This window comes from Novosphingobium taihuense (assembly GCF_007830315.1).
GTDB classification, from domain to species: Bacteria; Pseudomonadota; Alphaproteobacteria; order Sphingomonadales; family Sphingomonadaceae; genus Novosphingobium; species Novosphingobium taihuense.
Genome location: NZ_VLKJ01000001.1, coordinates 905,251 through 960,771, shown reverse-complemented (window position 1 = coordinate 960,771; position 55,521 = coordinate 905,251). Strand labels below are relative to the sequence as shown.

The following is a 55,521-nucleotide window of genomic DNA, read 5'->3' as shown; positions in this document are numbered from 1 at the left end:
CGAGATCGACGCCCGATTGGGCCGAAAGCGCGACCTTTGCGGTGTCGGCAATGGTCTGGAGCGCGCCGAGCGTGACGTTGCGACCGGCCAGCGTGCCCGAGACGTCGAACAGGATCTCGTCCATCGTACCCGAAGGGTTGACCCCGGCAAGCGCACTGCGGATCGCGGTGAGGTTGGTGGCATCGCGGCTGCCTGCCGTCGTGCTGCTGGCAGGCGCGGTGGCAATCTTGCGCCCGTCCTCAACGGCAAGGGCCATGGTAGCAGCACTTGTGCCCGAGAAGATCGGCACGCCGATCGCATTGTCGAGATCGCGGCCGCCGGTCTGTGCGCCGTTGAAGGCCTCGACGATATCCCCCGCGAGCGTGTCGATGTCGGTCTTGAGCTGCGCGCCCTTGGCAAGCGCGAGTTGCTGTCCTGCCAGCGATCCGCCTGCGAGAGTTAGCGCGTTGCTTCCGAGAGTGTAGCTTACGGTGCCATCAGTTGGAGATGTGGCGATGCCCACGGTTGCGGCAGCATTGCCGGTCACCAGATCCTGGCCACCGCTGCCGCCGATCTTTACCGCAACCTGGCCATCGGTGGAGAACTCGGTCGCAATGTTGGCATAGCCGCTAAGTTCCTCGAGCAGCTTGTCGCGCTGGTCGAGCAGGGCGGTCTGGTCGCTGCTGGCGTCGGAGGCGCGGGCGAGGCGGGTGTTGGTGCGCGCCAGCTCCTGCGCAATGCGGTTGACCTGCGTCACGCCATCAGTGGCAAGGAAGCGCAGCCCATCGGCCGCCGCGTCCATTTCCTGCGAGGCGATCTGGAACGTGCCGACCATTGTCCGCGCCTTCTCGATCACCGAGGCGCGCAAGCTGGTATCGGTCGGGTTCTGGGTCAGTTGCTGCAGCGACGATTCAAAGCCGACGATTGCATCATAGACGCCCGATTGCTCGATGGCGGATTCGATGTTCTCGAGCCCTGAAGCCTCCGCGCTCGCCCGCGCCAGGTCCGAACCCGTGCGGCGCACTTCGGCCTGGCGGAAGGCATCGGCATTGCGCACGATGCCATCGAGCCGCACGCCCGAAAGCGAGAGGTCGCCGATGCGGTAGGCGCCCCCGGTCGACGCCACTTCGCGGAATGAGGCGGAACGCCGGACGTAACCGGTGGACGAGGCATTGGCGATGTTCTGAGCGGTTACGTCGAGCCCGATGCGGGCAGCCTGCACGCCGCTGCGGCCAATCGAGAGGAGATCGGACGCCATGGCTTATGCGCCTCCCTCGGTGCCGTCAGCGGGAAGCAGCGCGGCAAGGTGGTTCTCGATCTGCCGGGCAAAACCCAGCGCGCCGGTTTGCGAAGCGATCTCGGCAAAGCGGTCATCGCGCATCTGCACGAATGTCTGGTCCATCTTGCCGAAGACGTCATCGTCGCCGAAATTGCTGGCACGTGCTGCCGAAAGCATCTGTCTGATGAAGATTGCCTCGAACTGCTTTGCCGCGCCCGAAAGCTTCTCGCGCTCGGTCTGCGCCTTGGGCGTGAGCGAAAGGGTGGGCTGAGAGGTGGAGATCGCGGTCATATCACCACCATCTCCGCCTTCAGCGCGCCAGCCTGCTTCAGCGCCTCGAGGATCGCGACGAGGTCCGAAGGGCTGGTGCCGAGCTTGTTCAGCGCATCGACCAGCGAGGACAGCGAAGCCCCCGGCTTGAACAGCGCAACCTTGGCTTCCTTTTCCTCGGCCGCGATCTGGCTGTTGGGCACCACGGCTGTCTGGCCCCGGCTGAATGGCGCGGGCTGCGAGACTTGTGGCTTCTCGTCGATCTTCACCACCAGCTTGCCATGGCTGATCGCAGCGGGCGAAAGGCGCACTGCGTTGTTGATCACCACCGTGCCGGTGCGGCTGTTGACGATCACCTTGGCGGCAGTTTCTGCCGGGATAACCTCGATCATCTCGATCGCGGCCATGGACGTGGCGCGGCTGTCGGCGCCTGCGGGCAGGCGCAGCGCCAGCGTCACACCATCCTCGATCGTTGCCGACTGCGGGAAGCGCGCGTTGATCGCATCGCGCACGCGCTGGGCGGTCATGAAATCGGCGTCGAACAGGTTCCAACGCAGCAATTCGCCGCTGTCGAACCCGGTGGCGACTGCGCGTTCCACGCTGGCCCCTTCGGCGATACGGCCCACGGTCGGCACGTTGACGGTCAACTGCGAGCCATCGCGCGCCGCGATGCCAAGGCCGCCGACTGCAAGATTGCCCTGCGCCATCGCGTAGATCTGTCCGTCCGCCCCATAGAGCGGCGCAAGGATCAGCGCCCCGCCGCGCAGGGACTTGGCCTTGCCGATGGTCGAGACGGTCACGTCGATTCGCTGGCCGGGTTTGGCAAAGGCAGGAAGCTCGGCCGTTATCAGTACTGCCGCGGCATTCTTGAGGCCGGGCGAGATCCCAGTGGGCAACTGCACGCCGAGGCGCCCGGCAGTGCCTTTCATCGCCTGCGTCAGGTATTCGAGATTGTCGTCACCCGTTCCGGCAAGACCCACCACAACACCGTAGCCAGTGAGCTGGTTGGCGCGCACGCCCTGGAATTCGCCAAGATCGCGCACGCGTTCTGCCATGGCGGGCACGGGCAGGGCTGCCGCGAAGGCTGCAAGAACAGGAAGGATGAACCGGACCAGCATTGCATCAACCTTCAGAAGGGCGAGATCGCGTTGAAGAACTTCGAGAGCCAGCCTTCGCGGCTTGCCCGGCCGACCGAACCGTTGCCGGTGTATTCGACCCGCGCATCCGCGACCTGGCTGGAAAGGATACGGTTCTCCTGATCGATGTCGCCAAGGCGCACGATCCCCGAAAACTGTACCCATTCCTGTCCCTGGCTCAGCATCATGCGCTTTTCCCCGCGCACCAGTGCCGTGCCGTTGGACCTCACTTCCGCGATCGTCACCGCAACCTCGCCGGCAAGCGTGCTCGTCTGCGAGGCATTGCCCTGACCATTGAACGACGATCCGCCCGAAGCATTAAGGGCCGTGGGCTTGATGAACGAGAGCGGCCCGGTGGTTGGCGGCGTGACCGAGAACTGTCCGGACTTCTGTGTCTTGGCCCCGGCGGTCTTGGCAGTGGTCATGTTCTCGACCAGCGTGACCGTAATGAGATCGCCCACCGCATGGGCTCGGCGGCCTTCGACAAAGCCAGTATATCCAGCACTGACGTTGAATATGGAGCCCGCGGTCGGCGCAGCCGTCTGGACTGGAAGCGGCGGGGCGACGACCGGTTCGAAGCCCTTCTTGGGTCTGGCAGCAGCGGCCGGGTCCATGCCGAACACGACAAAGGCTGCGACGATCGAACCGGCAAGGATAGCGCGAACGGCAGTCTTGCGACGCCGCGGGCTTTCGTTGCGTTCCGGGGTGAAGTGGTGGTCGAAGGGCGTTTCCATGGTGATCACAGCGTCTGGTTTGCGTTCTGGAGCATGTCATCGACGGCGGAGATCATCTTGGAATTGATCTCGTAGGCGCGCTGGCATTCGATCATGTCGACCAGTTCCTCGACGACATTGACGTTCGAGCCTTCGAGGTAACCCTGCTGGATCTTTCCGCGCCCAAGTTCCCCGGGAACGCCGACCTGCGCCGCGCCTGATGCTGCAGTTTCCTGCAGGAAGTTGTCGCCCATCGAGCGCAGGCCGCCGGGGTTGGCGAAACTGGCGACGGTGATCTGGCCGAGCTGTGCAGGCTCGTTCTGTCCTGCGATTGTGGCTGAAACGGTGCCGTCGTTGGCAATGGTGATGGCGCTCGCGCCTTCCGGAATGGTGATCGCCGGGTTCAGCGGATAGCCCTGCGCGGTCACCAGCACGCCCTCGGCCGAGCGGGAGAAGTTGCCTGCGCGGGTATAGGCAAGCTGGCCCCCCGGCATCGTCACCTGGAAGTAGCCCTCGCCATCCAGCGCGAGGTCCAGCGCATTGCTCGTGCTCTGCAGCGTGCCCTGGCTGTCGATGCGGGTGGTCGCCTGCACGGCAACGCCGGTGCCGAGGTTCAGGCCAGTGGCATAGGCCGTCTCGTTCGAGGACTGCTGCCCGGCCACGCGCGCGTCCTGATAAGCCAGCGTCGCGAAGTTGGCGCGGTCGCGCTTGAAGCCGGTGGTGCCGACGTTGGCGAGGTTGTTGGCGATCACGCGCATCCGCGTGTCCTGCGCTTCAAGACCGGTGCGGGCGACGTGTAGGGCTGAGCTGGGCATGTTCGGTTACCTTTGCGATCAGGAAATGCGCATCAGCGATGCGCTGGATTCGTCGACTTCCTTGGCCTGGCTGACGACCTTGGTGCGCATGTCGAACAGGCGCTGGGCTTCGACCATCTCGACGAGAATGCGGGTGGGATCGACGTTGGACTGTTCAAGACTGCCGACCATCAGCTTGGCCTCTTCATCCTGTGGCAGGATGCCGGGTTGGCCGTCTTGCCCTGCCACGCGGAACAGGCCGTCGAGGCCCTTTTCGATCTTGCTGCCGGTGGTCGAGGCGATCTTGATGCGCCCGACCAGCTGGGGAGGCTGGTCGGGCGCTTCGGGATTGGCGACGGACACGCCGCCATCGGGGGAAATCGTGACCTTGGAGCCAAGCGGAACCGTGATCGGACCGTTCTCGCCGATGACCGGACGGGCATCGCCGTTTTCCAGCACGCCGCCTGCGCTCACCGCCAGATCGCCGCGCCGCGAATAGACCTCGCTGCCGTCCTCGGCCTGAAGGCTGAGCATCGTATCGCCGGTAAGGGCCACGTCGAGCGGCTTGCCGGTGGAGATCAGCGTGCCCTGCGCCATCGACGATCCGCGCACTTCGCCATCGGTCATGGCCCGCGCCTCCAGGCTCGGGCCTTTCAGCGTCATCGGCGTGGCCGTGAGCATCTCGGCACGGAAGCCGATCGTCTGCGCGTTCGCCATGTTGCTGGCGATCACGCGCTGGCGCACGGTCGAACCGGTCATGCCGGAATAGGCGGTGTAGATAAGGCGGTCCATCGATCAGGCTCCGTCATCATGCGAAGGATCAGGTCTGCAGCTGGATCACGGTCTGCGAGATCTGCGTGGCGGTATCGATTGCCTTGGCGTTGGCCTGGAAGTTGCGCTGCGCAGTGATCAGGCTGACCAGTTCCTCGGCAATGTCGACGTTCGAGCGTTCCAGCGCGCCGGACAGCAGCGAGCCATACTGGCCGGTGCTGGGTTGGCCGTAGTTCGGCGCACCCGAAATGCCGGTGGTCACCCAGTTCGACGAGCCGACCTGCTTGAGACCCTGCGGAGCAATGAAGCTGGCCAGCGCCACCTTGCCGATGATCACGTTCGAACCATCGGCGTAGGAAGCCGTCACCGCACCATCGTCGCCCACGGTGATCCCGGCGAACTCGATCGGATTGCCGCTGGCGTCGGTGCCGTTGGAAGCCGGGATCAGTGCATCGGCTGGCGTGGTCGAAGTGATCGTGCCGACTGTATCGGTCGGGAAGACCTGCAGGCGATTACCCGAACCGTCGCTGATATAGCCCGCGCCGTCCACCGTCAGGCTGCCGTTGCGGGTGAACAGGGTCTGGCCCGTCACGACGTTCTTGGTGGTGAAAAAACCGTCGCCGTTGATTGCGAGGTCGAGCGCCGAACCCGTCTGTTCGATCGGACCCAGAGCGAAGTTCTGGCTGATCGATTCCACTGCAGCGCCAATCCCGACGACCAGCTTGGGGTTGGTGAAGGCGCTGCCGACGACGATGTCGGCAAACTCGGTGCGGCTCTTCTTGAAGCCGGTGGTCTCGGCGTTGGCGATGTTGTGGCTGATCACGCCAAGGTCGGTCTGGGCGTTCTTCAGGCCGTTGAGCGAGGTATAGAAGGACATGCGTGTCTCCTGCGTGGCTTAGGCGGTGGTCGAGGTCGAAGTGGGCTGGCTGGCAAGCAGTCGCGCCACCGTGCTGTTGAGCGTGTCGAGCTTGGTCGAGATCGCCGAGAGCGTGTCTGCCTGCTTGTCCGTTCCGCTCAGCGAATCCTTGATGTCGTTGAGGTTTGACAGCGAGGAGAACTGTGCCAGCTGGGCAAGCATCTGGGTGTTGTCGACCGGCTCGGTCGGGTCCTGGTTCTGCAACTGCGTGGTCAGCAGCTTGACGAAGTCCTCGGCGCCCATTGCGCCCCAACCCTGTCCGGACTTGGACGACGTGGTGGCGCCATTGACGCCGGTGGTGGAAGTGACGGAAGCGACTGACATTATTTCATCCTCATCGTTTCGAGCATGAGCTGCTTTGCGGTCTGCATCGCCTCGACCACGTTCTGGTACTGGCGGGAGCTTTCGAGCATCTCGACCATCTCGGCGTTCTCATCGACCGGGGCAGTCCAGACATCGCCGTTGGCATCGGCGAGCGGGTGGCCCGGATCGTGCTGGCGAATGGGCGTTGCGTCCGAGCGCTTCACGGCGGCGACGCGCACCGTCGAAAGGCCGTTCGCCTGATCGAGCTGTTCGGCAAAGACCGGGCGCAAGGGGCGATAGGCTTCCTGCTCGGTCGTGGTGACGGTCCCGGCGTTGGCGAGGTTCGACGCGGCGGCATTCATCCGCACGAGCTGCGCCGACATTGCCCGGCCGGTGACCTGGAACAGAGTGAGGGGATTGCTGCCGGCCATGGCTTACTCTCCCCGGATGGCGCGGGTGATCGTCTCGACCCGGCCCTTGAGAAAGTTGAGCGTGGCAGAATAGCCGACCGCGTTTTCGGCAAACGCGGTCTGCTCGGTCGACATCTCCACCGTGTTGCCATCGAGGCTCGGCATCACCGGCACGCGGTAGCGCGTGGCAGAGGCAATCGCCTTGTCCTCGCTCATCCCGGCGCTGCGCGCCTTCAACGCGGCAGCGAAGTCGATGTCCTTGGCCTTGAAGCCGGGCGTTGCGGCATTGGCGATGTTCGAAGTCAGCAGGCCCATGCGCTGGGACCGCAGTTCCAGCGCCGCGCCGTGGATGCCGAAGAGGGACTCGCTCATGTGGTATGCCTTCACTGGCTGACGGATTGCTGCCGGTGTTTCAGCAAGCACCGTGCCAATCGCGCAAAAGCGGGGTTTCCGACGCCATGTGCAGCCTCGAGCGGCAAAGTCTTGCCGGTCGGCGGCAGATTGCAGGCACAAATCGGCAGGAGGCACTGAAAAAGCCGGTTGCCGTGCCGTCCTGATCCCTGAGGAGAACCCCGGCCAATGCCATCCGCACCGCTGTTCGACGGACTGTCTCTTGGCATCGTGCTGGGCGGGACGGCGCTTGCCACCGTGCTGCGCTCCGGTCGGCAGGAGCTGAACGTGACCATGCGCGCTCTCGCAGGGCTTTTCGCCGCGCGCTTCTCTGCCACAAAGGCCAAGGCCGATCTGGCCTCGCAAGTCTCTGCCATTTGCCGTGACGGCATCCTGCGCGCGCGATCAGGCCCCATCGGCGACAGAGAGTTCGACGATGCGACCGATGCACTTGTCCGCTCCCGCTCGCTCGACGTGCTGATCGAACGTCACCACACCCACCGCCGCGCCCGCCTTGCCGCTGCCGACACGGCCGTGCGCACGCTCGCCCAGGCGGCAGAGCTGGGACCGGTGTTCGGCATGGTCGGGACGCTCGTCTCGCTCAGTCGCCTGCCCACGACCGGGCTCGATCAGGGCGCACTCAACGCCACGGTTGCCATGGCGGTCATGACCACGCTCTATGGCCTGCTGCTCGCCAATCTCGTGCTCGCCCCGCTCGCCCGCGCGGTGGAGCGGCGCTCGCAGGATGAGGAGCGCCAGAGGCAGGACGTGATCGAATGGCTTTCCGGACAGCTTGAACCGGCGCTGTCGGCCCATGCACCTGTCCATCGCCTGCATCCACGCGGGAGGGCCGCCGGGTGATCGTGCGCGCCGGGACAGGCTGGCAATATGCAATTGCCGACCTTTCGCTGATCCTCTTTCTCGTCACGGCCTCCGCCCTTGCCCATGCTGGCAACGGGAAGCCTGCCGCATCTCCGACCCCGCCTCCTGCGCCCGTGACAGCCGCGATCGACAGCGAGCCAGTCGCTGTCTGGAGCCCGGGTCCCCAAGCGCCCTCGCTGGCGGCATGGCTCGCGCAAGTGGGCGATGACCCCCGGCTCGAAGTGCGTATCGTAGTCCGCTATGCCAGCGGCGCGCGTGCGGCTGCGATAGCGCAGGCGGTGGATCTGGCCGCAGAGGGTGGTGCCCGTGCCGCCCGCGCGCGCATTCTCGTCGAGCCCGGCGAGCGTGCCGGGGCCAGCGTAGCGCTGGTCTATTCGCGCGAGGCATTGGCGGGACAAGGCGCTCTGGCACGATGATTGCTGGGTGGGGGTATTGCACTCTCTTCGCGGATGCCCTCGATGACCAGACCCTTGCCTTTCGTCCTGTCCGTCCTGATCGCGGCTTCCTCCGCGCAGGCGCAGACTTCGCCGTTCCATGACCTCGTCACCATCGACCGCGAAGTCGCCGCGTTTCTCGGCGCCGGGATCGGTGAGGCAGGCGGCGCGACCTTGCCGGTCGACCGCCGTTTGCGGCTGTCTGCCTGCCGGTCACAGCTTTCGCTTGGCTGGCAGGGCGCGCGTCAGGATACCGTGCTGGTCCAGTGTCCGGATGTCGGCGGCTGGCGGCTGTTCGTTGCCGTTGGCGGCATGAACCGGCAAGGCGCTGCCGCTACGCCTGCCGCTGCGCCAGCTGTTGCCCGTGGCGATGCCCTGACGATTGCTGTGGCAGGAGAAGGCTTCTCCGTCAGCCAGGCGGGCGAGGCCATGGAAGCCGGACCCATTGGTGGCTGGATCCGGGTGCGCACCAGCGCCCGAGCCACACCGATCCGCGCCCGGATCGAGCGCCCCGGCCTCGTCGTCGTTCCGGTCGACTGACTGCGGCCTGGGCCGGTTTTTCACAAACCGGCAAAATTTTTCCGCATCCGCCCTTAACGCATCGGCAAGACCACCGTTCTTGTCCGTATCAAACGCTAGGAGCGGTACCATGTCACCAATTGAAATCGGTGCATCGCGCCCGGTTGGGCCGGTGCAGGTCAGTACGCCGAAGTCTGCCAAGGCGGCCTCGACTGCCTCTGTCGTCGACACTGCAACGGTTGCGGATACCGGTGCAGCGGCACAGGTCGAGAAGTCCAGCGCACTCGATGCAGGGCAGTCTGCCCCCGTCGACCCGGAACGCGTGAAGGACATCCGTCATGCGATCGAGACCGGCACGTACCCGATCATTCCCGCCAAGATTGCCGATGCGATCATCGCTGCCGGCATGCTGCTGAGGACTGCCCAGTAATGGCAACTTCCACCGTCGCTCGCCCTTCGGACCTTCGCGACACGCTTCGGCAGATGCTTGCCGTCCTGCAAGAGGAACGGCACGCGCTTGCAGGCCTTGATCTCGACATGATCATGGGTTGTGCATCGAACAAGGCGGACCTTTGCGGCACCTTGGCCGATGTCGATCATGCCTTGGTCGACGAGGAATGCCGGGGCCTGCTCGATGCTGCACGCCGCCAGAACGAGGCCAATCGCAAGGTGCGCAACCTGATCGCGGCCAATGTTTCGGCGCGGCTCGATGCGCTGTCCGGAACGGCCCCGCTCTATCGCGCGAACGCCCAGGTCCACCGCCTGCGTACGGCTTGATTACCCGGCAGTGCCCAAGTTGGCACGGGCCTTGCTGAACACCTCCCGTCACGCCGCAAGCCTGCGGCCGGAAGGAATGTTCAGTGAGTTCAGCCGACGCTTTTGCCTTGCCCGGTTCCCCGGCCGCCACGAGCGGAGCCGGGGCGAGCGTGCGTGGCGCGATTGCCGGAGCCGCGCAGGCCACCGGCACCGACTTCGCCTATCTGATGGCGCAGGCCAAACTCGAATCCAGCCTCGATCCCTCGGCCCGCTCGCGCACGTCGAGCGCTTCGGGTCTTTACCAGTTCACCAGCGGCACCTGGCTGCGCACGCTCGAGAAGCACGGGGCCGAACACGGCCTTGGCTGGGCCAGTGACATGATCCGCAGCGGCGCGGCGAACGATCCTTCCGCCCGCGCCCAGCTGCTCGCGCTACGCTTCGATCCGCAAGTAGCCGCAACGATGGCTGGTGAGCTGGCAGGCGACAACGGCGATTACCTCTCTAGCGTGCTCGGCCGCCAGCCAGACCATGCCGAGCTTTATCTGGCACACTTCTTCGGGGCCGAAGGAGCCGGGCGCTTCCTTACCGCGCTCGGCAGCGATCCCTCGCAAAGCGCCGCCGCGCTGCTGCCATCCGCTGCCTCAGCCAACCGCTCCACGTTCTACGACCGCAGCGGCAATCCCCGCTCGGTCAGCGAGGTGATGAACGTCATCCGCACGCGCATGGCTGGTGCCAGCGAAGGTGCGACTGGCGACGAAGCGTTGCAATGGGCCGCCAGCATGGGCGTCACGCCTGCGACTGCGCAGCAGCAATCCACAGGCGGACCCATCGCCCGTGAGTTCCAGAGCGCAGCGGCAAGCACCGGCAATCCGGTGCCGCAACCGGCAAGCTCGATGGCCGACACCTTGCGCCAGGCCTTCGCCCTCAACGATGGCAGCAATGTCCCCGCCCACGTCCGGCAGGCCTATGGCCGCCTTTCGGCACTGGGGCTCTAAGCCATGCTGAAGCGCTTTGGCTCGCCCGCCGCGATGGCCTTGCCCGGCGGCATTCTCATGCTGATCGTGCTTATGGTCGTGCCGATCCCGGCCGTCCTGCTCGACGTGTTCTTCGTCCTCAACATCGCGCTTTCGGTCGCGATCCTGATGGCTGCGATGAACGCGGAAAAGCCGCTCGATTTCTCCTCTTTCCCCTCGGTCCTGCTCTTCGCCACGCTGCTGCGCCTCGCGCTCAACGTTGCCTCCACCCGCATCGTGCTGGTCAACGGCCACGAGGGCGGCGCGGCGGCAGGCCACGTGATCGAGGCCTTCGGCGCGTTCCTGATCGGCGGCAACTTCGCGGTCGGCCTGTTCGTGTTCATGATCCTGATGATCATCAACATGGTCGTCGTCACCAAGGGCGCGGGCCGCGTCTCGGAAGTCTCCGCGCGCTTCACCCTCGATGCCTTGCCCGGCAAGCAGATGGCGATCGACTCCGACCTCGCCGCAGGCCTGCTCACGGCCGAAGAAGCCAAGGCCCGGCGCCGCGAAGTTGCGACCGAGGCAGACTTCTACGGCTCGATGGACGGTTCGTCCAAGTTCGTGAAGGGCGATGCCATTGCCGCCCTGCTGATCCTTGGCGTCAACATCATCGCGGGCTTCTGCCTCGGCATGATCAGCCACGGGTTGACCGCGTCTCAGGCGGCCGAGTTCTACATCACGCTCGCCATCGGTGACGCCCTGGTGGCGCAAGTCCCCTCGCTGCTCCTGTCCATCGCTGCCGCCGTGATCGTCACCCGCGTCTCCGACAGCCGCGACCTGACCGGGCAGATCAGCGGCCAGTTTGCCAACCCCGCGATCTGGCTCCCCGTGGCCGTGATCCTCGGCGCTATCGGCGCGATCCCGGCCATGCCGCAGATCGTGTTCCTCCCCGCCGCTGGGCTTGCAGGCTGGCTGTGGTGGACTCTCAAGAAGCGCGCCGACCGTCCGGCCCCTGTCGCGGTCGTGGCACCCGAACCGATCGATCCGAACCGCATCACGCTTGAAGAAGTCAGCGATCACACCCTCGTCACGATCGAGATGGGCTATGGCCTGATCCACCTGGTTGACGAGCGTCGCGGCTCCCCGCTCGTCGCCCGCCTCACCGGGGTGCGCAAGCAACTCAGCCAGGCCTTCGGCTTCATCGTCCCGCAGTTCCGCGTGCGCGATTCTCTGGAGCTTGGGGCCAATTCCTATCGCATTCTTCTGGGCGGCGTGCCGGTGGGCATCGCGGACATGCGCCCCGACAAGATCCTTGCCATCGATGCAGGTGAGGCCAGCCCCGACCACGGACTGCGCGGCGAGACCACCCGCGATCCCAGCTTCGGCTGCCCTGCGATCTGGATCGAACCGGCGCAGCGCGATCTGGCCATCGCCGAGGGTTTCCTCACTGTCGATGCCAGCACCGTCGTCGCCACACATCTCAATCAGGTTCTGGGCGACCGGCCTTCCGCGCTGCTCGGGCCTGACGAAGTCAAGGCGATCCTCGAAGCGGTCAAGGAACGTGCCGCCGGACTGGTCGAGACGATCCACCCGCAGCCGATGTCGCTTGGCGCGCTCACCCGCCTGTTCCACGCCCTGCTAGATGATGGAATCTCCATCGCCCACCCGCTGCCGATCCTTTCCGCGCTGAGCGAGGCGCTGCAGCAGACCAACGACCATGACCGTCTGGTCGATCTCCTGCGCGCAGATCTTGGGGCCATGATCGTCGGACGCATCTGCGGTCCTGACGAGTGCCTGCCCGTTGTCACGCTCGAGGCCGGGCTCGAACAGATGATCGTTGGCGGGATGCACGATCCGGCCACCGGCCAGCCCGTGATCGAACCCGATCTCGCACGCGGCATTGGCGAGCGGATCTCTGCCCTGATCGCCGAGCGTGGCCCCGCCGCTCCACCTGTTGCCCTGATCGTCCAGCCCCGCGCCCGCCGTCCGCTCGCAGCCCTGCTGCGTCTGCGCGCGCCCAACTGCCTCGTCATGTCGATTTCCGAACTGCCACCGTCGCAGCCGATCGAGGTCATCTCGGTCATCGGCGGCGAAGCGCCACCCCCCGTCCATCACGAAATCCCTGAGGGACTTGCTGCATGAAACACGATCATCGCGGTTTCGCCGCCGCCCGCGCCTATGCGCAGAACGAGGCCGCCGACCGCATCCGCCGCTTCCTGCCGATGGTGAAGCGCCTTGCGTGGCACGTCCACGGCTCGGGCCGCGCCGGGATTGAGGTCGAGGATCTGGTTCAGGCCGGGCTCGTCGCACTGACCGAATGCGCCCAGCGCCACGACGGTCCCACCGAGGACGGCTTTGCCGCCTACGCCAAGCTGCGCGTGCGTGGGGCGATGGTCGATCTTGTCCGCCGCTCCACCCCGCTTTCGCGCTCGGCAACAGAACGCCGCCGTCTCCTGCGTGAGAAGACCACGGCCCTGACGAACGATCTCGGCCGTCCCCCCAACGACGACGAGCTTGCCGCCGCCATGGGCCTGACGCCGCGCGAGCTGGCCGACCAGAACGCGGCAGACCAGCCCTTGCGCTTCGAAGCCATCGACGATGCCTACTCGGACAGCAACGCCGCCTTCGCCGACGATCGCCCCGATGCCTTCGCGATGCTCGCCGATTCCGAAATGCGCAGCGCGGTCGCCTCGGCCATCGCTGATCTGCCCGAGCGCCTGCAGATGATCATCCAGCTCTATTTCGTCGAGGAACTCAATCTTGCCGAAATCGCCGAGGTGCTTGGCGTCAGCATCCCCCGCGTGCACCAGCTGAAGGCGCAGGCACTCGACAAGCTGCGGTCGGCGCTGGGCGAGGGCTACGATATTCTCTGACCCCGCTTGCCAAGCTTCCCGAGTCAGTTTAACCGATCAGTTAAACGCAGTTAGGGAGTGGCAAGAATGGCAATCCGTACACGCATCACCGAGATGCTCGGCATCGAGCACCCGATCGTGCAGGGCGGCATGATGAATGTTGGCTATGCGGAACTCGCCAGCGCGGTTTCGAACGCGGGCGGCCTCGGCATCATCACCGCGCTGACCCAGCCGACTCCGCAAGCCCTGCGTGACGAGATCGAGCGCACCAAGGCGATGACGTCAAGGCCATTCGGCGTGAACATGACGATCTTCCCCACCGTCAACTCGCCCGACTACAAGGCCTATGCCCAGGCGATCATCGATGGCGGGGTCAAGATTGTCGAGACGGCAGGCACCCAGGCCGTGCGCGAGATCTGGGAGATGCTCAAGCCGCACGGCGTCACGATCCTGCATAAGTGCACCGCCGTTCGCCACGCACTCTCGGCTGAACGCGCCGGGTGCGATATCATCTCGATCGACGGCTTCGAATGCGCCGGTCACCCCGGCGAGGACGACATTCCCGGCCTGATCCTGATCCCTGCCGCCGCGGACAAGGTCAAGATCCCGATGCTCGCCAGCGGCGGCTTCGGCGACGGGCGCGGCCTTGTCGCGGCGCTTTCGCTCGGCGCCGAAGGCATCAACATGGGCACCCGCTTCTGCGCCACGGTCGAAGCGCCGATCCACGACAACGTGAAGCAGGCCTATATCGACAATGACGAGCGCGGCAGCTTCCTGATCTTCCGCAACTTCAAGAACACTGCCCGCGTCGGCCGCAGCGAAGTTTCCGAAGAAGTCGTCCGCCGCCTGTCGAAGCCTGATGCCGTGTTCGAGGATGTGCGCGAACTCGTTGCAGGTACGGCGGGCAAGGAACTTCTCCAGACTGGCGATCTTACCAAGGGCGTGTTCTGGGCCGGTATGGTGCAGGGCCTGATCCACGATATCCCCACCTGCCAGCAACTGATCGACCGCATCGTCGGCGATGCCGAAGCCATCATCCGCGGGCGTCTCGGGGGCCTGATCGTATGAGGATCGACAACACCTTAAGCGCCGTCGTCACCGGCGGCGCTTCGGGCCTCGGCCGCGCCACGGCGGAGGCGCTGGCGGCGGCAGGTGCGAAAGTCGCGATCTTCGACGTCAACGAGGAGCAGGGCGAGGCCGTGGCGAAGGCCATCGGCGGCATGTTCTGCAAGGTCGACATCACTTCCGAAGAGTCCGTCGTCGCAGGCTTCGCCAAGGCGCGCGCCGTCCACGGGCAGGAGCGCGTCTGCGTCCACTGCGCGATGACCCACCGCAAGGGCAAGACCGTCAGCCGCAACCGTGAGACCGGGGAGTTCACCCGGCTCTCGACCGAAGACTATGAATACGCCGCGCAAGGCATCCTGGTCGCCAGCTACCGCGTCGCCTCGCTCTCGGCGCTCGGCATGGCCAGCCTTGATCCGCTCGAAGACGGCGAGCGTGGCACGATCATCCTCACCGCCTCTGTCGCTGCGCAGGACGCGCAGATCGGGCAGGTAGCCTATGGCTCGCTCAAGGCGGGCGTAAACGGCCTCGTCCTGCCGATGGCGCGTGACCTGATGGACCTCGGTATCCGCGTCAACGCGATCATGCCGGGCATCTTCGGCACCCCGCTATTGGGCCGCCTGCCGGACAAGGTGCTCGACAGCCTCAATGCTTCGGTTCCGTTCCCCAAGCGCCTCGGCAAGCCCGAGGAGTTCGCCAGCCTTGCCATGGAACTGGTCCGCAACAGCTATTTCAACGGCCAGGCGATCCGTCTCGATGGCGCGATCCGCATGGCCCCCCGGTGAGGATTCCCGCATGAGCCAATCTCCGTTTCGCGATGACGTCCTTGCCGGAAAGACCGCCTTCATCGCGGGCGGCACCAGCGGCATCAACCTCGGCATCGCCAAGCGCTTTGCCGAACTCGGCGCGCGCGTCGCCGTGCTTGGCCGCAATCCGGAAAAAGCCGCTGCCGCTGCCGACGAGATCGGCCACGATGCCATCTGGCGCGCCGCTGACGTGCGCGATTACGGCGCGATCTGCGAGGCCATGAAGTCCGTCCGCGATGAAATCGGCGCGCTCGACATCGTCATCTCGGGCGCAGCCGGAAACTTCCTCGCTCCCGTGCTCGGCATGTCGGCCAATGCCTTCAAGACCGTGGTCGATATCGACCTGCTCGGCACGTTCAACGTCTTCCGGGGTTGCCACGAACTGCTGAACCCCGGCGCGTCGCTGATCGCGATCACGGCGGGACAGGCGGAGCAGGCCATGGCGATGCAGGCCCATGCCTGCGCGGCCAAGGCCGGGATCAACCAGTTGGTCCGCACCCTTGCCATCGAATGGGGCCCGGATGTGCGCGTCAATGGCATCTCGCCCGGGCCGATTGCCGATACCGAAGGCATGGCCCGCCTCGCACCTGACGAGAACACGAGGCAGGCACACTACGCCCGAATCCCGCTGAAGCGCTGGGGCACGGCCTACGAGATCGCCGAGGCTGCAGTCTATCTCTCGACCCACGCGGCCAGCTACGTGACTGGCGCAATTCTCGATGTCGATGGTGGCAGCTCGGTCGGTGATGCCTCACGCACGAGCACGACCAAGGGGCTGGCGTAGTTCGCGTGCGGCGAGCCCATGGCGAATGCCATGGGCGCAACCATCACGACGCGTGTTCGCCCGCCAGAATGGGATCGCCCACCTGCATGGTCTTGCCATCGGTAACGATCACCTTGTCGCCAAGGCTGGCGATCCGGAACAGCTTCTCGGCGAAGGCATCGGGCACGCCGATGCAGCCGTTGGTGGCATAGCCCTTTTCCACCTTGCTGCCGTGGATCGAGACACCATCGTTGGTCAGCCGCATCATCCACGGCATCGGCGCATCGTAGATGTTGGAAACGTGGTCGGCGTCCTTCTGCGTGATCGGGAAAATGCCGGTCGGCGTCGGCTTGTCGCCATAGCCCTTCAGGATCGCCGCAGCGCCGATCTCGTGCCCATCACGAAACACGGAAATCACCCGCGCGGTCAGGTCCACCGTGACGACAAGCTTGCCCGAAGCAGGGGCACGGGTCTCGTCCCAGTAGAACTTGCCGAACTTGATCGGCTCGTTGATCGGCAGGATCGACTTGACCACGAACGGCCCGTCTACCGGCTTTGCTGCCACTGCAGGAACGGGCTTGGCCACCGGAGCCATGACCGCAGCCGCTTCGGCCTTGCCGCCGCCGAAGGCCACTTCGGCAACGTTCTGCCCGACATGGAAAGCCAGCAGCGACGCGGCACCGGTCACCAGAAAGCCCAGCGGCATGCGCACCCAGCGCTTGTCCGACCAACCCTTCAGAAATGACATCGCGACCGCTCCTTTCGCCTTAAGGAATAGGCGTTAAGACAGTGTCTTGCGAGTCCCCATTGGAGCGCGTCCCCCTGCGGGACGCTGCCGGCCTTGCCGATTAACAGTCGTGGTTAATGCTGGCGTGCAAGATCCCCTCGGGGAAGCGCCAGTCGTCGCCACAGCCGCTCGAGCGGTCCCTGGCCGAAGCGGGCCAGCCACCACTGCGGCCACGAGAGCATTGCCCCCCACCCGAGCAGCACGAAAGCAGGCAGCCAGACCCTCGGCAGTTCCGGTCCCAGCCCCAGTCCCCAGCCGGAAAAGATCGCGCCCATCAGCACGGTGGTGCCGATGTAGTTGCTGAACGCGCACTTGCCCGCAGCCACCAGCGCCCGCGCGAGCGTCCACTTTCGAATGCTGGGAAACACCACCAGCAGCGCCGCTGCATATCCCAGCGCCATCATCAGGTGGGGCAGGGCCATGCCATGCTCGATCGCTGCAAACATCGCGCGCGGCGGCCAGCCATGATGCCACAGCCACAGCGTCACCAGCACCGTCGGCAACCCGCCGCCCAGAATTCCGATCCCGGCAATGGATGCCAGCCGCCGCCTTGGCCAGTCGGTGAAGAACCCGCTGCGCATCATTGCCATGCCGATCAGCATCAGCGGCAGCGTCTCGGTGAAGGTCGATAGCGTCGTGTTAAGTGGTTGCAGCGGCGCGCTCGATAGCTTGAGCCGGATGGCCTCGAGGAACCCGGCGTTCAGCACGGCTACGTCCCGGGCAACTGATGCTGCGATCCGGCCCATCATCGCGGCCTGTTCGGCTACGTCAGAGGGCGCAGCGGTCCCGCCCAGTACCGCCTGCTCGGTGAACACGCCGGGCAGGGCGAACAGCGCCTCGATGCCTTGGGCCAGCAGGTAAAAGGGCAGGGCAATGCCGAGCAGTTGAATCGGCTCCAGCCTGCGCAGTGCCAGCGCGCCAAGTCCGCACAGCGCATAGAGGAACAGGATGTCGCCCCACCACAGCAGCACGAAATGGAGGTAGCCGAACAGCAGCAGCCACGCGAGCCGCCGCAATTGTGCCAGATCGGGGTCTGCGCCGTGCCGTTCGGCACTCTGTGCAAACAGCACCATGCTCGCGCCGAACAGCAGGCTGAACAGCGCACGCATCTTGCCCTCGAATACCACGAAGGCGAGCGCGAACCACGGGTCTGAGCCGGTCGCAAATTCAGGAATGCGGGGCGAGAACGTGGCGAGCGATGGCCCCCAGAACCCGGTCACGTTGATAGCCAGAATCCCCAGCACGGCCACGCCGCGCAGGAAATCGATCGCCTCTATGCGTGTTCGGGGAGTGTCTTCGTCCAAGCCATCAGGGCTTTACCACCAGGCAGGTAAAGCCGCCAGCCTTGAGCGCCCCGCAAGCCTTGTCCGCCTCGGCCTGACCGCCAAAGCCACCCGCCAGCAGTCTGGTGACAGCGCCTGACGGCAGATCGATCCGGCCATGGCCCGCCAGTTCCGGGCGGCCCTTGACCTTGCTCCACAACCCGTCCGCATTGGCCTTGACGCCGAAGGCGCCAAGCTGGACGCGCCAGTTGCCCTTTGCGGGAGCCGCCACTGTAGGCTTTTGGGGCGCAGACTTCGGTGCCGCAGGTTGCGAAGCGGCAGGCTTGGGATCAGCGGGCTTTGCCGCCGCCATCTTAACCGCAGGCTTCTCGCCGACATGGACCGTGACCGGCGCGGGTTTCTGCACCGGCGTATTTGCCCCGACCATACGTTTTGGTGCGGGCATCGTCACCGGATTGGCATAGTCCGCCCCGGCGGTGATGACTGACGGCGGCAGCTCCGTCGTCTCGAGCGATCCTCCGGGCACAACCGGACGCAGCGGCGCGGTGGGTGACGCCTTGACGCCAAGGTCTGCCGCCGCGAACTGCTGCGAGCGCTTGGCCTGCGCCTTCTGTTCAAGCTCGGCAGCGAGGGAAACGCCCATCTGGCGCTGCTCGAGCGGGATCATCCCATCCATCGTGGCAAGGCTGCGCGTTGCCTGATCAAGGCCGCTGCCCGCCGCCCGGGTCATCAGTGCATAGGCGCGGACCCAGTCCTTGCCCACAGTATCGCCGTTGAAGTGGGCCACGCCCAGGATGTACATCGCGCGTGGCTCGCCGCGCTCGGCCGAAGCCTGCAGGAACGGCATCGCATCGGCCTTGCGGTTGTCCTGAAACAGCAGAAGTCCAAGCGTGTCGGCAGCCTTGATGTGGCCCTGTTCCGCCGCCTTGCGATACCACGCCTCGGCGCGCTTCAGGTCCTGTGGCACGCCTTTGCCCAGCTTGAAGGCTTGTCCCATGTTGAACTGCGCGTCGGCATCGCCCTTGGCAGCGGGGCCGAGCCATTCCTTGACCGCAGCCTCGTGATCGCCGCGCGTCCAGGCGTCGACCCCGGCCTTGGTGTCGGCCCAGGCCGCGCCGGAAAACGTTGCGGTTACCAGAGCGGCACCCAGTGCAGTCGTGCGCGTGAAGTCCCTCATGATCGAAAATGTCCGTCTTCGCTGGAACCCTGGGGCGGGCGGCCATGTGTGCGGCGCAGCCCTCGGTGTCATTTCGGTGGCGCTTATAGTCAACGAGGCGTTAGCGAAGTCTTAGCGGAGAATACAGGCCCTAAAGCCCGCCGCGCCGAGACTTGTGGCAGTCCGGTATTGAAGCCCTGAGCGCCCAATTCAACGCGCGTTAACCGAAATTTCAGCCCGATCTGCGAATCCGAACGCCGAGACTTGGTGTTTTTCGGGGGAATTGGGCTTTGCGCGTACTGGCATTGGCATCGCAGAAGGGCGGATCGGGCAAGACGACCCTGTCCGGCCACCTCGCCGTCCAGGCTCAGCGCGCGGGCGCTGGCCCCGTCGTCCTGATCGACATCGACCCGCAAGGCTCCCTGTCCGACTGGTGGAACGAGCGCGAGGCCGAATTCCCCGCCTTCGCCCAGACCACCGTCGCCCGCCTCGCTTCGGATCTTGCGATCCTGCGCCAGCAGGGCTTCAAGCTCGCCGTGATCGATACCCCGCCAGCGATCACCATGGCGATCCAGTCGGTGATCTCGGTTGCCGAACTGATCGTCGTGCCGACCCGGCCCAGCCCGCATGACCTGCGCGCCGTCGGTGCAACGGTCGATCTGTGTGATCGCGCGGGCAAGCCGCTGATCTTCGTCGTCAATGCCGCCACCCCCAAGGCGCGAATCACTTCCGAAGCCGCCGTCGCGCTTTCGCAGCACGGCACCGTCGCCCCGGTCACGCTTCACCACCGCACCGATTTTGCCGCCTCGATGATCGATGGCCGCACGGTCATGGAATGCGATCCGGGCGGCAAGTCCGCCGCCGAAGTGGCCGCGCTGTGGACCTATATTTCAGAGCGGCTCGAAAAGAACTTCCGCCGCACCGTCTTTGCTGTGCCGCAGCAGGCAGCCGCCGTGCCGATGGCAGGCGCCCAGCGCCCGATGGGCGGCTTCGGCCGCCGCGTCGTCGGTTCGTGAAGGGGCCGCGGGAGATGAGCGCATCCAAGCCTCTCGCATCGCTTTCGCCCAGCCTGCTCGCCCGCAAGGGCGCCGCACGCCCGGCCATGCGCCCGCAACTGGCCATCAGCTTCGAGGAACAGAGCCGCGTCCTGACGCAGGATGACCTTGGCTGGAACGATCTGGGCGAGGATCTCGTCGTCGAAGCTTCCGCGCCGGTCGAACAGCCGGTGATCGTTCAGCAGATCGAGACGCTGGCTGACAAGGTTGCGGCCTTCGACAAGCCAGCGCCCGCGTCAGACTTTGCCTCGGCAAGCACCATCAAGATCGTGCGCAACCGCACCAAGGGCGGCAAGGTCGTCCGCTCGGCCCTGCAGGAAGGCCGCAAGGCCGCCTTCACGCTGCGCCTCGACAACTATCGCCACTTGCGCCTCCGCCTCGCCTGCACGCTTGAAGATAGCAGTGCACAGGAACTGGTGACGCAGGCGCTCGACAAATTTCTCGACGAACTCCCCGGGCTCGAGGATCTCGCCCGGCGCGCCATCACGCGCAACTGACTGCCGAAGGAAACCTGAGCATGACGAACCGCTTCTCTGCCTTCGCTGCCACCCTGGGCTCCCCCAACCGGGCGACCCGCCTGGCCATTTCCACTGCGCTTGCCGCAGGCGTACTGACCGGCTGCACCGCTGGCGGTGCCCACCCGGACAAGTTCGCCTCCTCTGCCCAGACCGCGCTGGCCAGGGGCTCGGCCACGGCTGCCGTCGACAATGCCGAAAAGGCCGTGCTCGCCGATCCGCGCAATGCGGCCTACCGCGTCCTGCTCGGCAATGCCTACCTCAAGGCAGGCCGCTTCGAATCGGCGCGGCAGGCCTATGACGAGGCGATGGACCTTGGCGAGGACTCGAGCCGCACAGCGCTCAGCCTTGCGCTGGCAGACATTGCGCTCGGCCGCCACGGCGAAGCGATCGACACGCTCAATTCCTATCGCGACAGCCTGCCGGCTTCGGACTACGGCCTTGCCCTCGCGCTCGCCGGACAACCGCAGCAAGGCGCGCAGATTCTGGGCCAGGCGCTGCGTGGTGGCGAGAATACCCCGAAGGTCCGCCAGAACCTTGCGCTGGCCTATGCCCTCTCCGGCATGTGGCGCGAGGCCCGTACCATGGCTGCGCAGGACGTGCCCGCTGATCAACTTGGCGACCGCATGGAGCAGTGGGCGCTGATGGGCTATTCCGAACGCACCCGCGATCGCGTCGCCACCCTGCTTGGCGTACCGCTGCGCGGTGACACCGGCCAGCCGCAAGCGCTGGCTCTGGCCAACTTCCCGGCTGCCGAACAGCTTGCCACCGAGGCCGCGACGCGCGCCGAACCGGCTGCCGCCGCGCCTGCGCTGGCGGAAGCTGCGGTCATGGAGCTGCCCGCGACCGAGACCTCGACGCCCGCTCCCGCGCTCGCCGATTCCTCGTCGCAGTCGCAGCAGACCCAGCTTGCCCTGATCGACCTGCCTGCATCGCAGCCCACCGCTTCGCAGCCTTATGTCCGCCCTGCTGCTGCCGCACCGGCGCGCAAGGCGGCGGTTGCTGCTGCCAAGCCGGTCGCTGTGCCGACTAAGGCTGGCACGCATCTCGTCCAGCTCGGTTCGTTCTCGACGGCCGAAGGCGCCCGTCGCGCATGGCGTCACTACACCGCACGCAACCCATCGCTGAACGGCTTCACCAACGTGACCACCCAGGTCAGCGTCAACGGCAAGCAGTTCTGGCGCGTTCAGGCTGCGGGCTTCGGCGGCTTTGCCTCCGCCAGCTCGATGTGCGGCTCGGTCAAGTCGCGCGGCGGCGTCTGCCTCGTGATGCGCGGCAATGGCCCCGCCACGCCCGGCCAGCAGCGCCCGACCGAAACGCGCATGGCCAAGCGCTGAATTTCAAGAGTTACCGTGTGAGAGCGGTGAAAGGGCGCAGGACCATCCGGTTCCGCGCCCTTTCTCGTATCAGTCGATCCGAGCGCCGCCCTTGAACAGCGCGGTCACGCGGCCCTCAACAGGCCTGCGATCAAACGGCGTGTTCCCTGCGGCGGCAGCCATCTTGTCCGAATTGACGATCCACGGCCGGGCCGGATCGACAATCGCGAGGTCTGCCTCGGCTCCCATCTCCAGCCGTCCGGCTTCGACGCCCAGCAGTTTGGCCGGATTGGCGGCGAGCAGTTCGAACGCGCGGGCCATGTCGATCACGCCATCGCGCACCAGCGTCAGCGTCAGCGGCAGCAGCGTCTCAGCGCCCGCCATGCCGGGCTCCGCATCGGCAAAGGGCAGACGCTTGTCTTCCGGCCCGCGCGGATCGTGGCCCGATGAGATCACGTCGATCGTGCCATCACCAATCGCCGCAATCACCGCCTTGCGGTCCGCGTCCTGCCGCAGCGGCGGGGACATCCGGCAGAAGGTGCGAAAGCCCACGAGTTCGAGGTCTGACAGGATGAAGTGCGCAGGCGTGACCCCCGCGGTCACTTTCACCCCGCGCGCCTTGGCTGCACGCACCAGATCAAGCGCGCGCGCCGTCGTCACCTGCCGGAAATGGACATGCGCTCCCGATAGCTCGGCCAGCGCAATGTCGCGCGCCACGGCCAGCGCCTCTGCTTCGGCAGGGGCGCTTGGCAGGCCCAGCCGCGTCGCCACGTCGCCCGCCGTCGCCACGGCGCTGCCGGTGATCCCGGCGTCTTCGGCGTGCGTCACCACCACCAGCCCCAGCATCGCGCAATAGCGCAGCAGACGCAGCATCACGCCCGAATCCGCGATCCAGCCGCGCCCGGTCGCCACGGCCTTGGCCCCGGCATCGCGCATCAGCGCGAGTTCGGCGAGTTCGTTACCCTCAAGCCCGCGCGTTGCTGCTGCCAGCGGGTGAACCCACATGTCCGGCTTGCCCGACTGCGCGGCAAAGCGCACCCGCGCCGGATGGTCGAGTGGCGGCCCTTGGTCGGGCATCAGCGCCGCCCGCGTGATCCCGCCGAAGTGGAACGCGGGCTTGTCGATGGCAAAGACGCCGAGATCGACGAGACCCGGCGTCACCAGCTTTCCGCCAGCGTCGAACACTTCGTCGCCAACCTGCGGAACGACATCGCCAATCGCCACGATCCGCCCGCCCTCGCAGCGCAAGGCTCCCGCAACCGGCTCGCCTGAGCCCAGCACCAGCTTTCCGCCAGTGATCGTCAGAGGCTGCGCGATCATGCTGCTGTTCCCTTGCCGAGTTCATTGGCTGCTTCCCAGCCCGGCACGCCGCGCGCCCGGCGCGTCAGCACTTCAAGGCAGGCCATGCGGATCGCAACGCCCATCTCCACCTGTCGCGTGATCAGGCTGCGCGTGGGGTGATCGGCCACGGTCGAATCGATCTCGATCCCACGGTTCATCGGCCCCGGGTGCATCACGAAGGCATCAGGCTCAGCCTTGGCCAGCCGCTCCGGCGTCAGCCCATAGAGATGGCGGTATTCGCGCGGGGAGGGGATGAACTGGCCGCTCATGCGCTCCTGCTGCAGGCGCAGCATCATCACGATGTTCGCGCCCTTCAGCGCCGCGTCGAAATCGAAGAACGGCGTCACGCCAATCGCCTCGACCTCGGCCGGCATCAGCGCAGGCGGCGCACAGACCCGCACGTCCGCACCCAGCGCGGTCAGGCTCAGGATGTTCGATCGCGCCACGCGGCTGTGCAGGATGTCGCCGCAGATCGTCACTTTCAGCCCGTTGAGATCCGAACCGATCGGCAAGCCAAGCGCGTGCCGCATGGTCAGCGCATCCAATAGCGCCTGCGTCGGATGTTCATGCTGCCCGTCACCGGCGTTGAGCACCGGGCAATCGACCTTCTCGGCAATCAGCCGCACCGCGCCCGAGCTGGCGTGGCGGATCACGATGGCATCGGCGCGCATGGCGTTGAGCGTCATCGCTGTGTCGATCAGCGTTTCGCCCTTCTTCACGCTGCTGGTGGCGGCATGCATGTTGACGACGTCAGCGCCCAGCCGCTTGCCTGCGATCTCGAAGCTCAGCAGCGTTCGAGTCGAGTTCTCGAAGAAGGCGTTGATGATCGTCAGACCGTTCAGCAGGTCGGTCTTCTTCTTCGGCTGCCGGTTCAGCTCCACCCATTGCTCCGCCTCGTCGAGGAGGTAGAGAATCTCGTGGCGCGCAAGCTGGCCGATGCCGGTCAGGTCACGGTGCGGGTAGGCGAGGCCGCCCGCTGGATAGCGGCCCGCTTGGGGTGTTGTTGGGCTTTGCATTGAAACCAGTTCCCTAGAGGGCAGTTGGTTCAGTCTCAAGCCGTTTCCCGCTGGTCAGGGCAGGTCGTCCACAATAGAGTCTCGCCCATGAGCTTTGCCAAATCGGTCTGGAAGATCCTCGTCGCCATCAAGGACGGTCTCGTCCTGCTGTTCCTGCTGCTGTTCTTTGCGGGACTCTACACCGTCCTCACGCTGCGGCCCGCCCCCGGCATGGTCCGCGAAGGCGCGCTGTACCTGCCGCTGGAAGGCCGCGTGGTGGAAGAGGCGAGCGAGATTTCGCCCACCCAGTTGCTGTCGGGTCAGACGCCTGAACCGGAATACACCGCCCGCGATCTCTCGCGCGCCATTGCCGCTGCGGCAGACGACAAGCGCATCAAGGCGGTCGTGCTCGATCTCGAAGCCTTCGGTGGCGGCTCTGCCGTCCACCTCAGCCAGATCGGCGCGGCGATGGACAAGGTGCGTGCCGCCAAGAAGCCCGTCCTCGTCCGCTCGCTGATCTACACCGACGATGCGATGCAGCTTGCCGCGCATGCGTCCGAGGCATGGGTCGATCCGATGGGCGGGGTCGCCATCAGCGGCCCCGGCGGCACGCTGCTGTTCTACAAGGGCCTGATCGACAAGCTGAAAGCCAACGTCCACATCTTCAAGGTCGGCACCTACAAGAGCGCAGTCGAACCCTACATGCTCAGCCAGATGTCGCCCGAAGCGCGCGAGGCGATGCAGGCGGTCTATGGCACGCTGTGGCAGAACTGGCAGGACGAGGTGAAGAAGGCCCGCCCCAAGGCTGACCTCACGCTCGCCACCACCGACCCCGCCAAGTGGGTGAAGGATAATGGCAACGACGCCGCGCAGGCCGCGCTGAAGTCCGGCCTCGTCGACAAGATCGGGGACCGCGTGGCTTTCGGTAAGCGCGTGGCCGAAATCGCCGGAGCCGACGACGACGCAGGCCTTGGCGGGTTCAAGGCCACCGAACTCCCGGTCTATCTGGCTGACACGTCCGCGCCATCGCAGGGCAAGGCCGTTGCCGTGGTCACTATCGCAGGCGAAATCGTCGATGGCGATGCCGGCCCCGGCATGGCAGGCGGCGATCGCATTGCCGATCTGGTCGACGGCGTGGCGCAGAGCGACGACTACGCAGGTCTCGTCCTGCGTGTCGATTCGCCGGGCGGTTCGGTCATGGCCTCGGAACGCATCCGCAACGCGGTGGAGCGCGTGAAGGCCAAGGGCCTGCCGGTTGCCGTCTCGATGGGCAGCCTTGCCGCCAGCGGCGGGTACTGGGTCTCCACGCCTGCCCAGCGCATCTTTGCCGAACCCAGCACGATCACGGGCTCGATCGGCGTCTTCGCGGTCATCCCCACGCTCGAACAGACGTTGCCGCAATATGGCGTCACCACCGATTCGATCCGCACCACTCCGCTCTCGGGCCAGCCGGACCTGTTGGGCGGCCTCAGCCCGCAAGTGGATGCGCTGCTGCAGGGCCAGGTCGAACAGACCTACGCCCGCTTCCTCGGCCTCGTCGCCAAGGCGCGCGGCAAGTCCTCAGCTGACATCGACAAGATCGCCCAAGGCCGCATCTGGGACGGCGGCACCGCCCGCCAGCTCGGCCTCGTTGACCAGTTCGGCGGCCTAGACGATGCAGTGGCCTGGGTCGCCAAACAGGCCAAGGCCGAAACCTTCCACGCCGAATACATCGCTGACGAACCCAGCCCCTTCGCCCAGCTCCTGCGCCAGATGGAAACCGGCGAAGCGCCCGAGGCGAAAGCGCACGATCTGGCTGGCGCACTCGCCGCGCAACAGCAGGGCCTGCTGGCGCGGATGCAGGCCGACGTGATGCGCCTGATGGAAGGCGGCGGGATCAGGGCTTATTGTCTGGAGTGTGGGGGGGAGGAGTCTCCAGTCTCTGTAGAAAAAGGGACTGCCGGCCAGTCCTTGGGACTCTGGGCCACTCTTGTGAAACTCGTCGCGTAGGGCTGGAGGTTACGTCATGGGGCGGACGGACCTTTTTCCCTACTTCTGGCTTTTCATGGTGGCCGTCATTGGCGCCGTGAATCTTGTCTGGGCCCGATACGAGTTCAAGCGCGGAGAGGCGCGCTGGGGCTGGGCGGGCGCAAAGTACTCACGCGCGGAAGAGCCGTTCTACTTCTGGATGCTGGTAGGCGGACGGTTGTTCGGGTTCGTGGTCGCTTGCTTCATGTTCTACTTCGGTCTTGATATGCTGACATGGTGAGAGGCTTGCGCGCTTCCGGCGTCGTTGCACTCGCCATCGTCATCTGCGCCTGCTCGCAAGGCCAACCAAGCAGCAGCAGCGCGGCAGCAGATGCAAACGCGCAAATCGCCGATAGAAAAAATCCGTTTCCGCCAACCGGTCTGGTCACTGACGCGGCAAACGTGCTGACTGCTAATCAACGCGCTGAAATGACTCAAAAACTCGCAAAATTTGAGAGCCGAACGAGGCACCAGATGGCCATCGTCACGACGCCTTCGCTCGGGGGACGAGACGTGGCTGTTTACACCAAGGACTTGGCAAACAGTTGGGGAGTGGGGCGGAAGGGCATCAATGATGGCATCGTCATCTTGATCGCACCAACAGAGAGGAAAGTCCGAATATCCGTAGGACACGGTTTGGAAGAAAGACTTCCGAATGCTCTTTGTCAGCAAATCATCGAAAGCGAGATGCTTCCATCATTCAGAAGGCAAGACTACGCTAAGGGTCTGGCGGCGGGCGCAGACGCCCTGATTGCCCACCTCAGATAAAAACTCCCCCGCTACGAATCAATCCGGCGCAACCGGCACTTCCTGCGGCGCTCCCGGCTGAACCTGATCCGGCTCCACCACCGGAGCCTCATCGGGCTGGATGACGGGCGGCACGCCGTCCGGTTCGGTCACCGGCGGGCTTTCGGGCGGGGATTGGGGGTCGATTCGGTCGGGCTGCGGGGAATCGGGGGTAGTGGCCATCGTGCGGCTCCTTGGAAGCGGTTTGCTTGTTTCCCCAACTCGCCGCGAGGATAGCAGGTTCCGGGCCGTCTCCCAAGTTCGTCATTGCGAGCGGAGCGAAGCAATCCAGAGCGGTTTGCGCTGACTCTGGATTGCTTCGTCGGCTTCGCCTCCTCGCAATGACGAAGAGTTGAAACGGTCATTCCACACCCCAAATCCAAGGCGCTTGCCCTTTTCAAGCCACTGCGATAGGGGCACCGCTCGCTTTTCGCCGGATGCGGGCGTGGCGGAACTGGTAGACGCAGCAGGTTTAGGTCCTGCCATCGCAAGATGTGGGGGTTCGAGTCCCTTCGCCCGCACCAGTCCGCGCGCCGGCGTCCGAGTCAGCTTTTTCCGCGCAAGCGCGTGACATACATGAAAGTTGGATCAGGATGCAGATCGTCGAAACCACCAACGAGGGCCTGAAGCGCGCCTACACCGTCACCATCCCCGCGGCCGACATCGCCGCCCGGGTCGAAGGTGAGGTCAAGAAGATCGCGCCGCAGATCAAGATGCCCGGCTTCCGCCCCGGCAAGGTGCCCGCCAACCTCGTGCGCAAGATGCACGGCGCGCAGCTTCATCAGGAAGCGCTGAACACCACCATCCGTGAAGCGATGGACAAGCTGGTGGCCGACAACAAGCTGCGCCCCGCGATGCAGCCCGCCGTCTCGCTCGGCGAAGGCTATGATCAGGGCAAGGACGCCGAGCTCACCGTAGAGCTTGAAGTGCTGCCCCAGATCGAAGCGCCCACGCTCGATGGCCTGAAGCTTGAAAAGCTGACCGTTCCCGTGACCGAGGAGCAGGTCGACGAAGCCGTCGCCCGCATCGGCGCTGGCCAGAAGTCCTTCACCGACGCCAAGAAGGGCGCGAAGGCCAAGGACGGCGACCAGATCGTGATCGACTTCCTCGGCAAGGTCGATGGCGTTGCCTTCGAAGGCGGCGCTGCCGAAGACACCCCGCTGGAACTCGGCGCGGGCCGCTTCATCCCCGGCTTCGAGGAACAGCTCGTCGGCGTGAAGGCCGGTGACGAAACCGTCATCACCGTGACCTTCCCGGAAGACTATCCGGCCGAAAACCTCAAGGGCAAGGAAGCCACCTTCGACATCAAGGTCAAGGCGGTGAAGAACCCCGGTGAGTTCGAAGCCAACGACGAATTCGCCAAGATGCTCGGCCTCGAAAGCCTCGAGCAGCTCAAGACCCTGCTGCGCGGCCAGCTGGAGCAGGAAACTGCCGGCCTGACCCGCACCCAGATGAAGCGCGCGCTGCTCGATCAGCTTGCCGCCGGTCACGATTTCGCCGTGCCGCCTTCGATGGTCGATGCCGAGTTCGAGCAGATCTGGGCCCAGCTTCAGCAGGAAGCCCAGAACGAAGAGAACCCGGAAGAGGCCCTGAAGGAAATCGAGGCTGAGAAGGACGACTACCGCAAGATCGCCGAACGCCGCGTGCGCCTCGGTCTGCTCCTGTCGGAAATCGGCCAGGCCAACGGCGTGACCGTTTCCTCGCAGGAAATGGAAATGCTGATCCGCCAGGCTGCCCAGCAGTACCGCGAGCAGGATCGCCAGCGCTTCGTCGATTACGTCCGCTCGGAACCGCTTGCCGCCGCCCAACTGCGCGCGCCGCTCTATGAGGACAAGGTCGTCGACTTCCTGTTCGACAAGGCCGAAGTCACCGAGCGTGAAGTGACCAAGGAAGAGCTGCAGGCCGCGATCGAAGCCGAGGAAGGCGTTGCCGCCGCTGCGGCAAAGCCTGCCAAGAAGGCTCCGGCCAAGAAGAAGGCTGCCAAGGAAGAAGCTCCGGCTGAAGAAGCCGCTGCTCCTGCTGAAGCCGAAGCTCCGAAGAAGAAGGCCGCGCCCAAGAAGAAGGCTGCCGAGGAAGCTCCTGCTGCTGAAGCGGCTGCTGAGGAAGCGCCCGCTCCCAAGAAGAAGGCTCCGGCAAAGAAGAAGGCCGAGGGCTGATCTCCATATCGGATTGATCCGGCCCGACGGGGCTGGATATCGGACGGCCCGGCTGCTTCGGCACGCCGGGCCGTTGGCGTTTTTGGGGTCAAACTACGTAGTTGTCCGTCGCTTGAATGCGTAATTTGTAAAGAAAACTGCAGGTTTCTCGGTTTCCGATCTTTCTCCGCTTCGCGCCCGAGTCGCGCTGTGTGATCATCCGTAGGCAAGGAACCTCGTCTGGGGGAACTGCCATGCACACCGTTCGCAATCGCGTCGCCTCGCGTCCTCGCCCGCCACGGGCTTCGACCAAGGGAAAAGTGCCCAGATCTTCGGCGCTACAGCCCTGTGCGCAGGGGCGGCGCGAACCAGCGTTCCTGCTGCGCCAGCCCAATCCGCCGGCCTTCCCCGAACACCTGATCCTGCCCGTGCGGCGGGGGGCAGTGATCGCCAGCGTCCCCTGGCCCGAAGCCCCCGCCATCGAAACGCCATCCGCACCGAAAGAGCCCCGCAAGGTCGCCAAGGGCAAGAGCGCTGCCAGAAAGCGCCGCCCGCCATCAGCACGGAAAGCCCCGACGCGCAGGCCCGTCACGGCCAAGAAGGCCGCGCGCAAGCAGGTACCCGCCGCTCCGTCCGTCGCCGCCGCAATCCCACCGGCCAAGGAAGCGCCTGCCGCCATGACCACGATCGACCTGCTGGACCGTGCGCTGGCGATCGAGCCGGAACTGCCGCCCGTCCGTCCTCACCCGGCTTCTCCCCTTGAATCCCTTTCGGCCACTGCCTCCCAAGATGTGGTCGACGTTGCCCCGCTGCCGCGCTCGCGAGCCCCCACGCTCCCGCGCGGCAGCGGGTTACTGGACGTCATCGGCGACTGGCTGCGCAGCACGGCAAGGGCGCTCGCCTTCTGGCGCATGTTCCGGCAGCGGCAGACTACGCTGGAGCGTACACACCTCGCCCGAGCCAATGCCCACCAGCGCGCCCTGCAATCGCAGTTCGAAGCTCTTGAGGCTTTGAATCCGCACACCAAATCCTAACCTGTGTTGCCTGAAGGGTGCTCCATCCCGGTTGAGGAGTTTCCCCATGCGCATGCTCATTTCGCTCGCTCTCGTCGCAATGCCGCTCCCGGCGGCAGCGCAGATCGTCAGCGGGCAGGCGACAGCGCTCGATGGCGATACGCTGGAGATGACGGGGCAACCGCTCCGCCTCACCGGCATTGATGCGCCCGAACTCGCCCAGACATGCCAGCGCGATGGTGCGGCCTGGGATTGTGGCGTGCAGGCCAAGCGCCACCTTGCACTTCTGCTTCAGGGTGGCGAGGCGGAATGCACCGTGCTTGGGCAGCACGCACAAGGCTTGGCTATTGCCGGATGCACCGTCGACGGACGAGATTTGTCCGAGGCCATGATTGCCGCAGGACTTGCCGTAGCCAGCGAGCCGCACTCCGGCGATGTGACCTATTCGGACATCGAAGATCGGGTGAAAGCCGGGAAGGTCGGGCTGTGGGCAGGCGGCTTCGACCGGCCTGCGGACTGGCGCAAAGCGCATCCCAAGGCACGCCTTGTTGTCGAAACCGGCGGCAGTGAACGAGCCTCCGGCCGACCGGCAGCCTCAGGCGGCAGGCAGCTCTATCACAACAGCCTTGGCTGCGCGATCAAGGGGAACGTCAGCCGTCGCAATGGCGAGTACATCTACTACCTGCCCGGTATGAAGTATTACGACGGCACGCGTCCCGAGCGGCTCTTCTGCACCGAAGCGGAAGCGGAGGCTGCGGGATTCCGGCGCTCTCGCGGCGGGTAGGCTCTCACTCCCCCCAGCGCTTGAACGAAGGCACCGGCACTGCGCTCGTCCGCGCCCTTTCATAGGCCGCGCCTGCTTCCAGCACGCGCTTGTCGTCCCACTTGGCACCCATGATCGAAAGCCCGATCGGCAGGCCCTCCACCGCTCCCATCGGCACCGAGAGGTGTGGGTATCCGGCAATCGCGGCGAGGTTGCCTGCGCCTACGCCAACGAAGTGATCGCCTAGCACGAGATCGATCGGCCATGCCGGGCCCTCGGTCGGCGCGACGAGGAGGCTTACCTTGTTGTCGCGCAACAGCCTGTCGATGCCTTCGGCGCCCGCGAGCTTGAGCGAATTGGCGCGCGCGGCTTCATAGGCCGCCTTGTCGGTCGTCGCCTCGGCCTGTTCGAACACCTCCTGCCCGAACCAGCGCAGTTCTTCGGGGTGCGCCTTGTTGAATGCGATCAGGTCGGCCAGCGTCTTCGGTCCGGCCTTGGCGGGAAGCGAGCGCAGATAAGCGCCCATGTCCTCGCGCAGTTCGTAGAGCAGCACGGTGAACTCGTCGCGGCCCATCTCGGGCGGTGCGTCGTAGGAGATCTCGACCAGTTCCGCGCCTGCAGCCTTCATGTCGGCCAGTGCCCTGTCGAACAGCGCGAGCAGCGCCGGGTGGTTGCCTGCCTGCTTGCGCAGCACGCCGATGCGCACCCCCTTGAGGGAGGCCGTGGCAAGGCCGGAGGTGAAATCCGCCTTGCGCTTGTCGGCCTCGGCAGTCGCGGCATCGGCAGGGTCGGTCCCGGCCAGAGCGTTCATCAGCAGCGCGGCGTCGGCAACACTGCGCGTCATCGGGCCTGCCGTGTCCTGGCTGTGGCTGATCGGCACGACGTGGGTGCGGCTGACCAGGCCGACGGTGGGTTTGAACCCGACGATTCCGTTGACCGAGGCAGGGCAGGTGATCGAGCCATCGGTCTCGGTGCCAATGGCGGCCCACGCCAGACCAGCGGCAATGGCAGACCCGCTGCCCGAGGACGAACCGCAGGGCGTCCGGTCGATGGCATGGGGGTTCTTCGTCTGCCCACCAACCGCGCTCCACCCGCTGGACGAGGAGGACGAGCGGATGTTGGCCCATTCCGAAAGGTTGGTCTTGCCCAGAATTACCACGCCCGCCTTGCGCAGCCGCGCGACCAGTGGCGCATCGCGGCCGGTCACGCTGTCCTTCAGTGCGAGGCTGCCTGCCGTAGTAGGCAGCGGTCCCGCCACCTCGACGTTGTCCTTGATCAGCACCGCCTTGCCGGAGAGCGGCCCCTTGATCGCGCGTGCTGCCACTTCTTCCTTCGCGGCATCGGGATTGATCGCCAGCACAGCGTTCAGTCGCGGCCCGGCGTCGTCCACGGCGGCGATCCGCGCGAGATAGTCGGAGACGGTCTGCGCCTGCGCGGTGGCCAGAAGAGGGGCCGCACTAATAGCCAGAGTCGATGCAAGCAGGTGCAGCTTCATGGATAACCTCTTGAAGGATTTGCCGCTGCAAGCTGCTGCGTTGCAGGCCAACTGGCAAGTTCCTTGGCGCCGACCACCCTTTTGTTCACCGGCTTCCCCACGCAAATCCCCGGAATCACCGTTAACGCCCTTGAACATCGCGCCGTGGCACGCGACATAGCGAGGTCTAACCAGATGAGGATTCCCATGCTCGACCTGTTCGGCGCTTCCGGCGCCAGTGTTTATGGAGCCCAGGGCAAGTTCACCCACGATCCCGTGACCGGCGCTTTGATTCCGGTGGTGGTCGAGCAATCGAGCCGTGGCGAACGCAGCTTCGACATCTATTCGCGCCTGCTGCGCGAACGCATCATCTTCGTGACCGGCGAGGTCGAGGATCACATGGCTTCGGTGATCATCGCCCAGTTGCTGTTCCTCGAGTCGGAAAATCCCTCGAAGGACATCTCGATGTACATCAACTCGCCGGGCGGCGTGGTGACGGCGGGTCTCGCGATCTACGACACCATGCAGTACATCCGCCCCCGCGTGTCCACCGTGTGCATCGGCCAGGCTGCGTCGATGGGGTCGTTCCTGCTGGCAGCGGGCGAGCCGGGCATGCGCATCGCGCTCCCCAACGCGCGGATCATGGTCCACCAGCCCTCGGGCGGCGCGCGCGGCATGGCCTCGGACATCGAGATTCAGGCACGCGAGATCCTGCGCATCCGCAAGCGGATGAACGACCTTTACGTCAAGTTCACCGGCCGCTCGCTCGACGAGATCGAGAAGGCGATGGACCGCGACACCTTCCTCGAAGCCGAGGAAGCGCTGAAGTTCGGTCTTGTCGACAAGGTCTTCGAGTCGCGCCCCGCAACCGACTCCGTCGGTGGCGACGAAGGTTCGGGCGGCGCGCCCGCATAAGGAATAACCCTGAGGGGCAGGGCCTTAAGCCCAGCGAAAGGCTTTGCCCCCTAGGATCACGTTACTGTAATCGAGTCCGGTTGATTAATGCCCTTGCGGTAGTAGGATGATCGGGCCCGCCTCTCGTGGAGAGGCGCCTGGGATGGACGAATGACCAAGCTTTCCGGATCGGATACCAAGAGCACCCTCTACTGCAGCTTCTGCGGCAAATCTCAGCATGAGGTGCGCAAGCTCATTGCCGGGCCGACCGTGTTCATCTGCGATGAATGCGTCGAGCTGTGCAACGACATCATCCGTGAAGAGACCAAGGCCGGCATCGCCGGCAAGAAGGATGGCGGCGTACCGACCCCGCGCGACATCTTCGAGACTCTGAACGATTACGTGATCGGCCAGGACCGCGCCAAGCGCGTGCTGTCGGTGGCTGTCCACAACCACTACAAGCGCCTCAAGCACAGCGGCAAGGGTGGCGAGGTCGAGCTTTCGAAGTCGAACATCCTGCTCGTCGGCCCCACGGGCTGCGGCAAGACGCTGCTCGCGCAGACGCTCGCCAAGACCTTCGACGTGCCCTTCACCATGGCCGATGCCACCACGCTGACCGAAGCCGGTTACGTGGGCGAGGACGTCGAGAACATCATTCTCAAGCTGCTCCAGGCTTCCGACTACAACGTCGAGAAGGCGCAGCACGGCATCGTCTACATCGACGAGATCGACAAGATCAGCCGCAAGGCGGAAAACCCCTCGATCACGCGTGACGTTTCGGGCGAAGGCGTGCAGCAGGCTCTGCTCAAGCTCATGGAAGGCACCACCGCTTCGGTGCCGCCGCAGGGCGGGCGCAAGCATCCGCAGCAGGAATTCCTGCAGGTCGACACCACGAACATCCTGTTCATCTGCGGTGGCGCCTTCGCGGGCCTCGAAAAGATCATTTCGGACCGCCTGCAGAAGCGCTCGATCGGTTTCGGCGCGCATGTCGCCGATCCTGACAAGCGCAAGGTCGGCGAACTACTGCAGAAGGCAGAGCCCGAAGATCTGCTCAAGTTCGGCCTGATCCCCGAATTCGTCGGCCGCCTGCCGGTGATCGCGACGCTGAACGACCTCGACATCGAGGCGCTGGTCCAGATCCTCAAGGAGCCGAAGAACGCGCTGGTCAAGCAGTACGCCAAGCTCTTCGAACTCGAGGACGTGGCGCTGACCTTCACCGACGACGCGCTCGAGGCGATCGCCAAGAAGGCCATCGAACGCAAGACCGGCGCGCGCGGGCTTCGCTCGATTGTCGAAGGCCTGCTGCTCGACACCATGTTCGACGTGCCGACCGAGACCGACATCGCCGAAGTCGTCGTCGACAAGGACGTCGTCGAAGGCCGCAAGGAACCTGTCCGCGTCCACAAGGGCAAGGAAGAAGCGGCCTGATCGGGCGCTGACACCGGACACAAAAGAGGGCGGGGCCATGTGGCACCCGCCCTTTTCTTTTGCGCTTTTCCGCCAGACTCTCACGACCAGACTTCGTCATTGCGAGCGAAGCGAAGCAATCCAGAGCGTTTTGCGTGACGCTCTGGATTGCTTCGTCGACTGCGTCTCCTCGCAATGACGCTTGTTAAGCGAAGTGGGCGTTAAATGGTCAGTTCGGCAGCGAGACTGCGTCGGTCACGTGGATCACGCCGTTCTTCTGGAACACGTCGGCCTGGGTCACGTGGGCCATGCCGCCCTTCTCGTCGGTGAGCATCACGGTGTTGCCCATCAGCGAGGCGGTGAGCTTGCCGCCTGCGACGGTGGTCAGTTCGGTCTTGCCGCCATCGGCCTTGATCTTGGCGACCAGGTCAGCCGCCGAGACCTTGCCTGCGACGACGTGGTAGGTGAGGATCTTGGCGAGCGTCGCCTTGTTCTCGGGCTTCAGCAGCGTGTCTACGGTGCCGGCCGGAAGCTTGGCGAAGGCGGCGTTGGTCGGGGCGAAGACAGTGAAGGGGCCAGCGCTGTTCAGCGTGTCAACCAGACCTGCAGCCTTCACTGCGGCAACAAGTGTGGTGTGATCGGCCGAGTTCACCGCGTTCTCGACGATGGTCTTGGTCGGGTACATGGCCGCGCCGCCGACCATCTTGGTTTCTTCGTGGTGGTTGGCCCATGCGGGCGCGACGAACAGGGGGGCGGCGGTGGCTGCGGTGGCCGCGAGCGCGGCGATCATGAACTTGCGGGTCATCGGTAACTCCTTGCAGGAAACATGCGTTTGTCCGGCGCGTAAAGCGGGGCTGCCGGCCTGCCCGTCCACGCATGAAGATGGTGCCGTATGCGCCACATTCCACATGGCCCTTGGGGCATGTCATTGATTTAAAAATGCAAAGTCGAAAAAAAAGGCGCGCTGCGTGGGGCAGCGCGCCGTTAGAAGAATGACCCCGGCCGAAGGGAACGAGTAGCCGGGAGTTCAAGGGAGGAACCGGGTCGGAGGGGTAATTCTGACCCGGTTGGAACGTCTCCGCCAACCGGAATGGACCTTCGCGCGGCCATACGCGACATGTCCCTTGGGGCTATGCCCGCTTGGTCAGGTCAGATCACGTGGTCATGCAGCAGCGCACACTCGTGCCCGTCGATCGTCTCGACCTGCACCGTGGCGTGGCCGATGCCGAAATCGTGCTCAAGCTCGTGCGCCAGCTGGTGCAGGAAGTTGTCACCCGGATGGCCGCCCGGCATGACGAGGTGCGCGGTCAGCGCGGTCTCGGTCGTGCTCATCGGCCAGATGTGCAGGTCGTGGACGGCCTCGACGCCGTTGAGGCCGGTGAGGAAGCGGCGCACCTTCTGCTCGTCGATCCCTGGCGGCACGGCATGCAGTCCCATCCGCAGCGAATCCTTGAGCAGTCCCCATGTGCCGACGGCGATCACGCCGACGATGACAAGGCTCGTCACCGGATCGATCCATTGCGCGCCGGTCAGGGTGATCAGCAGGCCTGCGACGACGACGCCCGCCGAAACCGCCGCGTCTGCTGCCATGTGCAGGTAAGCACCGCGGATGTTGATGTCATGCTTGCGGCCGCGCATGAACATCAGCGCCGTGGCGGTGTTGATCACGATGCCGATGGCCGCAACGATCATCACCGGCCCGCCAGCGACCGGCTCGGGTTCGACCAGGCGGCGGATCGTCTCGACGAGGATCGCGCCGAGCGCCACCAGCAGGAACGCCGCGTTGCCAAGCGCTGCGAGGATCGAGCTGGACTTGAAGCCATAAGTGAAGCGGGCAGACGGCGGCCGCGCAGCAAGGACGCTGGCGATCCAGGCGATGACGAGGCCGAGCACGTCCGAGAGATTGTGCCCAGCGTCGGCCACAAGCGCCATGGAGCCTGCGATCACGCCATAAACCGCCTCGACCACGACGAAGCCGAGATTCAGCGCAATGCCCACGGCAAAGGCGCGGCCGAAGCTGGCGGGTGCATGTGCGTGGCCATGATGGTCATGGTCATGGTGGTGATGATGGTGGTGGCCGCCGGACATGGGCACTTCCTAACGCTTTGGGCGCGTGTAGGAAACCATTGAAGCGCCAGGGGGCCTGTAAGCCGGGTTCTGTAGCGCCGACGGTATCCCACAAGTGGACCGTATCGGCACTGGCAGCCATTCCTCTAGGCGGACCGTTGCCGGAACGCTCAAGCAATCAACCCGGACTGCTGGCCCGAAACAGGCCTGTTCCCTTGCGGAAACGCGCAGTCCCTATTCGATCTTGCTCCGGGTGGGGTTTGCCGTGCCGCTTCCGTTGCCGGTCGCGCGGTGTGCTCTTACCACACCCTTTCACCCTTACCGTCCGGTCTTGCGACCATCAGGCGGTCTGCTCTCTGTGGCACTTTCCCTTGACCGGGGACGTTGATCCCAGGCCCGGCGGGCGTTACCCGCCACCCTTGTTTCGTGGAGCCCGGACTTTCCTCGGGATCTTGCGATCACGCGGCTGCCCGGCCCCCTGGCGAGCGGTCACCTAGCATGACCCAGGTCGCGTTCCAACAGGAGTTCGAATAGCAGGGCGCCGATCTGGCCATCGACCTGCCCGTCGATCCGCTGCGGCCGCCAGCGCCGCTGGAACGCACGGACTGCGGCCGCTTGGTCAGAGATGTCGTAGCCGAAACGCTCGAGGGCGAGGAAGAAGGCGGCCTCGTTGTCATAGAGCAGGCGCATCGTCAGCTTTGGCGTGGGCAGGCAGAGGCGATGGCGGGCCAGCAACTCCCACGGGAACAGCTCGCCGGGATCGTCCTTGCGCGCAGGGGCGACGTCGGAGTGGCCGACCACGTTGGCGCGAGGGATGTTGTGGCGCTTGACGATATCGGCGAGCAGCGGGAGCAGCGCTTCGATCTGGGCATCGGGGAATGGGCGGTAGCCGAATTCGTGGCCGGGATTGACCAGTTCGATGCCGACGCTGGCCGAATTGACGTCAGTGATCCCGCGCCAGCTTGAGCGGCCTGCGTGCCACGCGCGCTTGTCTTCATCGACAAGGCCGGTGACGGTGCCGTCCTCGTCGATCATGTAATGCGCAGAGACTTCGGCTGCCGGATCGCATAAACGGTCAAGCGCGGCCCGTCCCGTCTCCATGCCGGTGTAGTGCAGCACGACCATCGACACGGGAAGCTTGCGCTCGTTCCAGTTGGGCGAGGGCACTTCGCGGTGGACGAGCCAGCGGCGCATGAGTCCGGTCCTCAGCCGACCGGGAGCACCGCGCCCATGACGAGGCTTTCGGCGGTCACGTGAACCTGCACGCCGCCACCGACCGAGGCGGCAAGCTGCTGGACCATCGCGGCAGGAGCGGTGCGGCTCGACAGTTCGCTGCTGCGCAGGCGGCCTTCCAGCGCCTCGCCGATCGCGGGGTCGAAGGCCACGCGCTGTCCGGCGGCGCGCACCACGATCTCGATCGCGCTGCCGGTCGCCTCGGCGCCGATATCGAGCGTGCCGCCGCGCACCAGAGCGTCGAGCCCGATCAGCGCAAGGTTGAGCAGGGTCTTGACCGCAGGCTTGGGCAGGGAATCGACGCCGAACATCCAGTTCACCGCGACGCGCCCGTTGCTGCCAGCCAGCGCATCGACCAGCGCGCGCGCTTCGGACACCGGCACCGTATCGCCGAAGCCCCCTGCCGCACCGAATGCGAGGCGGAAGAATTTGAGCTTGTCGGCCGAAGCCTTGGCGCTCTGCTCCAGCAGTTCGAAGCAGCGTTGGCGCATCGCGGGGTCCTGCTCCTCGGTCAGCAGTTCGAGCCCGTTGGACAGCGCGCCCACGGGGCTGAGCAGGTCATGGCAAAGGCGCGAGCACAGCAGGCTGGCGAGATCGAGAGCGGGAACGGATGCGGTCATGTTCAGGATATGGGCCTTTTGAAGGACGAAGACGTTACGCCAGCCTTAGCCAGCCACGAGAGCATAGGAAAGCGCTTCGAACCCTTCCGGACGATCGTGCCAACACGTAATTGCCCACGTTCCGTCGCTGGCGCCGACATTCTCGGGGGCGACGATGGCCCAGACCCTGCCATCGCGCGCCGCGCTGGCAGAATCGGTTGCAGAGGGGCGGGCAAGGCCATTGGGGTGCGAGTGGAAATATCCGAGAACTTGCAGTCCCCCTGCGCGCGCGGCCTTGTGTGCGGCGATGAGAGCGGCAGGATCAATCTCGAAGTGACGGGCGGGATCGGGGGCGACGTTGGCGGCCTGAACGGCCGAAGCGACGTGCGATGCGTTGCCAAGCAGGATGCCGCAGGCTTCGACCGGGGCGGCTTGCTGCGCAGCGGCCGTCATGGCCGCAAGGGCGCTCCGGGCGATCTCCAGTGACATGGCCCTGTTCTGGCGGTGTGCGGCAATCCATGCAAGCACTCCGCACCCATCCACATTGAACCGCAGGGGCGCGTGAAAGTACTTAAGATCGTGCTGGCTCTATCTTTGGTAATCTCCAGCATGATCGCACGCTGTTCAAGCACCCGCATGATGGTCGCGGTGCTGCAGCTTGCGGAGCGTCAGATGGTTTCCGGACGATCGATAAAGCACAAAGTGACGCTGGGCTGCATCATTCTTGGCGCCGGGGCGGTCGCTTCGACAGTGCTGGGTCTTGGTGGCATGTGGCGGCAGGAGCAGGCCATGGTCGAGCTCAACGCCGCGACCGGGCTGATGCGCGATCACATGGAGGCCGACATGGGCCACGATGCCATTCGTGGGGAAGTGGTCAGCATCGTCGCCGCGCGGCAGACCGGCGCGATCGATGGCCCTGAGGCAGCGCGCGAGTTGCAGGTTCGGCTGGGCGAGTTCGAAAAACGCATGGTGCCGACCACGCTTGCCACCGATGCGCCAGAAGTGCTTGCCGCGCGCACGGCGGCGGATCCGGCGTTCCGCGATTACGTGGGCATCGGTCGGTCCATCGCCACGGCAGCGGAACAGGGTGCCGTGCCCGACGATGCGCAGTTGCAGCGTTTCCAGCAACTGTTCAGCCAGCTCGAAGGGGAAATGGCGAAGATATCGGACGCGGTGGAGGCGCATGCGGCCACGACCGCGCAAGCGGCCAGCGCTGTTGCGCAACAGGCACGATGGATTTCGCTCGGCGGCCTGTTGCTGTTGCTGCTCGCGCTGGCCTGGGTGGCACGTCACGGACGGCAGGACATCGTGGCGGCGATCATTGCGATAGCCGAGCGGGTGCAGGCGATGGCGGGCGGTCGGCTCGATGTGACCATGGAGGGCGACGACCGGTCGGACGAAATCGGCGATCTGGCGCGCGCGGTGGTCGAACTGCGCGACAATCTGGGCGAGGCACGGGCGGACACCGCGCGGCAGGCCGACGCCATCGTCACTTCGATAGGCACTGGTCTCGGCCAGCTTGCTGCAGGCAATCTTTCCTATCGGATAGACGTGCCGCTGACGGGACCGTTCGAGAAGCTGCGTTGCGACTTCAACGCGGCGCTGAGCACCTTGGGCGTGGCGCTCGAGAAGATGAAGGCGTCGACCGAGCGGCTGCACGGCGTGGCGCGCGATATCGGCGGGGCAGCGGGCGATCTTTCCAATCGCAATGCCAATCAGGCCGCCAGCCTTGAGGAGACGGCGGCCGCCATCGCCAGCCTGGCGCAGCGGGTGCAGGGGTCGACCGAGGCGGTCTCGACTGCGCGCAATGCCGTCGATCAGGTCGGGCAGGAGATCAATCGCGGCGGCGAGGTGATCCAGCATGCCGAAGCGGCGATGGACCGGATCGAAAGCGCGGCGCAGGAGATCGGCAGCATCGTCAGCGTGATCGACGGGATTACCTTCCAGACCAACCTGCTGGCTCTCAATGCCGGCGTCGAGGCGGCGCGCGCGGGCGATGCGGGCAAGGGATTTGCCGTTGTTGCCAACGAGGTACGTGCGCTGGCGCAGCGCAGCGCCGATGCCGCGCGCGAGATCCGTCACCTGATCACCAACGCTTCCGGCGAGATCGGCAATGGCGTGCAACTGGTGCGCGATGCCGGATCGAGCCTGCGCGCGATCACCGGGCAGATGGACGAGATCAACCGGGTCATGGAAGTGGTTGAGGCGGGTGCGAGCGAGCAGGATCTGTCGCTGCGCTCCATTGATGCCACCTCCAAGCAGATCGAGCAGATCACGCAAAGCAACAGTGCCGTGGCCGAGCAGGTCAGCAATGCCAGCAGCAGCGTCATCGCCTCGATCGAGGAAGTGGTGCAGCAGTTGTCGCGCTTCGAAATCGGGCAGGGCAGCGTGGCAGCGGCCGAGCGTGCGCCGAGGAGCCTGGCGGCGTGAGGTGGCGGGCGCTTGCCTGTGGTGCGGCGCTGGCGCTGGGTGCTCCGGTGGCCCGAGCCGAGGAGCAGGTGCCTGCGGTCGATCTTGCGGGCGAAGTCATCGTCGATCTCGCGCGAGTGATTTCGGGCAACGGCGACCGCAAGGTGCGCGCGCTGACCAATGTGAACCTGACCGCCGATCTCGATCTTGCCCGGCTGGTCGGGCTCGATGGCACGCGGGCGCATGTCTACGTGCTCGACAATCGCGGGGGCCGTCCCAACGATGCTGCCGGCACGCTGCAGGGCGTGGACAATGTCGAGGTGCCCTATGCTGGCCTGCGCCTGTTCGAGGCGTGGGTGGAGCGCGACATTGGCTCTGGCGGAGCATCGATGCGCATGGGGCTCTACGATGTGAACAGCGAGTTCTATGCCAACGATGCGGCAGGATTGCTGATCGCGCCGCCGTTCGGCATCGGATCGGAACTGGCGGCGACGGGGCCGAACGGGCCTTCGATCTTTCCCTCGAGTGCACTGGCAGCGAGGCTTTACGTGCCGGTTGGCGCGGCTTTCGTGCGGCTTGGCGTGATCAATGCGCGGGCGAGCACGCTGGGTGACCGAGGCGGTGTGGACTTCAGCTTCCGCGACGGCTTGCTGCTGATCGGCGAGGCTGGGCGGAGCGAAGGGCGGCTGCGCGGCAATGTCGGCGTGTGGCGCTATACCCGCAATCCCGAAGACAGCGTCGAGACCGGGCCGGACGGTTCGCCTCTGCGCAAGCCCTCGCAAGGGGCCTATGCGGTGGTGGAGGGCGATCTCATGCCCGAGGGCGCGGAGCGTCAGGTGACCGCGTTCCTGCGCGCAGGCCTCTCCGATCCCCACGTGACGCCGTTCCACGGGGGCTTTCAGGCAGGCGTGCTGATGGCACCGGCGCTGGCTTCGCGGCCGGATAGCCAGGTGTCGCTCGGCATGCACCATGCCTGGACGAGCAACCATTTCCGCGATGCCCTGCGCGCCGAGGGCGGCAATCCCGGCAACGAGACGGTGGTGGAACTGACTTATGCCGACCAGATCACGCCATGGCTTGCGTTGCAGCCCGACGTGCAATGGATTCACCAGCCGGGCGGCGACCGCGATGCGCCCGATGGGGTTGTGGGGATCGTGCGGCTGACCTTGAGCTTTTGAGCGGCGGCGGCGGGGCCTGCCCACCCCGCTGCGACTAACCTCGCCTTTGGCTCGCTAAGTCTCGCGGCCCTCCCGCCTGCGGGAGGGCATGTTAGAGCGCCGCGTGTGTTCCCCCCTCCCGCAAGCGTGAGGGGCCAGGGGTGGGCATCGCGGACACGCGATATGAAGGATCATCCGCTGGCGAATGCGGACTGGTGACGCCGGTGGGAAAGCACACAGATCGCGCGACCGGTGCGGTGCCGTTGTGGCACGCAGCGGGAGGGCGCGGGACCGGTTGCGAGTGGCCGGGGGGCGGTTCCGAACCCCTTGTCGGCTCAGCCTGAGAGCGGACACATGTGAAAGGACGAAGCCTTGGCAGCGGCTCGCTTGCTGCCTCGGCTTCTTGGCAAGCGGCTGCGTGAAAAGAACCTGTCGTTTGCGCAGACTACGTCACGCAAGTCATGGCGGGTTCCGCATCCGCAGCGTCGCTCAGGGTTCGGCGCCGTGCTATCAGCCCTGGGGTGTCCTGTCTGTCCTTGGGTAACGACAGGATTTGCCCGGTGGGTCTGGGCTTTACGCCCCGCATTGAACCCACGCGCACCTGCCGCACCGATCGCGCCGGAGGCTTCGGCAAAGCCTGACCTCCGAAGGGAGAGGAGCGGGATGGCCTTTTGCCCTCTCCTGACCTGTGGGCGGGGCGTATAACCTATATGGTTCGTTTTGTCAAGATGCCATCAGGATGTAGCATGGCTACCGACCTCGTCATTCCCGCCTACGCGGGAATGACGAAGGAATGGGGATGCGGCGCGGCCACTTGCCACGAATGGTTTTGCGGGTGCGAAGAACGATGCTGCATCGCGGTTCACAGCAGCGGGAACCGGCGCTATACGTGGTTTTACTGGGGCGTAATCTCGACAGGCTGCTTGGAGCGGGAAATGAAGTATATTCGCGAGCTTGAGGGTCTGCGGGGGGTGATGGCGTGGTGGGTGGTCGTCGGGCACTGGTCCACCACGGCCGCGATTCCGCACTTCATCGGCAAGACCAAGCTCTACAACGGTTATGCCGTTGACGTTTTCGTGATCCTGAGCGGGTTTGCCATCGCGGCGCTGATAGACAAGCGCCCCGAACGCTATGGCATGTACATCACCCGCCGGTTCCTGCGCATTTTCCCGGTCTATCTGTTCTTCCTCGTCCTCTCGGCCCTTCTCGCGCCGCTGGCGTTGCAGACATGGCAGGCGGCGCCTGCCGGATATATGCAGGACAACCGGATCAGGATCGCGACCGACAGTCTTACGTATTTCTGGCCGCACCTGTGGGCGCACCTTACCGCCGTGCAGGGCCTGATCCCTGACCGGTTCTTGCCCAGCACCGACTATGCCTTCCTCGGGCAGGCGTGGAGCATCTCGCTGGAGTGGCAGTTCTACCTGATCGCGCCGTTCATGATCGCATGGGCGCGACCGTCATCGCCCGCTGGCCGGATGGTGTGGCTGTTGCTGATCGCCGTGGTCTGCGTCGGCCTTGCGCGGTTCATGCCGACAGGCTTCCTCGGGACGCACCTGCACAAGTTCCTGATCGGCATCTTCAGCTTCGCGTTCCTGAAGGCGCGGTTCGAGGGCAATCCGGCTCTGCAGTTCCCGATGCTGCCCTTCGCCGTGTTCGGCGTTCCGTTCCTCGTGTTCCTGAATACGCCCGCCACGTTGCCTTACATGATCTGGATCCTGATGATGGTGACGATCGTGATCGCGCGCGAGCAGGAGAAGGGGCCGTTTGCCGCCGCATCGCGTGCGCTCACTCATCCGTTCGCGCTAAAGATGGGCAATATGGCCTACTCGGTCTATCTTTCGCACATGCTGGTGATCATCGGTGCTCTCAACCTGCTCGAGCGGTTCCAACTTGGCAACGTTGCATTCTCTGCCGCGCTGCTGGTGCTGACGCTGATCGGCACGTTGATCTTCTCGACGCTGACCTATCGCCTGATCGAAAAGCCGTTCCACGAATTCGGCCGTTCCTTGAAGGACAAGCGCGAAGTCTCCTACGCCTGAACACCTGGCCCGGCGAGGCCTTGCCGCGGCGGTCGGGGGCACCCATATCTCCACCAATGGGGGCCGCAGACACGATCATTTCCGGGACCGTCGCGAGTGGCGGGCAGCGGCTGGACAAGGCGCTGGCCGATGCCTCCGGGCTTTCGCGCGAGCGGGTGAAGGCGTTGCTGGCCGAGGGGCGGATCAGCGTTTCGGGCAAGGTTGCTTCGCAAGCCTCGGCAAAGCTGGCCGAGGGCGCTTCGTTCGAGATCCGCGTGCCCGAAGCCGCGCCTGCCGAAGCCATTGCGCAGGATATTCCGCTCGCCGTCGTCTATGAGGACGATGCCCTGATCGTGGTGGACAAGCCGGCGGGCTTGGTGGTCCATCCGGCAGCGGGCAACCTCGACGGCACGCTGGTCAATGCGCTGCTGCACCATTGCCGGGGGCAATTGTCGGGCATTGGCGGGGTGGCGCGGCCGGGGATCGTGCATCGGATCGACAAGGATACGTCGGGCCTGCTCATCGTCGCCAAAACCGATGTGGCGCATGAGGGGCTGGCCAAGCAGTTTGCCGACCATTCGATCGTGCGCGCCTATAAATGCGTGACGGCGGGGCTGCCGGTGCCGCCTGCGGGCACGGTGCGCGGGGCGATTGCGCGGTCCAGTCATGATCGCAAGAAGATGGCCTTGGTCGAGGACGGTCGCGGAAAGCATGCGGTGACGCATTACCGGACGCTGGCTGCGCTCGAAGGGGCGGCGCTGGTGGAGTGTCGGCTCGAGACCGGGAGAACCCACCAGGTCCGCGTTCACCTTGCGTCAATCGGCCATCCGCTATTGGGTGACCCTGTATATGGACGTACACCAACGCGGCTTCGGCCCACACTTCAGAGACTCGGGTTTGCGCGGCAGGCACTGCACGCGGCGGAACTGGGGTTCATTCACCCCGTTACCGGTGCAGCCCACCATTTTACCAGCCCGACGCCCGTCGATATGCGGGAACTGATCGTCGAACTCTGCGCTGAAGGGCATGATGCAAGCGTAATGCGTTTGGTGTAGTGAAGGACTTTGGAGTCGTCCGGTAAAGAGGCTCCGCTTGAAGTGGTCCCGCCGCCGGTCGCCCATCAGGGGGCCGTCATCTGGGAACCGACGAAACGAAAGGACGTGTTCAGGTGAGTGAGGAACGCAAAGCTGTGACAGTACCTGCCCTTGGCGGGGAAGCCAGCCTCAACCGCTATCTCTCGGAAATCCGCAAGTTCCCCGTGCTTACGGCTGAGCAGGAATACATGCTCGCCAAGCGTTTCCAGGAACATCAGGACCCCGAAGCCGCCGCCCAGCTGGTGACGAGCCACCTGCGTCTCGTGGCGAAGATCGCCATGGGCTATCGCGGCTATGGCCTGCCGGTCAGCGAGCTGATCTCCGAAGGCAACATCGGCCTGATGCAGGGCGTGAAGAAGTTCGAGCCCGACCGGGGCTTCCGTCTGGCCACTTACGCGATGTGGTGGATCAAGGCTTCGATGCAGGAGTTCATCCTGCGCTCGTGGAGCCTGGTGAAGATGGGCACCACTGCGGCGCAGAAGAAGCTGTTCTTCAACCTTCGCCGCATGAAGAAGAACCTTGAGGCGTTCGAGGATTCGGACCTTCACCCCGACGACGTGAAGAAGATCGCGACCGACCTGGGCGTGCCCGAGCAGGAAGTGGTCAACATGAACCGGCGCATGATGATGGGCGGCGATGCCTCGCTCAACGTCTCCATGCGCGAGGATGGCGAAGGCTCGTGGCAGGACTGGCTGACCGACGATCGCCCTCTGCAGGACGAGACCGTCGCCGACGCCGAGGAGGCGAGCTATCGCCACCAGTTGCTGGTCGAGGCGATGGACAGCCTGAACGAGCGCGAGCGCCACATCCTGACGGATCGCCGTCTGGTGGACGAGCCCAAGACGCTGGAAGAGCTTTCGCAGGTCTACAACGTCAGCCGCGAGCGCGTCCGCCAGATCGAGGTGCGCGCGTTCGAGAAGCTGCAGAATGCGATCCAGCGGATCGCGGTGGAGCGCAAGCTGCTGCCGGCCTGATCAGGCTTGGGTGAATGATACGAAACGGCCGGGTGATGAACCCGGCCGTTTTTGTTTTGGCCTATCCGTTCGTCATTGCGAGCGACCGGAGGGAGCGCGGCAATCCAGAGGGGTTTGCCTCGGCGCTCTGGATTGCTTCGTCGCTGCGCTCCTCCCAATGACGAAGTGAGATCACGACATATGGAGCCGGTCCGTATCCAGCGCCGCACCTGCCAGGAACCACAGGGCGTGGCGGCCGGGGAGGAAGAAGTAGCCGCCGCCTTTCAGGGTTACGTAGCGCTGGACCGGGCACAGCTCCAGTGGGGCGTTGCGGCCGTGGATGGTGAAGCGTTGGGTTTCGCTCTCGGTCGGGCCCTTGTGCATGGCGAAGGGGTCAGGCTCGCATTCGAGGCCGTGGAAGGTGGGCGAGGCGAGCCAGGTCTGCTGGACGAATTCGAACTGGCGTTCGAGATCGGCGTTGAAGGCCATGAACAGCGTGCCGCGCGCGGTATCGCCATCTTGGTCGAGATATGGCCGGCCACGGCGGAGCAGGCGGTGGCGGTTGCTGACCGAGAGTTCGACGGGCTCCGTCGGCGCGAGGCTGTCGCGCGGGAAGGTGCGGCGGACGTGGCTGCCGAAGGGGCAGCGCAACCCTTGCGGGTCGGCGTCCTTGTAGAGGAAATCGTTCTTCCGCATCGCGTCCGCACCGGGCTTCATGGCGGGGGTGAACGGGTGGTCGATCAGCGCCGAGCCATCGCGCCAGCGGCCGAGCATCTTGGCGGCGATCCATTCACGCGTGCGGTGGATGTCGCCGTTGTGCGGGTTGATCACGTCGGGCTGCTTGCAGATCTCGCGCGCCTTCTCGTCAAGCTGCTGGCGGAAGCCGTCGACGTCCTGTGCGAGCTGGCGGATCACGAGGTAGCTGCCGTTGCGCCCGAAATCGCGTGAGCGGGCACCCTGATCGGCAAAGTCGGGATACTGGGTCGGCTGCTCGGGCGGGGGTGAGGGCAGGAGGACCTCGGGGAGCATCCCCAAGCTGTCCATCTTGCGTTCGACCAATGGCGAGGGCGGGTAGTAGCCGCGGTTGTCGGCATAGCCGAGGATGAATTCACCGGGCTCAACGCCGTGGACCGGATCGGGCGCGCCATGGCGGCCGGGGAAGCCTCGCACCAGCGGTTGCGAGACGCCATCGACGAAACCGAAGGGTTCCTCAGACAGTTCGTCGCTCGAGGCCTTGGCATGGACGAATCCGGGGGCGTCAGCGGGCGCGGAGACGGAATCGTCGCTCTTTTCCCAGGCCAGTTCGAAGCGCTTGAGATCGAAGGTCTTGAGGCCGGTGCGGATCGCCGCTTTCTGCGTGATGCCAAGCGCTGCGGCGTCGGTGACGATCTGGTTGAAACGCGCGGCGTTCGCCGTGTCCTTGGCATAGAGCAGCAGCACGACGTGGGCGTCGTCGTCGCACCATTCCAGCTTGTCCGGATCACCGAGGGCGCGCTTGCGGCTGGGGTGGGCCATGCCAAGGGCGAAGGCAGGGGGGAAGCCCTGCTCGGTGCCCTCGCCTTCGAGTGCCAGTTCCCGGTCCAGACCGAGCAGGCGCAGTCCGGCGGCGGAGAAGGCGATGTTGCAGACGAGGTCCTGTGGAGGCTTGTCGCCAAAGGAGACGATGTCGTCTGCGATGAGCCCGGCGAGCCACTTCTGCACGTGGGCATAGGGGTGTGCGCTGCCTTCGCGGCGGGGCTCGCCGAAGTTGAGCGCGACAACGCGGCTGTGCGGGTGGCGGCGCAGGCCGCCGAACATCAGCGTCTGGATTTCCTCGTATTGCAAACCGTAGTCCGGGCGGGGAATCGAGCCGAACAGGTCAAGCCAGGCCTCGGCGTCGGAGGGGTTCGCCTCCAGTCGCCTGGCGCAGAGCAGTCCGCTGACGATCAGCGCGTGCTTGCGCATGGCGGGGGCGGAAAGATCGGGGTGCGCGGCGAACCAGAACGGAGTCGGGCGCATCGAGCAGCGGGCGTAGCGCTTCATCCGGTCGCCATCCTCGGCGCCCTTGAAGAACAGCAGGCGGGTGGCGGGGAACCCTTCCGCATTGCTCCACACGGCGGTGACGCCTTCGGAGGCCTTGGTGATGAAGTCCTCGAGATAGCTTTCCCAACTGCCATCGTAGTTGCTGCAGAACACGAGCTGGCGCGTGCCGGGCAGGACGACCCAGCGCGCGGCGTGGATCGTGCCGATGGTGGCGAGGAAGCCTTTCCGCATCACGCCGATCTTTGCCATGATCGCAACGGCAGTGAAGGCGAGCGGGAGGGTCCAGCGCCGGACCCATGCCTTGCGCAGGGTGGTGACGCTGATCATGTGGTTGTGGGCGTGGCCGGGCGCGTTCTCGTTGGCCATCATCGCGCCGAGCGCGGCGGCGGACGGGGTGCGGTCAACCGGAGTGTTGGCGAGTTCGTCGCGACGCAGGAGCCATGCCACGGCAGCGACGACCAGCAGGGCGATCACGAAAGCTGGGAATATGGCGCCCTTCAACAGCGCGAGGCCCGTTGCGCCGCCTGCGCGCCCGAACAGGAGGGCCAGCGCGTAACCGATGGCCAGCAGCGGCCAGATCAGCCCTTGCGCATTGGCAAGCCCCTTGCCGATCCAGCCCAGCGTCCAGCGCGAGCGCGCGAAATCCAGCCATGGGGCATCGTTGCGTTCGCAGAAGGCAAGCTTGGGAGGCCTGCGGTCGTCCAGCTTTTCAAGATCAGGTTTCAGCTGCGTAGCAACGGCGCGGAACAGGCTCTGCGGGCCGTGGAGCGAAGAGCGGGCGCGTTCTTCGCCAATGATCTTGCGCGCCTTGGCGACGATGGCGCGGTTCTGGTCGATCGCGGTCACGCCAAGGCCGGGAAGGCCGACGAAAGGCAGGCCGGTCATCCGCCGGTCGATCCAGCGCGGCAGGCGGAACACGGAGGGGCTGATGCCACGGGCATGTTGGCGCAGCAGGGGCAGCACTTCGCCGACCGCGCCGATGCCGCTGGTGAGGTGCAGGACCGGGAGCAGCATTTCGCCGATGGCTTCGGCAATACGGTCGAGCGCTGCGTCGGCGCTACCGTCGACTGTCGCCTCGATCAGCAGGTGTGCGGGCTTGCCGGGTGCTTCTGGGGGGATGGCATGAATGCTGGCGAAATGGACCACGCCGGTCTGGCGAAGGGCCTTGGCCATGGCTTCGCTCGCGGGATTGCCGAGTTCGGCAATGGCGCGTTCGACATCGCCGACGTCGCACCATTCGGACTTGTCGCCGAAGGGGATGGCCACGGTGACGTAGTCCTGGGTGACGCTCAAGGCCTTGTCCTTTGCGTTATGAGCGGATTGCGGTGAAGGGCAGGTGATCGGGCAGGAACAGGAACGAGGCGAGGGTGGCGTCCCTGGCCGGTTCGATGCGCCCGGCAGTGGCGGCGATGGCTTCGGCAATCACGGTCCACGCGATGCCGCGACCGTAGCAGACGTGCGGGCCCTGCAGCGGGCCCGAGGTGATGTAGGGGCGCGCCGGATCGGGGGCGAAGCGGTGAGGCTCTGCAAAGACTTCCGGATCGTGCGCGGCTTCACCGACGCGGGCGACGATGCGGTCTCCCGCGCGGAGGCTGACGCCCCGCCATGTGCAATCGGCGCGCACCGTGCGGACAAGTTGGCTGGTATCGGTCAGGCGCAGCATTTCCGCGATGATCGCATCGCGCATCGGCCTGTCGAGCGAAGGATCGCGCAATCTGGCGACCAGCGCGTGCCAGCCGATGCCGGCGTTCTCCCCACGCGGCGAGGCGGCGAAGGCGGCCACTTCGGACAGCACCTTGCCGACGATCAGGACGAGCGCGCCGGTCAGTTCGAACAGGACGCTGCGCGCCTGCAGGCGATAGTCGGCAACGCCTGCGAATTGCGGCTCGACCGCGACGAGCGCGCGCAGCAGGCTGTCGGGCGGAGAGGACTGCGGATGATCGAAGGCGGCGTCGATTTCGGCCAGCGCAGGCGTTGCCGTCAGCTTGCTGGCAAATCGCGTGGCGCCGCTGCTTCTGGTGATGGTGGCGAAGACCTGACCGAACAGCGGCTGTAGCAGGAACAGCGTCCTGAGCGAAGCGCCCAGCTCGTCCTTCAACCGCAGCCAAGGTCCGGGCATGAAGACGTTGCGGAAGAAGAGGATCAGGTGGACCAGCGCGGGCGTCTTGCCTTGCACCGGCACGCCGATCACGCGGCGGGCCATGCGCCAGGAAAGCAGGAAGGCGTATTCGCGCACGAAGTTGATCGTCTCGCCGGTGCGGGCGCGGTGCTCCAGCACGTCGAGAACGTGGGTGGCTTCCTCGCGCGCGAGGGTGGCGATCCAGTCCCGAAAGCCGGGATCGAGATTGGGCGGAACCGTGGGGTCCACACCGGGGAGCCGCGCGTTGAGCCAGCCTTGCGCAGCGTGAAGCTGGCGGAGGCGGACCTGCCGGTTGGCGTCATTCTCGCCCACAAGATAGCGCGTGCCGGGGACGACTTCTTCAAGGAGATCATCGTAATGGCGCAGCGAGAACGTGTCCTCCTCGCTGAGGACGGCGCTGACCACATCGTGGCGCGCGGCGACGAAGACGCGGACGCCGTCCTTGTCGAGTTCGGGGCAGGGCAGCAGCGGGGGCGCGCCGGGTTCGAATAGGCGGGCAGCCACTGATGCCAGCAGGTTCTGATCGCTCATCAGCCGAATTTCCCGATGGCCGCGAGGCGTTGCATGAGCGGTGCGATGCCAAGGTCGCGAATGCGCTGGTCCAAGGCATCGAGCGTGACATCGCCAGCAGGCGCGATAGTGATGCCGGTGGCCGCTTCCACTTCCTTGCACAGGACCAGCGCATGGAGTTCGTGCATCACTTCGCCGCAGGAACGGCAGTGCGCCAGTGCTTCGGCGGCCAGTGCGGCGGCCCTTTCGTGCTCGCCCTTGGCCAGTGCGAGGCGGGCACGGGCTTCGTGCAGGTAATAGGTCGCCGAGGTGCGGACATGGTGGAAGTGGCCACGATCGACAGACTGCCCGAGCACGGCTTCGGCTTCGTCCAGCCTGCCCAGCTCGATCATGGTCAATGCCAGCCAGCTCGCACTGGCCGGCTCGAAGCCGAGGAAGTGATGGCGGATGCAATCGGCGTATGCGCTGCGCAGGATGCCCAGCGCACGATCGTGGCGGCCCTCGCGGTAGTGAAGGTAGCCGTGAGCGAGGTCTGCCAGCAGACGCGAGTAATCGTGGCGGTAGCGGCGCGAGAGGTTGAGCGCCTCGGCAACCCATGACCTTGCCTTGGCTACATCGCCAAGGTCGGTCAGATACCACGCGCCGAACGCGCGCGCGAGCACGTGCGGGATCACCACGACTGCGCCGAAGGTGGAGCCACGCTGGCCATCTTCAAGCCGGTTGCCGATCCGCTCGATCCGCTCGATCGCTTCGATGGGCCGCGCCTGTGAGTAGGCAAGGTAGGCCGCGACCATATCGCAATAGGTGCGGCGGGGCAGGCTTTCATGGGAGGCGAGATCGCGCTCGGCCTCGGCCAGCCATGCTTCGCCCTTGGCTGGTGCCCCGTCGATCCAATCGAGCAGGGCCATGTTGATGCGGGCGACCGTGCGCAGGCCGGGGCCCAGATCCACCTTGCCGGTGGCGACCGCTTCCATGTCTGGCCGGGTGACCTGCTCGCACGAGAGCTGCTGCAGCGTGTCATAAGCCAGCAGCGAGAACCGGGCGTGCTCGAACGCGGCGGGGGCAGGATCGAGCCGTGCGGCGATAGTGCGCGCGCGATCATAGAGTTGGCGGACGGAGTCGATCGCGGCAAGGCTCAGGGCCTGCTGGCAGGCATCCCACAGATGGCCGAGCGCACGCTGGGTGAGGCCTGCCTTCTCGGCGTGGCTGGCAAGTTCGGCGTGGCTGGCGGCGTCGCCGTCATGGCCGGGCTCGCCTGCGCTCCCCTGTGCCGAGAGCAATTCGAGCGCGCGGGTGTGCATCATCGTGCGGCGGCGCCGCGCCATCGTGCGATAGGCCGCTTCCTGCACGAGCTGGTGGGTGAACCGCGCCTGATTGGCGCCGCCAAACTCGACCACGCGCGCTTCGACCAGCCGGGTGATCGCGGTTTGTGGATTGCGACAGACGAGGCCAGCGCCCTGCCGCAGCCGGGCGAGCGGGAAGGCCGGGCCGAGCGCGGCGCAGAACTGGGCCAGCTTCGTCGCGTCGTCGTCCAGTGTGGCGAGGCGCGCGCCGAGCAGGGCATCGAGCCGCGCGGGCAGACGCCCTGCCGCATCGCCGCCTTCGCTGCCGAAGGTTGCCGCATCGCCGTCCTGAGCGCTCATCGCGAATTCCTGCAACGCGAGCGGCAGGCCTTGCGCGCGATCGAGGATGTTATCGATCAGTGCCTCATCAAGCGGGGCGAGCCGGTTGATCAGCGCGACGAGGCTTCGCGCGGCAGAGGGTGGCAGCGGTTTCAGCACGATCAGGTCGTCGCAGAACGTAACGAGGCTGTCCTTCGCCTCGGGTCGCCCGCCCGCGAGCATGGACACACCGCCGCCCTCGCGAATGCCGGCGAGAACGGCAAGGCTCTCCCGGTCGAGGTACTGGACGTCGTCAACCAGCAGGAGCAGCGGCAAGTGCTCGACGGCGAGTCTTGCCAAGCGGACGATGGTCTGCGTGGCAATATGGTTGCGGTCGCCCGGCGCAAGGTGTGCGAGCCAGGTTGCCGAATTGTCGACCAGACCCTGCAGGCAGACGGACTGCTCCGGAGTAAGCATCGCCGCAGCCGCAGGATCGGGCGTGAACGGGCGCAACAGGTCGAGCAGGTGGCGCACCGGCCCGCGAAGGCTGCCAAACGGCACGGCGGCGAGCAGGGCATTGCCGCGCACGACCAGCGCGGTGACGCCAAGGCCTGCGGACAGGCGCACGGCTTCGAGCAACAGGCGGCTCTTGCCCATGCCGGCTTCGCCGAGAAGGCCCAGGCTCCTGCCCGGGTTCTGCCGAAGGGTGACGATGAGGTTGCGCACCACGGCAAATTCGGCATCGCGGCCGATCAGCGGATTGGTGGCATTGCCCTTGACCGGAACGCGATCGCTTCCGGCAAATTCGACCGAGGCAAGTTCAAACACTGCCTCGCCCCGCTCCCCCCCTTCGCTGTCGCCATCGCTGCCGATGGTGCCGACAGGTTCAAGCTGGCAGGGCTCGGCAATCAGCGAGACGGTGGTGGCCGAGATCGCGACGCTGGCCGGCGGGGCGAGCTTCTCGATCTGACCGGCAACGTGTGCGGCGTGGCCGACCACGTCGATGATGGAGCCGAAGTCGTTGTTCTGGCGGCGCAGCAGGATCGGGCCGGAATGCAGGCCTACGCGTGCCTGTGGCGCGGGGAGAATGCCCGAGGGGCCGGTCCGCATCCGCTCGACAATCGCGCGGGCGGCCATCGCACCGCGCAAGGCATGGTCCTCGACCGCCGGGTGGATACCGAACACGGCCATCACTCCGTCACCCTGCACGCGCACGACCATGCCGGCGAAATCGTGGATCGCCTGAGCGATGAGTGCGATCGAACTGTCGAGCAGGTCACGCGCGTCTTCGGGATCGAGCGCCGAGATGAGGCGGGTGGAGCCGACGATATCGGCGAACAGGATCGTGGCGAAGCGGACAGATTCGATGTCACCGGTGAGAATACCGCTCGCCGGGCCGCCGCGCACGGCTCCTTCCGGCACCCCTGCCGAATCGCCCCCAGCGTTATCGAGCCCCTCAACTCGCACGTTTCGACCTTGTGCCCCCATGTCAGGCCGCCCGAATCCTGCGCCGGACGAACTGACAGAGGCAGATATTCAGTTTGTGGCCTGAACCGCAACGAGAATCGTTTTGTCTTCAAGCGCATGTCCCACAGACGGATAGCTTCAAGACAGGCTCTTGCGTTCACGCCAGCCCGATGATCTCGTGCCCGCGGGCCATCCCGGAATGCTCGGGGATGTGCTGCAGGCGGGCGCGGGTGAAGCCGTCCCGGCGCAAGGGCAGGGGTGATCCATCGAGATGCTGCACTGGCAGCGGCGTGCCATCGCGCGAGACCCGGATCGACCAGCCCCAGCGCCGACGCGTTGACGCCGCGCTCAGGAAGGCGTCGCATTGCAGCATCATGCAGGGCGGACGCACTTCCTCGCGCGGACTCAACAGGCGGGCAACATCATCTGCAGAAAGAGAAAAACGGGCCACATCCCGGTCATCCTCGCGCGGGAGAGCGACGGTGCAGGTGGGGGTGACAATGAGCAACGACGGGCGCAGAACTGCCTCGCCCACGCGCATGAATTCCAGGTGCAGCGGGCCGGGGCCGGATTTCCAGATAAGATAGCGGGACATTGACCTGAAGGACTAGAGGAATGGCCCTCGACAATGCCCGCCATAGCCTTTCGGCGCCTGTATGCATCGCACCGCCCACTTGTGATTCTCGGCACATTCTCTAAGCCTGCGCATGAAAGATACCGCCACATCGGATACAGTCTTGTCTAATTCGAACCTCACGGTGCCCGACGAAGTCCGCGCGATCCTTGCTGCGCATGGCCGTCAGATGCGCGTGCGCAAGGGGCAGGTGCTGCTGGCGGTGGGGCTTCCTGCCAACGACGTCTATCTTGTAATCGACGGCTGCGTCAGCGTCTCGCTGATCTCGGCGCAAGGCCGCGAGACCGTGCTGCGGGCAATCGGGCCGGGCGAGATGTTCGGCGAGCTTGCCGCGATCGATGGCGAACCGCGCTCGGCTGATGTCGTCGCGGCGGAGAACAGCACCCTGCTGGTCATTCCGGGGCCTGCCTTCGTCGACCTTATCGGCAGGGAGCCGGTGCTGTCACTGTGGTTGGCGCGCTATCTTGCGCACCAGGTGCGGTATCTGACGAACCGGATCTACGAGCTTTCGACGATGGGCGTCGGGCCGCGGCTCCAGGCCGAGCTGTTGCGGCTTGCCGGTGAGCCGGACGCCAAGGGCGCTGCCAGCATCACCCGCGTGCCGACACAGGCAGAGCTTGCCGCGCGGATCGGCACCAATCGCGAGACGGTGACGCGCGAGTTCTCGCTGCTGATCCGCGAAGGGCTGGTCGTGAA

General features: G+C 65.4%; 54 protein-coding genes, 1 tRNA gene and 1 other RNA gene (2 of these 56 cut by a window edge). 29 read left to right on the top strand and 27 right to left on the bottom strand.

The window, feature by feature from the left end; translation table 11 throughout:
* The 10 genes in view from flgK to flgB are tightly spaced (at most 28 nt apart) and all read right to left on the bottom strand, a layout consistent with a single transcriptional unit that may run on beyond the window.
* Window positions 1-1,237, bottom strand: partial view of a flagellar hook-associated protein FlgK gene (gene flgK / locus IQ25_RS04590; protein ID WP_144902791.1) — the 5' portion only. Its footprint begins 107 nt before the window's first position; 1,237 of the gene's 1,344 nt are visible here — the first part of the coding sequence; its start codon is at window positions 1,235-1,237; its stop codon lies off the left edge, out of view.
* Between the two features lie 3 nt (window positions 1,238-1,240).
* Window positions 1,241-1,549 (bottom strand): flagellar biosynthesis protein FlgJ, encoded by a 309-nt coding sequence (locus tag IQ25_RS04585; protein WP_144902788.1) that lies wholly within the window; start codon window positions 1,547-1,549, stop codon window positions 1,241-1,243.
* Window positions 1,546-2,646 carry a flagellar basal body P-ring protein FlgI gene (locus tag IQ25_RS04580; RefSeq protein ID WP_144902785.1) on the bottom strand — a complete coding sequence of 367 codons (1,101 nt, stop codon included), beginning with the start codon at window positions 2,644-2,646 and terminating at the stop codon, window positions 1,546-1,548. Before IQ25_RS04580 ends, IQ25_RS04585 begins: the two co-directional genes overlap by 4 nt.
* 11 nt (window positions 2,647-2,657) lie before the next feature.
* Complete coding sequence (locus IQ25_RS04575; protein ID WP_144902783.1) at window positions 2,658-3,398, bottom strand: flagellar basal body L-ring protein FlgH; 741 nt, start codon at window positions 3,396-3,398, stop codon at window positions 2,658-2,660.
* Window positions 3,399-3,403: 5 nt separating this feature from the next.
* Window positions 3,404-4,192 carry a flagellar basal-body rod protein FlgG gene (flgG, locus tag IQ25_RS04570; RefSeq protein WP_144902780.1) on the bottom strand — a complete coding sequence of 263 codons (789 nt, stop codon included), beginning with the start codon at window positions 4,190-4,192 and terminating at the stop codon, window positions 3,404-3,406.
* 18 nt (window positions 4,193-4,210) lie between these two features.
* Complete coding sequence (locus IQ25_RS04565) at window positions 4,211-4,963, bottom strand: flagellar basal body rod protein FlgF (RefSeq protein ID WP_144902777.1); 753 nt, start codon at window positions 4,961-4,963, stop codon at window positions 4,211-4,213.
* Between the two features lie 28 nt (window positions 4,964-4,991).
* Window positions 4,992-5,819 (bottom strand): flagellar hook-basal body complex protein, encoded by an 828-nt coding sequence (locus IQ25_RS04560; protein WP_144902775.1) that lies wholly within the window; start codon window positions 5,817-5,819, stop codon window positions 4,992-4,994.
* Between the two features lie 18 nt (window positions 5,820-5,837).
* Window positions 5,838-6,182 (bottom strand): flagellar hook assembly protein FlgD, encoded by a 345-nt coding sequence (locus tag IQ25_RS04555; RefSeq protein ID WP_144902772.1) that lies wholly within the window; start codon window positions 6,180-6,182, stop codon window positions 5,838-5,840.
* The gene (flgC, locus tag IQ25_RS04550) at window positions 6,182-6,592 is read right to left on the bottom strand and encodes a flagellar basal body rod protein FlgC (RefSeq protein ID WP_144902771.1); all 411 of its coding nucleotides are present in this window, start codon (window positions 6,590-6,592) and stop codon (window positions 6,182-6,184) included. The genes IQ25_RS04555 and flgC overlap by 1 nt, the downstream gene beginning before the upstream one ends.
* A 3-nt stretch (window positions 6,593-6,595) precedes the next feature.
* Window positions 6,596-6,943, bottom strand: a complete 348-nt coding sequence (flgB, locus tag IQ25_RS04545) for a flagellar basal body rod protein FlgB (protein WP_144902768.1) — start codon at window positions 6,941-6,943, stop codon at window positions 6,596-6,598.
* Window positions 6,944-7,150: 207 nt separating this feature from the next.
* Between flgB and IQ25_RS04540 the strand changes: the two genes are divergently transcribed.
* From IQ25_RS04540 to IQ25_RS04490, 11 genes are all read left to right on the top strand, one after another.
* Entirely contained in the window at window positions 7,151-7,822 is a 672-nt protein-coding gene (locus IQ25_RS04540) for a MotA/TolQ/ExbB proton channel family protein (RefSeq protein WP_144902766.1), read from the top strand.
* Entirely contained in the window at window positions 7,819-8,259 is a 441-nt protein-coding gene (locus IQ25_RS04535; protein ID WP_144902763.1) for a hypothetical protein, read from the top strand. The genes IQ25_RS04540 and IQ25_RS04535 overlap by 4 nt, the downstream gene beginning before the upstream one ends.
* A 42-nt stretch (window positions 8,260-8,301) precedes the next feature.
* Window positions 8,302-8,817 carry a flagella basal body P-ring formation protein FlgA gene (locus IQ25_RS04530; RefSeq protein WP_144902761.1) on the top strand — a complete coding sequence of 172 codons (516 nt, stop codon included), beginning with the start codon at window positions 8,302-8,304 and terminating at the stop codon, window positions 8,815-8,817.
* Between the two features lie 109 nt (window positions 8,818-8,926).
* Window positions 8,927-9,226, top strand: coding sequence for a flagellar biosynthesis anti-sigma factor FlgM (gene flgM, locus IQ25_RS04525; protein WP_144902758.1), 300 nt, complete (start codon window positions 8,927-8,929; stop codon window positions 9,224-9,226).
* On the top strand, window positions 9,226-9,573 hold the full coding sequence (locus IQ25_RS04520; protein ID WP_144902755.1) for a flagellar protein FlgN: 348 nt from the start codon (window positions 9,226-9,228) through the stop codon (window positions 9,571-9,573). Before flgM ends, IQ25_RS04520 begins: the two co-directional genes overlap by 1 nt.
* Before the next feature lie 83 nt (window positions 9,574-9,656).
* On the top strand, window positions 9,657-10,547 hold the full coding sequence (locus IQ25_RS04515) for a transglycosylase SLT domain-containing protein (protein ID WP_258536944.1): 891 nt from the start codon (window positions 9,657-9,659) through the stop codon (window positions 10,545-10,547).
* A 3-nt stretch (window positions 10,548-10,550) separates the two neighbouring features.
* Window positions 10,551-12,650, top strand: coding sequence for a flagellar biosynthesis protein FlhA (locus IQ25_RS04510; RefSeq protein ID WP_144902752.1), 2,100 nt, complete (start codon window positions 10,551-10,553; stop codon window positions 12,648-12,650).
* On the top strand, window positions 12,647-13,381 hold the full coding sequence (locus tag IQ25_RS04505; RefSeq protein WP_144902750.1) for a sigma-70 family RNA polymerase sigma factor: 735 nt from the start codon (window positions 12,647-12,649) through the stop codon (window positions 13,379-13,381). The genes IQ25_RS04510 and IQ25_RS04505 overlap by 4 nt, the downstream gene beginning before the upstream one ends.
* Window positions 13,382-13,447: 66 nt before the next feature.
* Window positions 13,448-14,428, top strand: a complete 981-nt coding sequence (locus tag IQ25_RS04500; protein ID WP_144902747.1) for an NAD(P)H-dependent flavin oxidoreductase — start codon at window positions 13,448-13,450, stop codon at window positions 14,426-14,428.
* The gene (locus IQ25_RS04495) at window positions 14,425-15,207 is read left to right on the top strand and encodes an SDR family oxidoreductase (protein ID WP_144902744.1); all 783 of its coding nucleotides are present in this window, start codon (window positions 14,425-14,427) and stop codon (window positions 15,205-15,207) included. Before IQ25_RS04500 ends, IQ25_RS04495 begins: the two co-directional genes overlap by 4 nt.
* A gap of 10 nt (window positions 15,208-15,217) precedes the next feature.
* The gene (locus IQ25_RS04490) at window positions 15,218-16,012 is read left to right on the top strand and encodes an SDR family oxidoreductase (RefSeq protein WP_144902742.1); all 795 of its coding nucleotides are present in this window, start codon (window positions 15,218-15,220) and stop codon (window positions 16,010-16,012) included.
* 43 nt (window positions 16,013-16,055) lie between these two features.
* Here IQ25_RS04490 and IQ25_RS04485 read toward each other — a convergent pair whose 3' ends face one another.
* The 3 genes from IQ25_RS04485 to IQ25_RS04475 form a co-directional block, all read right to left on the bottom strand.
* Window positions 16,056-16,739 carry a L,D-transpeptidase family protein gene (locus IQ25_RS04485; protein ID WP_144902737.1) on the bottom strand — a complete coding sequence of 228 codons (684 nt, stop codon included), beginning with the start codon at window positions 16,737-16,739 and terminating at the stop codon, window positions 16,056-16,058.
* A 113-nt stretch (window positions 16,740-16,852) separates the two neighbouring features.
* Entirely contained in the window at window positions 16,853-18,082 is a 1,230-nt protein-coding gene (locus IQ25_RS04480; RefSeq protein ID WP_144902734.1) for a DUF418 domain-containing protein, read from the bottom strand.
* Window positions 18,083-18,086: 4 nt separating this feature from the next.
* Window positions 18,087-19,238, bottom strand: a complete 1,152-nt coding sequence (locus tag IQ25_RS04475; protein ID WP_181447164.1) for an SPOR domain-containing protein — start codon at window positions 19,236-19,238, stop codon at window positions 18,087-18,089.
* Window positions 19,239-19,507: 269 nt separating this feature from the next.
* Here IQ25_RS04475 and IQ25_RS04470 point away from each other — a divergent pair, with 269 nt between their 5' ends.
* The 3 genes from IQ25_RS04470 to IQ25_RS04460 are packed head-to-tail and all read left to right on the top strand — an operon-like array spanning window position 19,508 to window position 22,124.
* Window positions 19,508-20,233: a ParA family protein gene (locus IQ25_RS04470; protein WP_144902729.1), complete on the top strand. Its 726-nt coding sequence runs from the start codon at window positions 19,508-19,510 to the stop codon at window positions 20,231-20,233.
* Between the two features lie 14 nt (window positions 20,234-20,247).
* Complete coding sequence (locus IQ25_RS04465) at window positions 20,248-20,769, top strand: hypothetical protein (protein ID WP_144902726.1); 522 nt, start codon at window positions 20,248-20,250, stop codon at window positions 20,767-20,769.
* Between the two features lie 20 nt (window positions 20,770-20,789).
* Window positions 20,790-22,124, top strand: coding sequence for an SPOR domain-containing protein (locus tag IQ25_RS04460; protein ID WP_144902724.1), 1,335 nt, complete (start codon window positions 20,790-20,792; stop codon window positions 22,122-22,124).
* Window positions 22,125-22,193: 69 nt separating this feature from the next.
* On the opposite strand, the gene IQ25_RS04455 is transcribed toward IQ25_RS04460, so the two are convergent.
* Entirely contained in the window at window positions 22,194-23,423 is a 1,230-nt protein-coding gene (locus IQ25_RS04455) for a dihydroorotase (protein WP_144902721.1), read from the bottom strand.
* A complete protein-coding gene (locus tag IQ25_RS04450; RefSeq protein ID WP_144902718.1) occupies window positions 23,420-24,460 on the bottom strand; it encodes an aspartate carbamoyltransferase catalytic subunit in 1,041 nt (346 codons plus the stop codon). Before IQ25_RS04450 ends, IQ25_RS04455 begins: the two co-directional genes overlap by 4 nt.
* A gap of 87 nt (window positions 24,461-24,547) precedes the next feature.
* Here IQ25_RS04450 and sppA point away from each other — a divergent pair, with 87 nt between their 5' ends.
* Genes sppA through IQ25_RS04435 form a run of 3 tightly spaced genes read left to right on the top strand, consistent with a single transcriptional unit; the run spans window position 24,548 to window position 27,214 of the window.
* Window positions 24,548-26,428 (top strand): signal peptide peptidase SppA, encoded by a 1,881-nt coding sequence (gene sppA / locus IQ25_RS04445; RefSeq protein WP_144902715.1) that lies wholly within the window; start codon window positions 24,548-24,550, stop codon window positions 26,426-26,428.
* 16 nt (window positions 26,429-26,444) lie between these two features.
* Window positions 26,445-26,687: a hypothetical protein gene (locus IQ25_RS04440; protein ID WP_144902713.1), complete on the top strand. Its 243-nt coding sequence runs from the start codon at window positions 26,445-26,447 to the stop codon at window positions 26,685-26,687.
* 5 nt (window positions 26,688-26,692) lie between these two features.
* Window positions 26,693-27,214, top strand: coding sequence for a TPM domain-containing protein (locus IQ25_RS04435; RefSeq protein WP_158637666.1), 522 nt, complete (start codon window positions 26,693-26,695; stop codon window positions 27,212-27,214).
* An 18-nt stretch (window positions 27,215-27,232) separates the two neighbouring features.
* On the opposite strand, the gene IQ25_RS04430 is transcribed toward IQ25_RS04435, so the two are convergent.
* Complete coding sequence (locus IQ25_RS04430; protein ID WP_144902707.1) at window positions 27,233-27,415, bottom strand: hypothetical protein; 183 nt, start codon at window positions 27,413-27,415, stop codon at window positions 27,233-27,235.
* Between the two features lie 256 nt (window positions 27,416-27,671).
* Here IQ25_RS04430 and IQ25_RS04425 point away from each other — a divergent pair.
* The 4 genes from IQ25_RS04425 to IQ25_RS04410 all read left to right on the top strand — a co-directional run bounded on the left by IQ25_RS04425 (window position 27,672) and on the right by IQ25_RS04410 (window position 31,164).
* Window positions 27,672-27,756: transfer RNA gene (locus IQ25_RS04425), tRNA-Leu, on the top strand.
* 69 nt (window positions 27,757-27,825) lie between these two features.
* Window positions 27,826-29,388 (top strand): trigger factor, encoded by a 1,563-nt coding sequence (gene tig, locus IQ25_RS04420; RefSeq protein ID WP_144902704.1) that lies wholly within the window; start codon window positions 27,826-27,828, stop codon window positions 29,386-29,388.
* A gap of 299 nt (window positions 29,389-29,687) precedes the next feature.
* On the top strand, window positions 29,688-30,401 hold the full coding sequence (locus tag IQ25_RS04415; protein WP_144902701.1) for a hypothetical protein: 714 nt from the start codon (window positions 29,688-29,690) through the stop codon (window positions 30,399-30,401).
* A gap of 46 nt (window positions 30,402-30,447) precedes the next feature.
* Complete coding sequence (locus IQ25_RS04410; protein ID WP_144902699.1) at window positions 30,448-31,164, top strand: thermonuclease family protein; 717 nt, start codon at window positions 30,448-30,450, stop codon at window positions 31,162-31,164.
* Between the two features lie 4 nt (window positions 31,165-31,168).
* Here the strand turns inward: IQ25_RS04410 and IQ25_RS04405 are convergent, their stop codons facing one another.
* The gene (locus IQ25_RS04405) at window positions 31,169-32,638 is read right to left on the bottom strand and encodes an amidase (protein ID WP_144902696.1); all 1,470 of its coding nucleotides are present in this window, start codon (window positions 32,636-32,638) and stop codon (window positions 31,169-31,171) included.
* Between the two features lie 186 nt (window positions 32,639-32,824).
* On the opposite strand from IQ25_RS04405, the gene clpP reads away from it, so the two are divergent.
* Entirely contained in the window at window positions 32,825-33,532 is a 708-nt protein-coding gene (clpP, locus tag IQ25_RS04400) for an ATP-dependent Clp endopeptidase proteolytic subunit ClpP (RefSeq protein WP_144903216.1), read from the top strand.
* A gap of 150 nt (window positions 33,533-33,682) precedes the next feature.
* Window positions 33,683-34,939 carry an ATP-dependent Clp protease ATP-binding subunit ClpX gene (gene clpX, locus IQ25_RS04395; protein WP_144902693.1) on the top strand — a complete coding sequence of 419 codons (1,257 nt, stop codon included), beginning with the start codon at window positions 33,683-33,685 and terminating at the stop codon, window positions 34,937-34,939.
* Window positions 34,940-35,147: 208 nt separating this feature from the next.
* Here clpX and IQ25_RS04390 read toward each other — a convergent pair whose 3' ends face one another.
* The 6 genes from IQ25_RS04390 to IQ25_RS04365 all read right to left on the bottom strand — a co-directional run bounded on the left by IQ25_RS04390 (window position 35,148) and on the right by IQ25_RS04365 (window position 39,306).
* Window positions 35,148-35,723, bottom strand: a complete 576-nt coding sequence (locus IQ25_RS04390) for a fasciclin domain-containing protein (RefSeq protein WP_144902691.1) — start codon at window positions 35,721-35,723, stop codon at window positions 35,148-35,150.
* 344 nt (window positions 35,724-36,067) lie between these two features.
* Window positions 36,068-37,006, bottom strand: coding sequence for a cation diffusion facilitator family transporter (locus IQ25_RS04385; protein ID WP_144902688.1), 939 nt, complete (start codon window positions 37,004-37,006; stop codon window positions 36,068-36,070).
* A 42-nt stretch (window positions 37,007-37,048) separates the two neighbouring features.
* An RNA gene (rnpB, locus tag IQ25_RS04380) (RNase P RNA component class A) lies at window positions 37,049-37,467 on the bottom strand.
* A 7-nt stretch (window positions 37,468-37,474) separates the two neighbouring features.
* Window positions 37,475-38,179 carry an N-acetylmuramoyl-L-alanine amidase gene (locus tag IQ25_RS04375; RefSeq protein ID WP_144902685.1) on the bottom strand — a complete coding sequence of 235 codons (705 nt, stop codon included), beginning with the start codon at window positions 38,177-38,179 and terminating at the stop codon, window positions 37,475-37,477.
* A gap of 11 nt (window positions 38,180-38,190) precedes the next feature.
* Entirely contained in the window at window positions 38,191-38,838 is a 648-nt protein-coding gene (locus IQ25_RS04370) for a histidine phosphotransferase family protein (protein WP_144902682.1), read from the bottom strand.
* A 45-nt stretch (window positions 38,839-38,883) separates the two neighbouring features.
* Entirely contained in the window at window positions 38,884-39,306 is a 423-nt protein-coding gene (locus IQ25_RS04365) for a Mov34/MPN/PAD-1 family protein (RefSeq protein ID WP_144902679.1), read from the bottom strand.
* A 72-nt stretch (window positions 39,307-39,378) separates the two neighbouring features.
* Here IQ25_RS04365 and IQ25_RS04360 point away from each other — a divergent pair, with 72 nt between their 5' ends.
* The 5 genes from IQ25_RS04360 to rpoH all read left to right on the top strand — a co-directional run bounded on the left by IQ25_RS04360 (window position 39,379) and on the right by rpoH (window position 46,472).
* Window positions 39,379-41,247, top strand: coding sequence for a methyl-accepting chemotaxis protein (locus IQ25_RS04360; protein ID WP_144902676.1), 1,869 nt, complete (start codon window positions 39,379-39,381; stop codon window positions 41,245-41,247).
* A complete protein-coding gene (locus IQ25_RS04355; RefSeq protein WP_144902673.1) occupies window positions 41,244-42,404 on the top strand; it encodes a carbohydrate porin in 1,161 nt (386 codons plus the stop codon). Before IQ25_RS04360 ends, IQ25_RS04355 begins: the two co-directional genes overlap by 4 nt.
* 914 nt (window positions 42,405-43,318) lie before the next feature.
* On the top strand, window positions 43,319-44,425 hold the full coding sequence (locus tag IQ25_RS04350; protein WP_144902671.1) for an acyltransferase family protein: 1,107 nt from the start codon (window positions 43,319-43,321) through the stop codon (window positions 44,423-44,425).
* 56 nt (window positions 44,426-44,481) lie between these two features.
* A complete protein-coding gene (locus IQ25_RS04345; protein ID WP_144902668.1) occupies window positions 44,482-45,459 on the top strand; it encodes an RluA family pseudouridine synthase in 978 nt (325 codons plus the stop codon).
* A gap of 113 nt (window positions 45,460-45,572) precedes the next feature.
* Window positions 45,573-46,472 carry an RNA polymerase sigma factor RpoH gene (gene rpoH, locus IQ25_RS04340; protein ID WP_144902665.1) on the top strand — a complete coding sequence of 300 codons (900 nt, stop codon included), beginning with the start codon at window positions 45,573-45,575 and terminating at the stop codon, window positions 46,470-46,472.
* 171 nt (window positions 46,473-46,643) lie between these two features.
* Here the strand turns inward: rpoH and IQ25_RS04335 are convergent, their stop codons facing one another.
* The 4 genes from IQ25_RS04335 to IQ25_RS04320 all read right to left on the bottom strand — a co-directional run bounded on the left by IQ25_RS04335 (window position 46,644) and on the right by IQ25_RS04320 (window position 54,786).
* Window positions 46,644-49,766 carry a Dyp-type peroxidase gene (locus IQ25_RS04335; protein ID WP_144902662.1) on the bottom strand — a complete coding sequence of 1,041 codons (3,123 nt, stop codon included), beginning with the start codon at window positions 49,764-49,766 and terminating at the stop codon, window positions 46,644-46,646.
* A gap of 16 nt (window positions 49,767-49,782) precedes the next feature.
* The gene (locus IQ25_RS04330; protein WP_158637665.1) at window positions 49,783-51,144 is read right to left on the bottom strand and encodes a cytochrome P450; all 1,362 of its coding nucleotides are present in this window, start codon (window positions 51,142-51,144) and stop codon (window positions 49,783-49,785) included.
* Entirely contained in the window at window positions 51,144-54,191 is a 3,048-nt protein-coding gene (locus tag IQ25_RS04325; RefSeq protein ID WP_158637664.1) for an adenylate/guanylate cyclase domain-containing protein, read from the bottom strand. Before IQ25_RS04325 ends, IQ25_RS04330 begins: the two co-directional genes overlap by 1 nt.
* A 157-nt stretch (window positions 54,192-54,348) precedes the next feature.
* On the bottom strand, window positions 54,349-54,786 hold the full coding sequence (locus tag IQ25_RS04320; protein ID WP_144902654.1) for a hypothetical protein: 438 nt from the start codon (window positions 54,784-54,786) through the stop codon (window positions 54,349-54,351).
* Between the two features lie 142 nt (window positions 54,787-54,928).
* On the opposite strand from IQ25_RS04320, the gene IQ25_RS04315 reads away from it, so the two are divergent.
* On the top strand, window positions 54,929-55,521 hold the 5' portion of the coding sequence (locus tag IQ25_RS04315) for a Crp/Fnr family transcriptional regulator (protein ID WP_158637663.1). 76 nt of this gene lie beyond the right edge of the window; 593 of the gene's 669 nt are visible here — the first part of the coding sequence; its start codon is at window positions 54,929-54,931; the stop codon falls past the right edge of the window.

Excerpts from the sequence above, each read along its gene's own strand:
- IQ25_RS04460 (WP_144902724.1), top strand. The coding sequence starts at position 20,790 with ATGACGAACCGCTTCTCTGCCTTCGCTGCCACCCTGGGCTCCCCCAAC.
- IQ25_RS04385 (WP_144902688.1), bottom strand. The coding sequence starts at position 37,006 with ATGTCCGGCGGCCACCACCATCATCACCACCATGACCATGACCATCAT.
- IQ25_RS04320 (WP_144902654.1), bottom strand. The coding sequence starts at position 54,786 with ATGTCCCGCTATCTTATCTGGAAATCCGGCCCCGGCCCGCTGCACCTG.
- clpP (WP_144903216.1), top strand. The coding sequence starts at position 32,825 with ATGCTCGACCTGTTCGGCGCTTCCGGCGCCAGTGTTTATGGAGCCCAG.
- IQ25_RS04465 (WP_144902726.1), top strand. The coding sequence starts at position 20,248 with ATGAGCGCATCCAAGCCTCTCGCATCGCTTTCGCCCAGCCTGCTCGCC.
- IQ25_RS04430 (WP_144902707.1), bottom strand. The coding sequence starts at position 27,415 with ATGGCCACTACCCCCGATTCCCCGCAGCCCGACCGAATCGACCCCCAA.
- IQ25_RS04450 (WP_144902718.1), bottom strand. The coding sequence starts at position 24,460 with ATGCAAAGCCCAACAACACCCCAAGCGGGCCGCTATCCAGCGGGCGGC.
- IQ25_RS04375 (WP_144902685.1), bottom strand. The coding sequence starts at position 38,179 with ATGCGCCGCTGGCTCGTCCACCGCGAAGTGCCCTCGCCCAACTGGAAC.
- IQ25_RS04410 (WP_144902699.1), top strand. The coding sequence starts at position 30,448 with ATGCGCATGCTCATTTCGCTCGCTCTCGTCGCAATGCCGCTCCCGGCG.
- flgB (WP_144902768.1), bottom strand. The coding sequence starts at position 6,943 with ATGAGCGAGTCCCTCTTCGGCATCCACGGCGCGGCGCTGGAACTGCGG.
- IQ25_RS04520 (WP_144902755.1), top strand. The coding sequence starts at position 9,226 with ATGGCAACTTCCACCGTCGCTCGCCCTTCGGACCTTCGCGACACGCTT.
- IQ25_RS04455 (WP_144902721.1), bottom strand. The coding sequence starts at position 23,423 with ATGATCGCGCAGCCTCTGACGATCACTGGCGGAAAGCTGGTGCTGGGC.
- IQ25_RS04475 (WP_181447164.1), bottom strand. The coding sequence starts at position 19,238 with ATGAGGGACTTCACGCGCACGACTGCACTGGGTGCCGCTCTGGTAACC.
- IQ25_RS04330 (WP_158637665.1), bottom strand. The coding sequence starts at position 51,144 with ATGAGCGATCAGAACCTGCTGGCATCAGTGGCTGCCCGCCTATTCGAA.
- clpX (WP_144902693.1), top strand. The coding sequence starts at position 33,683 with ATGACCAAGCTTTCCGGATCGGATACCAAGAGCACCCTCTACTGCAGC.
- IQ25_RS04485 (WP_144902737.1), bottom strand. The coding sequence starts at position 16,739 with ATGTCATTTCTGAAGGGTTGGTCGGACAAGCGCTGGGTGCGCATGCCG.
- IQ25_RS04370 (WP_144902682.1), bottom strand. The coding sequence starts at position 38,838 with ATGACCGCATCCGTTCCCGCTCTCGATCTCGCCAGCCTGCTGTGCTCG.
- IQ25_RS04350 (WP_144902671.1), top strand. The coding sequence starts at position 43,319 with ATGAAGTATATTCGCGAGCTTGAGGGTCTGCGGGGGGTGATGGCGTGG.
- IQ25_RS04490 (WP_144902742.1), top strand. The coding sequence starts at position 15,218 with ATGAGCCAATCTCCGTTTCGCGATGACGTCCTTGCCGGAAAGACCGCC.
- flgC (WP_144902771.1), bottom strand. The coding sequence starts at position 6,592 with ATGGCCGGCAGCAATCCCCTCACTCTGTTCCAGGTCACCGGCCGGGCA.
- flgG (WP_144902780.1), bottom strand. The coding sequence starts at position 4,192 with ATGCCCAGCTCAGCCCTACACGTCGCCCGCACCGGTCTTGAAGCGCAG.
- IQ25_RS04540 (WP_144902766.1), top strand. The coding sequence starts at position 7,151 with ATGCCATCCGCACCGCTGTTCGACGGACTGTCTCTTGGCATCGTGCTG.
- IQ25_RS04505 (WP_144902750.1), top strand. The coding sequence starts at position 12,647 with ATGAAACACGATCATCGCGGTTTCGCCGCCGCCCGCGCCTATGCGCAG.
- IQ25_RS04560 (WP_144902775.1), bottom strand. The coding sequence starts at position 5,819 with ATGTCCTTCTATACCTCGCTCAACGGCCTGAAGAACGCCCAGACCGAC.
- IQ25_RS04405 (WP_144902696.1), bottom strand. The coding sequence starts at position 32,638 with ATGAAGCTGCACCTGCTTGCATCGACTCTGGCTATTAGTGCGGCCCCT.
- IQ25_RS04440 (WP_144902713.1), top strand. The coding sequence starts at position 26,445 with ATGGGGCGGACGGACCTTTTTCCCTACTTCTGGCTTTTCATGGTGGCC.
- IQ25_RS04390 (WP_144902691.1), bottom strand. The coding sequence starts at position 35,723 with ATGACCCGCAAGTTCATGATCGCCGCGCTCGCGGCCACCGCAGCCACC.
- tig (WP_144902704.1), top strand. The coding sequence starts at position 27,826 with ATGCAGATCGTCGAAACCACCAACGAGGGCCTGAAGCGCGCCTACACC.
- IQ25_RS04530 (WP_144902761.1), top strand. The coding sequence starts at position 8,302 with ATGACCAGACCCTTGCCTTTCGTCCTGTCCGTCCTGATCGCGGCTTCC.
- sppA (WP_144902715.1), top strand. The coding sequence starts at position 24,548 with ATGAGCTTTGCCAAATCGGTCTGGAAGATCCTCGTCGCCATCAAGGAC.
- IQ25_RS04555 (WP_144902772.1), bottom strand. The coding sequence starts at position 6,182 with ATGTCAGTCGCTTCCGTCACTTCCACCACCGGCGTCAATGGCGCCACC.
- IQ25_RS04345 (WP_144902668.1), top strand. The coding sequence starts at position 44,482 with ATGGGGGCCGCAGACACGATCATTTCCGGGACCGTCGCGAGTGGCGGG.
- IQ25_RS04565 (WP_144902777.1), bottom strand. The coding sequence starts at position 4,963 with ATGGACCGCCTTATCTACACCGCCTATTCCGGCATGACCGGTTCGACC.
- IQ25_RS04580 (WP_144902785.1), bottom strand. The coding sequence starts at position 2,646 with ATGCTGGTCCGGTTCATCCTTCCTGTTCTTGCAGCCTTCGCGGCAGCC.
- IQ25_RS04495 (WP_144902744.1), top strand. The coding sequence starts at position 14,425 with ATGAGGATCGACAACACCTTAAGCGCCGTCGTCACCGGCGGCGCTTCG.
- IQ25_RS04585 (WP_144902788.1), bottom strand. The coding sequence starts at position 1,549 with ATGACCGCGATCTCCACCTCTCAGCCCACCCTTTCGCTCACGCCCAAG.
- IQ25_RS04575 (WP_144902783.1), bottom strand. The coding sequence starts at position 3,398 with ATGGAAACGCCCTTCGACCACCACTTCACCCCGGAACGCAACGAAAGC.
- IQ25_RS04510 (WP_144902752.1), top strand. The coding sequence starts at position 10,551 with ATGCTGAAGCGCTTTGGCTCGCCCGCCGCGATGGCCTTGCCCGGCGGC.
- IQ25_RS04365 (WP_144902679.1), bottom strand. The coding sequence starts at position 39,306 with ATGTCACTGGAGATCGCCCGGAGCGCCCTTGCGGCCATGACGGCCGCT.
- flgM (WP_144902758.1), top strand. The coding sequence starts at position 8,927 with ATGTCACCAATTGAAATCGGTGCATCGCGCCCGGTTGGGCCGGTGCAG.
- IQ25_RS04500 (WP_144902747.1), top strand. The coding sequence starts at position 13,448 with ATGGCAATCCGTACACGCATCACCGAGATGCTCGGCATCGAGCACCCG.